This window comes from Rhizobium sp. NZLR11 (assembly GCF_019685115.1).
Classification (GTDB): domain Bacteria; phylum Pseudomonadota; class Alphaproteobacteria; order Rhizobiales; family Rhizobiaceae; genus Rhizobium.
This window is the reverse complement of the sequence record NZ_JABDWD010000015.1, coordinates 1-54,858: the sequence shown is the minus strand read 5'-3', so window position 1 is coordinate 54,858 and position 54,858 is coordinate 1. Positions and strand designations below refer to the sequence as shown.

60 protein-coding genes, 1 pseudogene and 1 riboswitch (1 of these 62 only partly in view) are annotated in these 54,858 nt (G+C 62.0%); of the genes and pseudogenes, 19 read left to right on the top strand and 42 right to left on the bottom strand.

The genetic code is table 11. From position 1 onward, the window contains the following. Window positions 1-1,367, bottom strand: partial view of a glycosyl hydrolase 2 galactose-binding domain-containing protein gene (locus tag HJB83_RS23555; protein ID WP_221132894.1) — the 5' portion only. 1,093 nt of this gene lie to the left of the window's left edge; 1,367 of the gene's 2,460 nt are visible here — the first part of the coding sequence; it begins with the start codon at window positions 1,365-1,367; the stop codon falls past the left edge of the window. 69 nt (window positions 1,368-1,436) lie between these two features. Here HJB83_RS23555 and HJB83_RS23550 point away from each other — a divergent pair, with 69 nt between their 5' ends. Then, window positions 1,437-1,589, top strand: a complete 153-nt coding sequence (locus tag HJB83_RS23550) for a hypothetical protein (protein ID WP_207580776.1) — start codon at window positions 1,437-1,439, stop codon at window positions 1,587-1,589. Between the two features lie 83 nt (window positions 1,590-1,672). Here the strand turns inward: HJB83_RS23550 and HJB83_RS23545 are convergent, their stop codons facing one another. The 4 genes from HJB83_RS23545 to HJB83_RS23530 form a co-directional block, all read right to left on the bottom strand. Continuing rightward, window positions 1,673-2,779, bottom strand: coding sequence for an ABC transporter ATP-binding protein (locus HJB83_RS23545; RefSeq protein ID WP_207580777.1), 1,107 nt, complete (start codon window positions 2,777-2,779; stop codon window positions 1,673-1,675). A 4-nt stretch (window positions 2,780-2,783) separates the two neighbouring features. Then, window positions 2,784-3,728, bottom strand: a complete 945-nt coding sequence (locus HJB83_RS23540; RefSeq protein WP_207580778.1) for a carbohydrate ABC transporter permease — start codon at window positions 3,726-3,728, stop codon at window positions 2,784-2,786. Then, a complete protein-coding gene (locus HJB83_RS23535; protein ID WP_007629571.1) occupies window positions 3,721-4,626 on the bottom strand; it encodes a carbohydrate ABC transporter permease in 906 nt (301 codons plus the stop codon). Before HJB83_RS23535 ends, HJB83_RS23540 begins: the two co-directional genes overlap by 8 nt. 177 nt (window positions 4,627-4,803) lie before the next feature. Further along, window positions 4,804-6,039 carry an ABC transporter substrate-binding protein gene (locus HJB83_RS23530; protein WP_207580779.1) on the bottom strand — a complete coding sequence of 412 codons (1,236 nt, stop codon included), beginning with the start codon at window positions 6,037-6,039 and terminating at the stop codon, window positions 4,804-4,806. On the opposite strand from HJB83_RS23530, the gene HJB83_RS23525 reads away from it, so the two are divergent. The 4 genes from HJB83_RS23525 to HJB83_RS23510 all read left to right on the top strand — a co-directional run bounded on the left by HJB83_RS23525 (window position 6,038) and on the right by HJB83_RS23510 (window position 9,459). Further along, a complete protein-coding gene (locus tag HJB83_RS23525) occupies window positions 6,038-6,310 on the top strand; it encodes a hypothetical protein (RefSeq protein ID WP_221150865.1) in 273 nt (90 codons plus the stop codon). The genes HJB83_RS23530 and HJB83_RS23525 overlap by 2 nt on opposite strands. Before the next feature lie 182 nt (window positions 6,311-6,492). Then, a complete protein-coding gene (locus HJB83_RS23520) occupies window positions 6,493-7,536 on the top strand; it encodes a LacI family transcriptional regulator (RefSeq protein WP_207580780.1) in 1,044 nt (347 codons plus the stop codon). 198 nt (window positions 7,537-7,734) lie between these two features. Beyond that, window positions 7,735-8,349: a C39 family peptidase gene (locus tag HJB83_RS23515; RefSeq protein WP_207580781.1), complete on the top strand. Its 615-nt coding sequence runs from the start codon at window positions 7,735-7,737 to the stop codon at window positions 8,347-8,349. Between the two features lie 33 nt (window positions 8,350-8,382). Continuing rightward, window positions 8,383-9,459, top strand: a complete 1,077-nt coding sequence (locus tag HJB83_RS23510) for a D-alanine--D-alanine ligase family protein (protein WP_221117163.1) — start codon at window positions 8,383-8,385, stop codon at window positions 9,457-9,459. A 36-nt stretch (window positions 9,460-9,495) separates the two neighbouring features. Here HJB83_RS23510 and HJB83_RS23505 read toward each other — a convergent pair whose 3' ends face one another. The 4 genes and pseudogenes from HJB83_RS23505 to gndA all read right to left on the bottom strand — a co-directional run bounded on the left by HJB83_RS23505 (window position 9,496) and on the right by gndA (window position 12,918). After that, window positions 9,496-10,113, bottom strand: a complete 618-nt coding sequence (locus HJB83_RS23505; RefSeq protein ID WP_207580783.1) for a class I SAM-dependent methyltransferase — start codon at window positions 10,111-10,113, stop codon at window positions 9,496-9,498. 96 nt (window positions 10,114-10,209) lie between these two features. Continuing rightward, window positions 10,210-10,700: pseudogene (locus HJB83_RS23500) on the bottom strand (GNAT family N-acetyltransferase). Window positions 10,701-10,752: 52 nt separating this feature from the next. Then, on the bottom strand, window positions 10,753-11,247 hold the full coding sequence (locus HJB83_RS23495) for a GNAT family N-acetyltransferase (RefSeq protein WP_207584323.1): 495 nt from the start codon (window positions 11,245-11,247) through the stop codon (window positions 10,753-10,755). 219 nt (window positions 11,248-11,466) lie between these two features. Then, window positions 11,467-12,918, bottom strand: coding sequence for an NADP-dependent phosphogluconate dehydrogenase (gene gndA, locus HJB83_RS23490; RefSeq protein ID WP_207580785.1), 1,452 nt, complete (start codon window positions 12,916-12,918; stop codon window positions 11,467-11,469). 205 nt (window positions 12,919-13,123) lie between these two features. Between gndA and HJB83_RS23485 the strand changes: the two genes are divergently transcribed. The 3 genes from HJB83_RS23485 (at window position 13,124) to HJB83_RS23475 (ending at window position 14,744) form a co-directional block, all read left to right on the top strand. Then, on the top strand, window positions 13,124-13,915 hold the full coding sequence (locus tag HJB83_RS23485) for a helix-turn-helix domain-containing protein (protein ID WP_207580786.1): 792 nt from the start codon (window positions 13,124-13,126) through the stop codon (window positions 13,913-13,915). 70 nt (window positions 13,916-13,985) lie between these two features. Continuing rightward, window positions 13,986-14,384, top strand: coding sequence for an SRPBCC family protein (locus HJB83_RS23480; protein WP_164012302.1), 399 nt, complete (start codon window positions 13,986-13,988; stop codon window positions 14,382-14,384). Further along, the gene (locus HJB83_RS23475) at window positions 14,385-14,744 is read left to right on the top strand and encodes a VOC family protein (protein WP_207580787.1); all 360 of its coding nucleotides are present in this window, start codon (window positions 14,385-14,387) and stop codon (window positions 14,742-14,744) included. 141 nt (window positions 14,745-14,885) lie between these two features. Here HJB83_RS23475 and HJB83_RS23470 read toward each other — a convergent pair whose 3' ends face one another. The 7 genes from HJB83_RS23470 to HJB83_RS23440 form a co-directional block, all read right to left on the bottom strand. Further along, complete coding sequence (locus HJB83_RS23470) at window positions 14,886-15,608, bottom strand: PAS domain-containing protein (protein ID WP_207584324.1); 723 nt, start codon at window positions 15,606-15,608, stop codon at window positions 14,886-14,888. A gap of 308 nt (window positions 15,609-15,916) precedes the next feature. Beyond that, window positions 15,917-16,852, bottom strand: coding sequence for a lipid A biosynthesis lauroyl acyltransferase (locus HJB83_RS23465; protein WP_221117165.1), 936 nt, complete (start codon window positions 16,850-16,852; stop codon window positions 15,917-15,919). Between the two features lie 7 nt (window positions 16,853-16,859). Continuing rightward, window positions 16,860-17,888 (bottom strand): zinc-binding dehydrogenase, encoded by a 1,029-nt coding sequence (locus HJB83_RS23460; protein ID WP_207580789.1) that lies wholly within the window; start codon window positions 17,886-17,888, stop codon window positions 16,860-16,862. Window positions 17,889-17,945: 57 nt separating this feature from the next. Further along, window positions 17,946-19,232 carry a beta-ketoacyl-ACP synthase gene (locus HJB83_RS23455; protein WP_207580790.1) on the bottom strand — a complete coding sequence of 429 codons (1,287 nt, stop codon included), beginning with the start codon at window positions 19,230-19,232 and terminating at the stop codon, window positions 17,946-17,948. A gap of 12 nt (window positions 19,233-19,244) precedes the next feature. Further along, window positions 19,245-20,450, bottom strand: a complete 1,206-nt coding sequence (locus tag HJB83_RS23450; protein ID WP_221117166.1) for a beta-ketoacyl-ACP synthase — start codon at window positions 20,448-20,450, stop codon at window positions 19,245-19,247. After that, window positions 20,447-20,929, bottom strand: coding sequence for a 3-hydroxyacyl-ACP dehydratase FabZ family protein (locus tag HJB83_RS23445; protein WP_049731880.1), 483 nt, complete (start codon window positions 20,927-20,929; stop codon window positions 20,447-20,449). The genes HJB83_RS23450 and HJB83_RS23445 overlap by 4 nt, the downstream gene beginning before the upstream one ends. Before the next feature lie 117 nt (window positions 20,930-21,046). Beyond that, window positions 21,047-21,325, bottom strand: coding sequence for an acyl carrier protein (locus HJB83_RS23440; RefSeq protein WP_003540486.1), 279 nt, complete (start codon window positions 21,323-21,325; stop codon window positions 21,047-21,049). Window positions 21,326-21,741: 416 nt separating this feature from the next. Between HJB83_RS23440 and HJB83_RS23435 the strand changes: the two genes are divergently transcribed. After that, window positions 21,742-22,464: a Crp/Fnr family transcriptional regulator gene (locus HJB83_RS23435; RefSeq protein ID WP_207580792.1), complete on the top strand. Its 723-nt coding sequence runs from the start codon at window positions 21,742-21,744 to the stop codon at window positions 22,462-22,464. Here HJB83_RS23435 and HJB83_RS23430 read toward each other — a convergent pair. The 8 genes from HJB83_RS23430 to HJB83_RS23395 all read right to left on the bottom strand — a co-directional run bounded on the left by HJB83_RS23430 (window position 22,454) and on the right by HJB83_RS23395 (window position 29,219). After that, window positions 22,454-22,882 carry a L,D-transpeptidase gene (locus tag HJB83_RS23430; RefSeq protein ID WP_207580793.1) on the bottom strand — a complete coding sequence of 143 codons (429 nt, stop codon included), beginning with the start codon at window positions 22,880-22,882 and terminating at the stop codon, window positions 22,454-22,456. The genes HJB83_RS23435 and HJB83_RS23430 overlap by 11 nt on opposite strands. Before the next feature lie 148 nt (window positions 22,883-23,030). Beyond that, window positions 23,031-23,231 carry a hypothetical protein gene (locus HJB83_RS23425; protein ID WP_207580794.1) on the bottom strand — a complete coding sequence of 67 codons (201 nt, stop codon included), beginning with the start codon at window positions 23,229-23,231 and terminating at the stop codon, window positions 23,031-23,033. 94 nt (window positions 23,232-23,325) lie between these two features. Beyond that, window positions 23,326-24,306: an adenosylcobinamide-phosphate synthase CbiB gene (gene cbiB / locus HJB83_RS23420; RefSeq protein WP_207580795.1), complete on the bottom strand. Its 981-nt coding sequence runs from the start codon at window positions 24,304-24,306 to the stop codon at window positions 23,326-23,328. After that, the gene (locus HJB83_RS23415) at window positions 24,303-25,406 is read right to left on the bottom strand and encodes a threonine-phosphate decarboxylase (protein WP_221132893.1); all 1,104 of its coding nucleotides are present in this window, start codon (window positions 25,404-25,406) and stop codon (window positions 24,303-24,305) included. The genes cbiB and HJB83_RS23415 overlap by 4 nt, the downstream gene beginning before the upstream one ends. After that, window positions 25,403-26,710: a cobyrinate a,c-diamide synthase gene (locus tag HJB83_RS23410; RefSeq protein WP_207580797.1), complete on the bottom strand. Its 1,308-nt coding sequence runs from the start codon at window positions 26,708-26,710 to the stop codon at window positions 25,403-25,405. The genes HJB83_RS23415 and HJB83_RS23410 overlap by 4 nt, the downstream gene beginning before the upstream one ends. Then, complete coding sequence (gene cobA / locus HJB83_RS23405) at window positions 26,707-27,546, bottom strand: uroporphyrinogen-III C-methyltransferase (protein ID WP_207580798.1); 840 nt, start codon at window positions 27,544-27,546, stop codon at window positions 26,707-26,709. The genes HJB83_RS23410 and cobA overlap by 4 nt, the downstream gene beginning before the upstream one ends. Before the next feature lie 233 nt (window positions 27,547-27,779). Continuing rightward, window positions 27,780-28,730, bottom strand: a complete 951-nt coding sequence (locus tag HJB83_RS23400; protein WP_221132892.1) for a nucleoside hydrolase — start codon at window positions 28,728-28,730, stop codon at window positions 27,780-27,782. 69 nt (window positions 28,731-28,799) lie between these two features. Then, a complete protein-coding gene (locus HJB83_RS23395; RefSeq protein WP_207580800.1) occupies window positions 28,800-29,219 on the bottom strand; it encodes a cobalamin biosynthesis protein in 420 nt (139 codons plus the stop codon). 98 nt (window positions 29,220-29,317) lie between these two features. Here HJB83_RS23395 and HJB83_RS23390 point away from each other — a divergent pair, with 98 nt between their 5' ends. From HJB83_RS23390 to HJB83_RS23380, 3 genes are all read left to right on the top strand, one after another. After that, window positions 29,318-30,103, top strand: coding sequence for a TSUP family transporter (locus HJB83_RS23390; protein ID WP_207580801.1), 786 nt, complete (start codon window positions 29,318-29,320; stop codon window positions 30,101-30,103). Between the two features lie 109 nt (window positions 30,104-30,212). Continuing rightward, entirely contained in the window at window positions 30,213-30,578 is a 366-nt protein-coding gene (locus tag HJB83_RS23385; RefSeq protein ID WP_207580802.1) for a nuclear transport factor 2 family protein, read from the top strand. Then, complete coding sequence (locus HJB83_RS23380) at window positions 30,578-31,372, top strand: helix-turn-helix domain-containing protein (protein WP_207580803.1); 795 nt, start codon at window positions 30,578-30,580, stop codon at window positions 31,370-31,372. The genes HJB83_RS23385 and HJB83_RS23380 overlap by 1 nt, the downstream gene beginning before the upstream one ends. 3 nt (window positions 31,373-31,375) lie before the next feature. Here the strand turns inward: HJB83_RS23380 and cobO are convergent, their stop codons facing one another. The 4 genes from cobO to cobU are packed head-to-tail and all read right to left on the bottom strand — an operon-like array spanning window position 31,376 to window position 37,606. Then, the gene (gene cobO / locus HJB83_RS23375; protein ID WP_207580804.1) at window positions 31,376-32,026 is read right to left on the bottom strand and encodes a cob(I)yrinic acid a,c-diamide adenosyltransferase; all 651 of its coding nucleotides are present in this window, start codon (window positions 32,024-32,026) and stop codon (window positions 31,376-31,378) included. Window positions 32,027-32,030: 4 nt separating this feature from the next. Further along, a complete protein-coding gene (cobN, locus tag HJB83_RS23370) occupies window positions 32,031-36,023 on the bottom strand; it encodes a cobaltochelatase subunit CobN (protein WP_221141538.1) in 3,993 nt (1,330 codons plus the stop codon). Window positions 36,024-36,027: 4 nt separating this feature from the next. After that, window positions 36,028-37,077, bottom strand: coding sequence for a cobalamin biosynthesis protein CobW (cobW, locus tag HJB83_RS23365; RefSeq protein WP_221117622.1), 1,050 nt, complete (start codon window positions 37,075-37,077; stop codon window positions 36,028-36,030). A 4-nt stretch (window positions 37,078-37,081) separates the two neighbouring features. Continuing rightward, on the bottom strand, window positions 37,082-37,606 hold the full coding sequence (gene cobU, locus HJB83_RS23360) for a bifunctional adenosylcobinamide kinase/adenosylcobinamide-phosphate guanylyltransferase (RefSeq protein ID WP_207580807.1): 525 nt from the start codon (window positions 37,604-37,606) through the stop codon (window positions 37,082-37,084). Between the two features lie 131 nt (window positions 37,607-37,737). After that, a riboswitch (cobalamin riboswitch) is annotated at window positions 37,738-38,134 on the bottom strand. A 253-nt stretch (window positions 38,135-38,387) separates the two neighbouring features. Between cobU and HJB83_RS23355 the strand changes: the two genes are divergently transcribed. Further along, window positions 38,388-40,178, top strand: a complete 1,791-nt coding sequence (locus HJB83_RS23355; RefSeq protein ID WP_221159665.1) for a chloride channel protein — start codon at window positions 38,388-38,390, stop codon at window positions 40,176-40,178. Between the two features lie 26 nt (window positions 40,179-40,204). On the opposite strand, the gene HJB83_RS23350 is transcribed toward HJB83_RS23355, so the two are convergent. From HJB83_RS23350 to HJB83_RS23335, 4 genes are all read right to left on the bottom strand, one after another. After that, complete coding sequence (locus HJB83_RS23350; RefSeq protein ID WP_405049184.1) at window positions 40,205-41,377, bottom strand: adenylate/guanylate cyclase domain-containing protein; 1,173 nt, start codon at window positions 41,375-41,377, stop codon at window positions 40,205-40,207. A gap of 224 nt (window positions 41,378-41,601) precedes the next feature. Next, complete coding sequence (locus HJB83_RS23345; protein WP_259671205.1) at window positions 41,602-41,982, bottom strand: DUF1127 domain-containing protein; 381 nt, start codon at window positions 41,980-41,982, stop codon at window positions 41,602-41,604. Window positions 41,983-41,994: 12 nt separating this feature from the next. Beyond that, window positions 41,995-42,270, bottom strand: a complete 276-nt coding sequence (locus HJB83_RS23340) for a DUF4242 domain-containing protein (protein WP_207580809.1) — start codon at window positions 42,268-42,270, stop codon at window positions 41,995-41,997. A 42-nt stretch (window positions 42,271-42,312) separates the two neighbouring features. Continuing rightward, the gene (locus tag HJB83_RS23335) at window positions 42,313-42,801 is read right to left on the bottom strand and encodes a hypothetical protein (protein ID WP_221133260.1); all 489 of its coding nucleotides are present in this window, start codon (window positions 42,799-42,801) and stop codon (window positions 42,313-42,315) included. Between the two features lie 187 nt (window positions 42,802-42,988). Here HJB83_RS23335 and HJB83_RS23330 point away from each other — a divergent pair, with 187 nt between their 5' ends. Further along, complete coding sequence (locus HJB83_RS23330; RefSeq protein ID WP_207580810.1) at window positions 42,989-44,122, top strand: helix-turn-helix transcriptional regulator; 1,134 nt, start codon at window positions 42,989-42,991, stop codon at window positions 44,120-44,122. A 121-nt stretch (window positions 44,123-44,243) separates the two neighbouring features. Here HJB83_RS23330 and HJB83_RS23325 read toward each other — a convergent pair whose 3' ends face one another. Continuing rightward, window positions 44,244-45,014 carry an SDR family oxidoreductase gene (locus HJB83_RS23325; protein WP_207580811.1) on the bottom strand — a complete coding sequence of 257 codons (771 nt, stop codon included), beginning with the start codon at window positions 45,012-45,014 and terminating at the stop codon, window positions 44,244-44,246. Window positions 45,015-45,103: 89 nt separating this feature from the next. Continuing rightward, on the bottom strand, window positions 45,104-46,555 hold the full coding sequence (locus HJB83_RS23320) for a cobyric acid synthase (RefSeq protein WP_221133259.1): 1,452 nt from the start codon (window positions 46,553-46,555) through the stop codon (window positions 45,104-45,106). Between the two features lie 716 nt (window positions 46,556-47,271). On the opposite strand from HJB83_RS23320, the gene HJB83_RS23315 reads away from it, so the two are divergent. Both HJB83_RS23315 and HJB83_RS23310 read left to right on the top strand, forming a co-directional pair. Beyond that, window positions 47,272-48,273, top strand: coding sequence for a glycine betaine ABC transporter substrate-binding protein (locus tag HJB83_RS23315; protein ID WP_221117618.1), 1,002 nt, complete (start codon window positions 47,272-47,274; stop codon window positions 48,271-48,273). 20 nt (window positions 48,274-48,293) lie between these two features. Beyond that, window positions 48,294-48,656, top strand: a complete 363-nt coding sequence (locus tag HJB83_RS23310; RefSeq protein ID WP_207580814.1) for a hypothetical protein — start codon at window positions 48,294-48,296, stop codon at window positions 48,654-48,656. A gap of 72 nt (window positions 48,657-48,728) precedes the next feature. Here HJB83_RS23310 and HJB83_RS23305 read toward each other — a convergent pair whose 3' ends face one another. Together HJB83_RS23305 and HJB83_RS23300 are read right to left on the bottom strand one after the other, a co-directional pair. Next, complete coding sequence (locus HJB83_RS23305; RefSeq protein ID WP_003540537.1) at window positions 48,729-48,884, bottom strand: hypothetical protein; 156 nt, start codon at window positions 48,882-48,884, stop codon at window positions 48,729-48,731. A 99-nt stretch (window positions 48,885-48,983) separates the two neighbouring features. Next, window positions 48,984-49,925: a LysR family transcriptional regulator gene (locus HJB83_RS23300; protein WP_207580815.1), complete on the bottom strand. Its 942-nt coding sequence runs from the start codon at window positions 49,923-49,925 to the stop codon at window positions 48,984-48,986. A 75-nt stretch (window positions 49,926-50,000) separates the two neighbouring features. Between HJB83_RS23300 and HJB83_RS23295 the strand changes: the two genes are divergently transcribed. Continuing rightward, entirely contained in the window at window positions 50,001-50,282 is a 282-nt protein-coding gene (locus HJB83_RS23295; RefSeq protein ID WP_207584405.1) for a hypothetical protein, read from the top strand. Between the two features lie 55 nt (window positions 50,283-50,337). On the opposite strand, the gene HJB83_RS23290 is transcribed toward HJB83_RS23295, so the two are convergent. Beyond that, the gene (locus HJB83_RS23290) at window positions 50,338-50,946 is read right to left on the bottom strand and encodes a LysE/ArgO family amino acid transporter (protein WP_207580816.1); all 609 of its coding nucleotides are present in this window, start codon (window positions 50,944-50,946) and stop codon (window positions 50,338-50,340) included. A gap of 100 nt (window positions 50,947-51,046) precedes the next feature. Here HJB83_RS23290 and HJB83_RS23285 point away from each other — a divergent pair, with 100 nt between their 5' ends. After that, the gene (locus HJB83_RS23285) at window positions 51,047-51,940 is read left to right on the top strand and encodes a LysR family transcriptional regulator ArgP (protein WP_221133258.1); all 894 of its coding nucleotides are present in this window, start codon (window positions 51,047-51,049) and stop codon (window positions 51,938-51,940) included. Between the two features lie 40 nt (window positions 51,941-51,980). Here the strand turns inward: HJB83_RS23285 and HJB83_RS23280 are convergent, their stop codons facing one another. Continuing rightward, a complete protein-coding gene (locus HJB83_RS23280) occupies window positions 51,981-52,340 on the bottom strand; it encodes a hypothetical protein (protein ID WP_207584327.1) in 360 nt (119 codons plus the stop codon). A 122-nt stretch (window positions 52,341-52,462) separates the two neighbouring features. Further along, window positions 52,463-52,945: a transcription elongation factor GreA gene (gene greA / locus HJB83_RS23275; RefSeq protein ID WP_207580818.1), complete on the bottom strand. Its 483-nt coding sequence runs from the start codon at window positions 52,943-52,945 to the stop codon at window positions 52,463-52,465. Between the two features lie 221 nt (window positions 52,946-53,166). Here greA and HJB83_RS23270 point away from each other — a divergent pair, with 221 nt between their 5' ends. Next, window positions 53,167-53,880: an MgtC/SapB family protein gene (locus tag HJB83_RS23270; protein ID WP_207580819.1), complete on the top strand. Its 714-nt coding sequence runs from the start codon at window positions 53,167-53,169 to the stop codon at window positions 53,878-53,880. 30 nt (window positions 53,881-53,910) lie between these two features. On the opposite strand, the gene HJB83_RS23265 is transcribed toward HJB83_RS23270, so the two are convergent. From HJB83_RS23265 to HJB83_RS23255, 3 genes are read right to left on the bottom strand one after another with little or no spacing between them, the layout of a single operon-like run. Further along, entirely contained in the window at window positions 53,911-54,096 is a 186-nt protein-coding gene (locus HJB83_RS23265; RefSeq protein WP_207580820.1) for a DUF3008 family protein, read from the bottom strand. Between the two features lie 40 nt (window positions 54,097-54,136). Next, a complete protein-coding gene (locus HJB83_RS23260) occupies window positions 54,137-54,346 on the bottom strand; it encodes a DUF2945 domain-containing protein (protein WP_207580821.1) in 210 nt (69 codons plus the stop codon). A 53-nt stretch (window positions 54,347-54,399) separates the two neighbouring features. Continuing rightward, window positions 54,400-54,633, bottom strand: coding sequence for a DUF2171 domain-containing protein (locus tag HJB83_RS23255; protein ID WP_221133257.1), 234 nt, complete (start codon window positions 54,631-54,633; stop codon window positions 54,400-54,402). Window positions 54,634-54,858 lie beyond the last annotated feature (225 nt).

The window sequence follows — 54,858 nt, the reverse complement described above, 5'->3', positions numbered from 1 at the left end:
TTCACCGCCTGCTCGATCGTGCGGTTGAGCCGGTCGTAGGAGACGAGATAGCGGTCGCGGTCCTTGCGGGACTCTTCGAACCAGGTGAGTGCCCCGACCAGCTCGTTGTCGCCGCACCAAAGCACGATCGAAGGATGCGAGGAGAGCCGCCGCACCTGGTAACCGACCTCGATCGTCACATTGTCGAGGAAGTCTTCGGTCGAAGGGTAAAGGTTGCAGGCGAACATGAAGTCCTGCCAGACCATCAGGCCCAGCCGGTCGCAGAGATCGTAGAAATGATCCTGCTCGTAGAAGCCACCACCCCAGACGCGGATCATGTTCATGTTGGCGGCCTTGGCCGATTGCAGCAGGTCCTCGGTCTTTCCAGGCGAAGAGAGCGAAAACAGCGCGTCTGCCGGAATCCAGTTGGCGCCGCGGCAGAAGATTTCGCGGCCGTTGACCTTGAAGGCGAAGCGGCTGCCTGATGCATCCGGCGTGGTGATCAGCTCGATGGTGCGAAGACCGATCTGCTTCGTCACCTCATCGGTCGGCAATTCGACGGACAGCCTGTAGAGCGCCTGGTCGCCGCTGCCCGATGGCCACCATAGGCGCGGATTGTCGATATGAAAGAGATGGTTGACATGGGTCTCGCCATGGACCCCGACATCGAGCCGCACCCGCTCGCCGTCGAGATCGAAATAGACCTGGGCAACGCTTGGCCCCTTGGAAAACAGCGTCGCCGTCACCGTCAAATCGACTGAACCATCGAAATTATGGGTTTGGCGGGTGACCACATGCTCGATGCGCGCGGTCTCGAGTTTTTTCAGCGCGATCATGCCGTAGAGGCCGAACGGCGCGATGGCGATATTCCAGTCCCAGCCGAAATGGCATTGCGGCTTGCGCAGCATATTGCCGTCTGGAATCGGTGAATTGCCGGTACTGTAGGGAATGTAGAAGGGCTGCTTCTTCTGCCGCTCGGCCCCGATGGCGATGTTGGAGGCAAAGACGATGCGGATCGAGTTGTCGCCTGATTTCAGCATGCTGGAGACATCGGGCCGGTAGCGGCGGAAGCTGTTGTCGGCTTCCAGCGCCAGAAAGCCATTGACGTAGACGCTGGCGACCGTGTCGAGATAATCGATATCGAGATACCAGTCGCCGTCGACCTCCGGAAGCGTGAAGCTGCGCACGACCGCCCATTCGCGCTCGGCAACCCACTGCACCTTTTCCTCGTTGCGGCCGAAATAGGGGTCGGGGATCAGGCTTGCGCGGTGGAGCGCTGTGTGCACGTCGCCCGGCAGCATGATTGCGGTGCGAATTTCGCCGTCGACGGAGGCGAGCTGCCACGAACCGGAAAGATCGATGTTGGAGGTGGTCGATTGTTGCGTCACGATATCGTTTCCGAATTACGTTTTTGAAATGGACCGCGCATGGTCGCCGTCCGGTAATTGTCGTTCGTCATGACCCTTCCATCCGCCCCGCGCTCCGTCATTCTCGGGCTTGACCCGAGCATCCACACGGCATCCATCGGCAGTTGCGGCATGGATCCTCGGGTCAAGCCCGAGAATGACGAAGAGCGGAGCAAGCATCTTGCCAAGCTTGCCCCCGCCTGAGGAAGGGTTGAGCATCGGTCGAATTCATACAAACAGCCTTGCAGCAAGCAGGCGACACCATCCGGCCCCGCCCGCAAAAATCTCTAAAGTCGCAACTCGTTCTCGGCATCGAAGACCGAGGCGACCGTCATGTCGAAGTTCAGTTTCACCTTGGCTCCGACGTTGAAGCGGCGCGCGCCGTTGACCCGTACCGACATCGTGTGACCGGCATGTTTCAGCCACAGAAGGTTGTCCGCGCCCATCGGCTCCTCGATATCGACAGTGGCGTCATGTTCTTCGCCGCCGGCATTCTCGTTGACCTTGATGTGCTCGGGGCGAACGCCGAGCACCACCTTGCGGCCGGGTTGCAGCGTCTCGCTGGCGTCGTAGGCAGCGAGCGAGAAAATGACGCCGTTGGCAGAAAAGGCAATGCCGTCGCCTGTGCTGACCAACTCGCCGTGCAGGAAGTTCATCGACGGCGAGCCGATGAAGCCGGCGACGAAGAGATTGCGTGGTTTGTTGTAGATCGTCGTCGGATCGTCGAGTTGCTGGATGATACCGCTCTTCATGATGGCGATACGGTCGGCGAGCGTCAGCGCCTCGATCTGGTCGTGCGTCACGTAGATCATCGTGTTCTTCAGCGACTGGTGCAGGCGCTTGATTTCGACGCGCAATTCCGAGCGCAGCTTGGCGTCGAGGTTGGACAGCGGCTCGTCGAACAGGAAGACGTCGACATCGCGAACCAGCGCCCGGCCGATCGCCACGCGCTGGCGCTGGCCGCCGGAAAGCTCGGCCGGCTTGCGCTTCAAGAGCGGCTGAATCTGCAGGATCTCGGAGGCACGCGCCACGCGCTTGTCGATCTCGGCCTGCGGCACCTTGGCGACGCGAAGGCCGAAGGAGAGGTTCTTTTCAACCGTCATCTGCGGATAAAGCGCATAGGACTGGAAGACCATGCCGATGCCGCGGTCCTTCGGCTCTTCCCAGGTGACGTTTTTGCCTTTGATGAAGATCTGCCCTTCCGAGGCGTCGAGCAGGCCGGCAATGCAGTTCAGCAAGGTCGACTTGCCGCAGCCGGACGAACCGAGCAGCACCAGGAATTCGCCGTCGTTGATGTCGAGGTTCAGGTCCTTGAGGACGCTGACCGAGCCGAAATTCAGCGACAGATCCCTGATGGAGACACTTGAGTTGGAGACACTTGAATTCATGTTCATGGGATCAACCCTTCACTGCGCCGGCGGCGATGCCACGGACGAAAAGCCGTCCCGACACGAAATAGACGATCAACGGCACGAGACCCGTCAGGATCGTCGCGGCCATGTTGACGTTGTATTCCTTCACGCCCTGGACGGAATTGACGATGTTGTTGAGCTGCACGGTCATCGGATAGGTATCCGGCCGGGTGAAGACCACACCGAACAGGAAGTCGTTCCAGATACCGGTCACCTGCAAGATCATAGCGACGACGAAGATCGGCAGCGACATCGGCACCATGATCTTCAGGAAGATCTGCCAGAAACCCGCGCCGTCGACGCGTGCCGCCTTGAACAGCTCTTCCGGCAAGGACACGAAATAATTGCGAAACAGCAGCGTCAGGATCGGCATGCCGAAGATCGAATGCACGATGACGAGGCCGCTCAGCGTGCCGTAAAGGCCGATTTCGCGAAGGATGATGACGATCGGATAGATCATCACCTGATAGGGAATGAACGCCCCGACGATGAGGATCGAGAAGAACAGCTCGGACCCCTTGAAGCGCCAGTTTGCCAATGCATAGCCGTTCACCGAGGCGATGGCGATCGAGATGATGACCGACGGCACCGTGATGCGCACCGAATTCCAGAACCCGCGCGACAGTCCATCGCAATTGAGCCCGGTGCAGGCCTCCGCCCAGGCCTTCACCCAAGGTTCGAAGGTGATCTCCATCGGCGGCGAGAAAATGTTGCCGAGGCGGATTTCCGGCATGCCCTTCAGCGAAGTCACGACCATCACGTAGAGCGGCAGCAGATAATAGAGTGCCGCAACAGTCAGCGTGCCGTAGAGCATGATGTTGCGCGACGACAGCGCCCGGCGCGGCTTAGCGCCGCTCGGACCTTCGCCGAGTCTCGGTGCAACGGCGTCGATGCCAGCGGCAACGGTATTGAGAGTTCCTGTATCAGCCACGCTTGCGCCCTCCTCCGAATTCCAAATAGGCCCACGGGACGATAATGATCGCGACCGTCACCAGCATCATCGTCGAGGCGGCGAAGCCCTGCCCCAGGTTCTGTGCCTGGAACATGTAGTCGTAGACATATTTCGCTGGCACTTCCGAGGAGATGCCGGGACCGCCAGATGTCTGGGCGACGACAAGATCGTAGACCTTGACGATACCGGAAGCGATGATGACGATCGTCGTGATGAAGACCGGCCGCATCATCGGAATGACGATGAAGAGATAGGTCTTCCACATCGGAATGCCGTCGACGCGCGCCGCTTTCCAGATGTCCTCGTCGATGCCGCGCAAGCCGGCAAGCATCAGGCACATGACCAGACCCGTTCCCTGCCATAGCGCCGCGATCAGGATGCCGTAGATGACAATTTCGGGCGTATAGAGCGGATTGAAGGTGAAGCTCGTCCAGCCGAGCGAACGCACAACCGACTGAATGCCGAAATCGGGATTCAGAATCCACTGCCAGACGAGGCCCGTCACGATGAAGGACAGCGCGAAGGGGTAGAGGAAGATGGTGCGGAACGTATTTTCGAAACGGATCTTCTGATCCATCAGCGCAGCAAGCAGGAAACCGATGACCAGGCTGAAGATCAGCGAAAGAACGCCGTAGAGAGCCAGATTCTCGATCGCCGTTACCCAGCGCGGTGCGGCCCAAAGCCGCTCATACTGATCAATGCCGACGAAGCTCAATCGCGGAAGGAGCTTCGAATTCGTGAAGGAATAAAAGACGGTCCAGAGCGTGCCGCCGACAAAAATCACCAGCGCTGTCAGGATCATCGGAATGGACGCAATCTTGGCATTCAGATTGCGCAGTAACTTGATTGGCCGGCCTGCTTGCGCTTGACCTGTCATGAACACTTCTCCTCAAATCGCAACTGCGACCGGTGACAGAACAAGCCTGGCCCGTCTGCCCATCCCTGCCCCCGGGATTTGCCGGGGATGCCGGAAAGACGCCGCCAGCCGAACATCAGTCCGGGGACACGATCCGGCTCTTGAGAAGCCGGATCGCAAAGGCGGCGAATCTAGCGATCAATCAGCCGAAGCGATGATCCCAGCAAAACGCTTCTGAGCGTCCTCAGGCGTCATCGACGGATTGGCGAAGAATTCGGAGAAGAGGTCTTCCTTCTGCTTCTGGCTGTCTGCCGAAAGCAACTGGTCGGTGCCCTCGATCACGTTGCCCTTGGCCAGGATTTCGAGACCCTTCTTCATGCAATCGTTGGCGGCGGCGAGATCGACGTCGCCGCGAACCGGCAGCGAACCCTTCTTCAGGTTGAAGGCAACCTGGGTCTTGGGATCGAGCAAGGTCTTGGCAAGCACGGCCTGCGCCTTGGACTTTTCGGCGTCCTTCAGCAGCGGGAAATAGAAGGCGTCGCCGCCGGTCGAGATGATCTCGTTGACGCCGAGGCCCGGCAGGCAGGTATAATCGGTACCGGCCTTCTGACCGGCGAGCGCGAATTCACCCTGCGCCCAGTCGCCCATGATCTGACCGCCGGCCTTGCCTGTGATGACGAGGTTGGTGGCCTGGTTCCAGTCCTGGACGTTGCTGCCTTTGGCCATGCGCCGCGCATCGTCGGCCGCCTTGAAGACCTTGGCGATTTCAGGACCGGCAGCAACTTTCGCATCCTTGTCCTTGAAGACCTTGTTGAAGGTATCCTTGCCGGCAACCGCAACCATCAGCACGTCGAACGCGCCTGTCGCCTGCCACGGCTGACCGCCGACGGCGAGCGGAATGATGCCGGCCTTTTCGAGAGCCGGAGCGGAAGCGACGAACTCGTCCCAGTTCTTCGGAACCTCGACGCCGGCCTTCTTGAAGGCGGCATTCGAAAGCCACAGCCACTGCCAGGAGTGGATGTTGACGGGCGCGCAATAGATCTTGCCGTCGATGGTGCAGGAATCGAGCAGGCTCGCCGGACGGATGATGTCCTTCCAGTGCTCTGCGGTCGCCACGTCGGTCAGGTCGCGCATCAGGCCGGCCTGGACGAGTTCCTCAGCCTGGCGGCCATGGTTGAACTGCGTGGCGCCCATCGGGTCGCCGCCGGTGATGCGGCTGATCATGATCGGACGGGCAGTGCCGCCGGAACCGGCGATTGCGCCGTCGACCCAGTGGTTGCCGGTGGCGTCGAATGCCTTAGCCAGCTCGGCGACGGCGGCCGATTCGCCACCTGATGTCCACCAATGCGTGACTTCGAGATCGGTGGCGTTGGCGGCTCCGAACGGAAGCGCGACCGAAGCGGCAAGCATTGCTGCCATAATACGGATTTTCATGAGTTTTCCTCCCTCACTGAAACGTTGCCGGAAAAACTTAGATCAATCGATTTCAGCACGCAACCGTCCGCCTGCAAATTTTTCCACGACAGGCGGAATTGCTACTTGTGCCTGTTTCTGGTCGGACGGTCATTCGCTTAAAGCCGGCATCTTGTCATGCGCTCTCGGAATCGAGCAGTCAGATTATCACAATGAAAACACAGAGAAAATTTTGCCAATCGGTTTTTCTTTCGCCTTATTCCTTTCGCAAGCGCAAAAAAACAAAGCTTGAGCGACGGATTCAACCTATGCGTACAATGCTGCAAAGCACACAAGAAAAAGCCCTCGACATTTCTACTGTATCGTTACAGATTGCATTCCTTAGGGAGGCGCGATTTTGGCAGGCGGCGGGCTTACGGCGCTTGAAAAAGCCTCTATAAGCGACACCAATTCGCGCGAGGCAGGCCTACAGGGATGGAAAACAAGGGAAATTTCGGGCAAGCGGTATCGACGCCGACGGCGCGCGAGCGCCCGACGTTGAAGACGATCGCCTTCATGACCGGTCTCGGCGTGACGACGGTATCGCGCGCCCTGAAGGATGCGCCTGACATCGGAGCGGAGACCAAGGAGCGGGTGCGCATGGTCGCCCGCCAACTCGGCTACCAGCCGAACAGGGCCGGTGTGCGCCTGCGCACTGGCAAGACCAACGTCATCGCCCTCGTCCTCAGCATTGATGAAGAGATCATGGGCTTTTCGAGCCAGATGGTCTTCGGCATTTCCGAGGTCCTGTCCGGCACACCCTATCATATCGTTGTCACGCCGCATTCCCACAGCAAGGATCCGATGCTGCCGGTGCGCTACATCCTCGATACCGGTTCGGCCGACGGCGTCATCATCTCGCGCATCGAGCCGGACGATCCGCGCGTGCGTCTGCTGACCGAGCGCGGCATGCCCTTCGCCACGCATGGGCGCACCGATGCGGGTCTCACCCACCCCTTCCACGATTTCAACAACGAAGCCTTCGCCCACCAGGCGGTGGAACGGCTCGTCAAGCGCGGCCGACGCCGCATCGCCCTGTTGCAGCCGCCAAGCAAGCTCACCTATTACGCCCACATCCGCATCGGCTTCCAGACCGGCCTGCACGATTACGGCGCCGAGGAAGTGCCGCTGCGTATCAACAGCGATGCGCCGCTTGCCGATATCCGCGACGTCGTCGAAGTGATGATGCGCTCGGAAAACGCCCCTGACGGCATCGTCTGTTCGGCCGGCAGCGCGGCGATTGCCGTCAATGCCGGCATCGAGGCTGCCGGCAAGGCGCTCGGCCGCGATCTCGACATGGTGTCGAAGCAATCGGTGCCGATCCTGAACTGGATCCGCCCCGAGATCATCACTGTACAGGAAGACGTGCGCCAGGCTGGCCGCGAAATGGCCAAAGCCGTCATCGCCCGCATCGACGGCGTCGAACCGGAACTGCTGCAGAGCATCAGCCAGCCGATCTGGCCGGAAAGCGGGAAATAGCACGGATTGAGAAGCGCGACCCGTCGGACTTCCCGGCTGACGCCGGAAAACTCATCTTCGGCGGTCCAAATCGGTTCCAGCCGCGCAATGATCTCAGCTCTCCCACGGACTTCACCGCGCTGATCGCAAGCGCGGCATCGCCTCGAAAAAAGCCAAGATTGCCCGCCATCTCACCAGCGTGTCAGGGAGATCGACAGAATGCAGCCGAGCGGCGTGCCCTATTTCAGCCAATGGGAAACACCTGGCATGACGCTGCCGGTGCTTGCTGAGGGATCGCAGGCCCTGTTGCGTGATCCGCTCTGGCGCCGTTCGGGCGCCGGCACGATCGAGGAATATGCGCGCTGGGCGGTCAATGTCTGCGGCATGGCCTGCCTGAAGATGATGCTTGCCGCCCGCGGCGAGATCCATCCGACCCTCGAGCTTGCCCGCGCCTGCACGGCCTATGGCGGTTATGTCGTCAACGAGATCGATGCCTCGATCAAGGGGCTGATCTACGCACCCTTCGTCCGCTTCGCCGCTGACCGATTCGCGCTGAGTGCGGAGACGATGACAGGCGTCGAGACACCGGCCATTCCGGAGCTTCTATCGAAACGGCGCTTCTTCATCGCCTCGGTGCATTCGGGCATCCGCTGGCCGGAGCGTCAGCCACCATCGAAGGGCGGCCATCTGGTGCTAGTGACGTCAGCAAGCGACGAGACGATCCGCTTCCACAACCCGTCCGGCCATGACGAGGCGAGCCAGGCCGATGTGACGCTGCCGCTCGCCCTCTTCGACTGCTTCTTCGCCAATCGCGGCATATCTGTCGACGCCTGACCTTTTCAACACCAGATCGCTTCGGAGGCTTGCATGACCCCTTCCCCAAACAGGCTGCGCATCGCCGTGCTCTTCGGCGGCCGCTCGGCCGAGCATGAGGTTTCCATCCTTTCGGCAACCAACGTCATGGGCGCGCTCAAGCCCGAAAAATATGACGCCATCCCCGTTTTCATCACCCGGGAGGGACAATGGCTGATGAGCAATTTCGAGGGCGGCATACTAGCGACACCGTCATCAGGCGTCGAAATCTGCCTCGTTCCGGGCGGAAAGGGCCGGATGCTGGCAATCCCGGCCCATGGGGCGCCGCATGAATTGCCGGGGATCGACATCCTGTTTCCCGTGCTGCACGGCCTGCATGGCGAAGACGGATCGGTGCAGGGTCTGGCGGAGGTGGCGCGCGTTCCACTCGCCGGCTGCGGCATCCTCGGCTCGGCCGCAGCGCTAGACAAGGACATCGCCAAGCGTCTGCTGAAGGCGGCGGGTCTGCCGGTGGCGCGCGCGGTGGCGATCCGGGAGGACGCGGCTCCATCGCTTGCCGCGCTCGAAGGCGAATTGGGCCTGCCGCTGTTCATCAAGCCGGCGCGGCAGGGATCGTCGGTCGGCGTCGCCAAGGTTCATGCCAGCCAAGAATTCGCGGGCGCTCTTGCCGAGGCCTTCCGCCACGATCGGATACTGCTCGCCGAGGAGTTCGTTGCCGGCCGCGAGATCGAATTCAGCGTGCTGGAGGATGCGGCAGGCGAACTCTTCGTCTCCCGGCCGGGCGAGATCGTGCCGGCCGAAAGCCACGGCTTCTACAGCTACGAAGCCAAATATATCGACGAGAAGGGCGCGGCGCTGAAAGTCCCGGCCGAACTGCCTGAGGATGTCGAGGCTGCCATGCGCGACATGGCCGCAAGGGCCTTCCGGGCGGTCGGCTGCGACGGCATGGCCCGCGTCGACTTTTTCCTGACGGACGACATGCAGTTCCTCGTCAATGAGATCAACACCATCCCCGGCTTTACCAATATCAGCATGTATTCCAAGGCGATGGCGGCAAGCGGCGTCGGCTACGCCGAGATCATCGAGAGGCTCATCGATCACGGCCTGGCGCGCGCCGGTCGGGCTGCCTGACACAGCGCCGGACGCCAGCTATAGGCCAGTCAGAGCTCAGCGCCTGCGAAAGACGCACCACTGGAACGACTGCCAGCGGCCGCCGGGTGTCGTGTGCTCCTCGCGCCAGTCGCGCTGAGGCGCGAAGGCAGACGAGAATTCACCCGCAAGCGCGGCCGCGTCGTAACGTTGGACCGGCAAACCACTGCACCGTTCCGGCCCGTCCGGTGCGAAGGTGGCGATGATCACGGCGCTGCCCGACGCCGTGCCGATTTCGAGCGCGTGGCGATAAGCCAGCCGCTGCTCGGGCTCGGTGAGGAAGTGAAAGACGGCGCGGTCGTGCCACACGTCGTACTGGCGCTCCGGTCTCCATGCGGTGACATCATCAATCACCCAGGCGACGCGGGCGGTCTCGTCCCCCAGCCGTGCCTTGGCGAGGTCGAGCGCCGGCGCGGCGATATCGAGAACGGTGAGATCGGACCATCCGCGCTCGACAAGCCGGTCGACAAGGCTCGATGCACCGCCGCCCACATCGATCAGCGAGGCCGAAACCGGCAACCGCAACTCGTCAAGCGCCCGCAAGGAAGGCTCGGGCGTCGGCTGATACCAGCTGACGCTGTCGGCAGCTTTGGTGCGGTAGACCTCGTCCCAGTGCTCCCGCTTCGTCTCCGTCATCAGGCATCCCCATTGTCTTGCGGCACCGCTTGCTAACCGATCAACATGTAAGAACGGAGACGTCTGCCGCCAAGCGCCGTTCCTATGACCATTTTCTCAGGACGCGAGATGACGATAAACGAGGTCCGCGGGATCAGTCCGGGGTGCAGTCAGATCGAGACGCCCGCCCAGCCGCTCCGTAACGGCAATCGAAGCGGCATTGCCGGGAGCGATATAGCTGACGAGCGACGGCAGACCCAGGCTTGCAAAGGCCCAGTCCCGTAACGCCAGGGCCGCTTCGGTCGCATAGCCTCTGCCCTCATAGCCCTCATAGACGAACCATCCCAGTTCCCTTTCCGGAAAGAGCGGCCCATGATTGATCCGACCTGCCCGACGCATTCGCCGGGCTCGGCAACGTCGATCATCAGCGCCCCGTGCCCGAAAAGCTGCCAGAGCGCCACGTCGTGACAGAACATTCCCCAGGCCGCGCGCAGATCAAACGGCCCGCCCATTCCAACCGATCGCGGCGAGGCCATCAGCCGCGCATAGGCGGCGAAATCGTCCCTGTCGGGCATGCGGAGCCTAAGACGCTCGGTCTGGATGATCATCACGCCCGTTTAGACATGTTGTCGCCGTCTGCTGGAAGTTGGAGCGGAGCCGCTAGCCTTCAAACGCCGCAGAAAATTGAAGCGTCCCGCACGGCGCCGGCCCGCGAAGGACAATCCACTGCACCAGCCGCCTATCGACATCGAGATAGCGTAGTTGCCCGTCGCTGCTGAATCCGGCGCGGCTATAGATGTCGGGATTGCCGATCAGCGCGCACCCGCTGGCGGCCATCTCCTCCAGCAATTCCAGTCCTCTGGCGATCAGCGCCTTGCCGATGCCCTGCCGCTGTCTCTCCGGCTTGACCGATATCGGGCCCAGTCCGAACCATCCCGCATGCCCACCGTCGATTGTCACCGGCGAAAACGCGACATGCCCCAGAATCTCGCCTTCTTCTTCAGCAACCAGCGATATCGTCAGATCGCCTGCCGCGCGAAGCCTCCGAACAATCTCCGCCTCCGTGCCGTCGCTGTAAGGCGTCGACTTAAAGGCAATCGATGTCAGATCGTGGATCGCACCGATATCCGCCAGCGTTTCATATCGGATAAGCATCTCGGTCAATTCCTCATCCTGATCGCTCGCAGATTCTATGCAAGGAAAGTCGAAGGCCAGCAAGCCGGGTTCGTCCAGCGGCAGTTGCGCCAAGACCTGCCCTTCCGGGTTCAGCACCGCCGTCGGCCTCTTTCGGACGGCTCGCCGCCGGAGCGGCTCAAACCACGAAAAAGCCCGGCGCGACGGCCGGGCTCTTCGTTGATGTCGTCTCAGCAAACCTTAGAAAGTCGAGGCACCGCTGCCCCAGGGGCCGTGGTGGAAATCCTTGCCATCCAGGCGGTCGAAGCCGTGGGCGCCGAAGAAATCGCGCTGGGCCTGGATGAGGTTGGCGGTTCCCCTGCCCTGGCGATAGGCGTCGAAATAGGTGAGTGCCGAGGACAGCGCCGGCACCGGCAGGCCTGCCGAAATGGCAGCTGTGACGACACGGCGCAGCGCCGGGATCGATTCCTTGACCATGTCGGAGAAGGCCGGCGTGACGATCAGGTTTGCTGCGTCGGGCGCCTTGGTGAAGGCCGAGGTGATCTCATCGAGGAACTGCGAGCGGATGATGCAGCCGGCGCGCCAGATCCTGGCAATCGTCGGCATCGGCAGCGACCAGTTGAACTCGCGCGACGCTTCCGCCATTACCGCGAAGCCCTGCGCATAGGCGCCGATCTTGGCGGCAAACAGCGCCAGCTCCAGATCCTTGTTGAGCTCGGGGCCGTAAGCGATCGGGAAGGATACCGCCTGCTTGCCGAAGATCTTTTCGGCGGCTTCGCGCTGCGACTTCATCGAGGAGAGGCTGCGGGCAGCGACTGCGGCTTCGATCGCCGTCGCCGGAATGCCCATGTTCTGCGCCTCGATCGCCGACCACTTGCCGGTGCCCTTCTGACCAGCCTTGTCGAGGATCATGTCGACCATCGGCCCGCCGGAAACCGGATCGGTGGCGGCAAGCACCTTCTCGGAAATCTCGATCAGGTAGGAGTTCAGGCGGCCCTTGTTCCACTCGCCGAAGATGCCGGAGATGTCGGAGGCAGTCTTGCCGAGGCCGTCGCGCAGGATGCCGTAGATTTCGGCGATCATCTGCATATCGGCGTATTCGATACCGTTATGGATGGTCTTGACGAAATGGCCGGCGCCGTCATTGCCGAGCCAGGCGACACAGGGCTCGTCATTGTAGCGGGCGGCGATCGAGGTCAGCACCTTCTCGACGCGCGTCCAGGATTCCTCCGTGCCGCCGACCATGATCGACGGGCCGTGGCGCGCACCTTCCTCGCCGCCGGAAACACCCATGCCGATGAAGGTCAGATCGGTATTCTTCAAGCGGTCGAAGCGGGCGACGGTGTCGCGGAAATTGGCGTTGCCGGCATCGATCATGATGTCGCCCTTGGACAGATGCGGGCGCAGCAACTCCATCTGTTGGTCAACGGGATCGCCCGCCTTGATCATGATGATGATCGGGCGCGGCGGCCGGATCGCATCGACGAACTCTTCGATGGTCTTGCACGGAATGATCTGTTTTTTCAGATCGCCGGCGCTTTCGTAGAATTCGTCGGTTTTCTCAGGCGTACGGTTGAAGACCGCAATTTTATTGCCTTTCTCGGCGATGTTGAGCGCCAGGTTGGAGCCCATGACCGCAAGACCGATCAGTCCAATTTCTGCCTTTTCCACGACAAACCTCCGATGTGTCATTTGGACCGGTGTTGTGGCACTGTCTCGGTCAAACGGCAAGTCTCGCAAGGGTCTAATCGGTTCGCAAAAGCCAATGAAATGAAGCTTGCAATATCCCGGCTTGTCCGACAACCGCTTGCGCCGGCTCATCGGCAACCAAGTTTTCTCGCGCCCTGCCCTTGATGCCCTATCTGATGGTATCATCCACATTTCGGGAGATATCGCGTTGGTCTCGGAAAAACGAAAAGATACGGCTCTGCTCGCGGCCCGCGCCGGCCGCTACCGCGAATGTGCGCCACCGCCGCCGCTGCGGCGCCATTTCAGCCGGCTCTGGTCGCATGCGTTCCATGACGGACCACCGGCAATGGTGGCGATCGTGCCGGACGGTTATTGCGATCTCCTTTGGATCGATGGCCGGCTGGTTGTCGCCGGTCCCGACAGGACAGCGGCCTTTCCCGTCCTCCGGCCTGGCGCGACGGTCATCGGCGCACGTTTTGCGCCGGGCGCCGCGGCACCGTGGTTGAAGACGCCGCTTTCGGCGCTTGTCGGCTGCTCGGTGCCTCTTGCTGACATCGGCCGGAAGGACGCGGCCGAATTCGAGGCGCGGCTTGGCGAATGTCGCGATCCTTCGGTCGCCATGGCGCTGTTTGGCCGCTTGCTGGAAGAGGCCATCCGCGATGAGGACGAACCTGCCCGGGATGCCGCCATTATCTTCACCGCCGCCGACAGCGGTCGCCCGGCATCCGGTCTGTTTGGCCGGCTTGGCATGAGCGAAAGGCAGTTACGCCGCCGCTGCCACCATCATTTCGGCTATGGCGCGAAGACGCTGGAACGGATCCGCCGATTCCAGCGTTTCCTCGACTTCTGCCGCAGCTCGGACACGATGCCGCTTGCCAGCCTCGCACTCGAAGCGGGCTTTGCCGATCAGGCCCACATGACGCGCGAGGTCGGCGAGTTCTCTAGCCTGACACCCGCCGTCGTTCTCGGCCAGCTCAGCATCTCGAAAAGGCCAAGCTGACCGTTTTGTTCAAGACGCCGCGGATCGGCCTGTTATTACAGCCAGACCAAATGCCAAGGACCTGCAAGCCATGTCGACGATGCCTGCGAAAATCATCCACCAATCGATCGAGCGCGACTGGCGCGACGTCTATGATTTCGCCGGCAAGCCGGAGAACATGCCGCTCTGGGCCTCCGGACTTGCGAGCGGCCTCGTGCCAAACGGCGCCGACTGGATTGCCCATGGCGCGCTGGGCACCGTCAAGGTGAGCTTCGTGCCCACCAATGAATTCGGCGTGATCGACCACACGGTGACGATCGAATCTGGCCTCAGGGTCTATAATGCGCTGCGCATCGTGCCGAACGGCGATGGCTGCGAGGTCATGTTTACGCTGTTGCGCCTGCCCGGCATGACCGATGCGCAGTTTTCAGCCGATGCCGCCCATGTCGAGAAGGATCTCGCCATGCTTAAAGCCCTGATGGAGAGATAGATGGCCGAGAAGTCAGAAAACCACGATCGCCGCATCGATTATGTCGAATTCAACGTCGCCGACATCGCCGCCGCCAAAGCCTTCTACGGCTCGGCCTTCGGCTGGCGTTTCACCGACTACGGCCCGAACTACTGCGAATTCGACGATGGCCGGCTGAAAGGCGGCTTCACCGATTACGGACCCGTGCGGCCGGGCGGCCCGCTTGTTGTCGTCTATGCCAGGGATCTCGAAGACGTGCTGACGTCGGTCGAGAGGGCTGGCGGCACGATCGTCCGGCCGATCACCGATTTTCCCGGCGGCCGCCGCTTCCACTTCCTCGACCGCGACGGGTATGAACTCGCCGTCTGGGCGACTGCCTGAAGGCGGCTGGCTGGTCGTGGGCAGCCAGTTGATCAGCTATAGAGCATGATGCCGAAAAGTGTGCGCGGTTTTCTTATGACATCATGCTCCAACTCTCTAATTTAGAACAGGATTCAGATTTCAGGCCGACCCGGCCTAAAATCATTCTGTTCCAATTGGTCGCTGCCGATCGATATCCTCCATGACGAGCAGCGCGCCGATCACCGTACCACCCGCATCGCGCAACGGCGACATGCGACAGCGCACCTGCCCCGATCCGGCACCGCCGCCCGGGCACTCATAGGCATAGTCGACCTGCTCACCGGCAAAGCAGGCGTCGAGCTTGTATTTGGCGCACGCGGCAAACAGCTCCTCTCCGATGAATTCGGAAAGGTGCCGTCCGATGAGTTCCATCGGCTTCTTGTCGAGATCGGCGCAGTTGGCTGGATTGGAATAGAGGTAGCGGTAATCCCGTGTCAGCACCGCGACGCGGTCCGGCAGGGTTTCGAGGATCGCAGCATTGAGAAACTGACCGTTGTCGGTATCCGGCACATAGGCTGCCGGCGGCTCGATACGCACGTCCTGCGGCGAAGGCACGCGCCAGTCTGGGCCATGTGTGCCGAAATAGCGGTCGAGCAGATAGGAAAGCACCGTCGTGTGCTCGGTGACGCTGGCGCTGTCGTCGGCGTCCTGGCTAATCAAGTGGCTCACAAACTGCAGTTGCATGTAGACTTCGAGCAGATTGACCGCCCGATGGGCGAGGATGGCCTCGACCAGCGGTTCGACATGCCGGTCGAGCGCCGTGACGCGCTGATCGTCGCCCACCCGTATGGCATCCTCGATCTGCGTGCAACGCAAGGAAAAAGCTCGAAAAAGCTCCAGCAAAACGCCTCCCATCCCACTGTCCCAAGAGACGAGTCCGAAACCTCACGGCGCATCATCTCCACTGCATAATTCTATCCTTAAATCGGAATCGATTTAAAAATAAAGTATACAGCAATTCAAAGTACTACAGCGTCCTTTGCGCGTCCAAAAGTCGCGCGGCGCTGTAGAATGCGCCCTACGGTAAATATTATTCGCGTCTTGGTGGTGACGGGTAACATGAAGTGCCCTCAGTTTCAATCCGAGAGCACCTGCCGCTTTTCACCGCTCATAAATGAGGGTGGACGTTTCTGCAGCATGATGCCGAAAGTCTAGGAGCTGAGCGTCTGCTTGATCTGCCAGCGGTCGTGATACCAAAGCCACTGCTCCGGGTATTCCCGCACCCAGCTTTCCACCTTGTCGTTGAGCAACTGGGCGGCCGCCGGCAGGTCGAGAGTGCCTCTGGCGTCGCGCGGCATGTCCAGCCGCGGCTCGATTTCCAGCCGATAGCGATTACCGGGCAGACGGATGCAACGCGCCGGATAGACCTCGCAGTCGAACTGGCGCACCAGCTTCGGCAGCAGCGGATTGGTCTTGACCTCGCGCCCGAAGAAGATCCCCTTCAGCCCCTTGCGGAATTTCTGATCGACTAGCACGCCCACGCCTTGGCCTGCTTCCAGCTGACGGGCGAGCGCGAAGGAGGAGCCGGCATGCGAGGGCACCAGCTTGCCCATGCGCGCGCTCCTGAAATCGAAGACCTTCTTGGCGATATAGGGATTGTTCGGCGGCCGGAAGAGCACGGTCACATGAAGTCCGAAGGCGGCCCCCGCCACCGGCAGCAGCTCAAAATTGGCGGTATGGCCGGTAAAGACGATGAAGGGGCGCGGATTGTCGCGCAGATCGAGGAAGATCGGGATGCCCGACACCTCCACTCTGCCCGGCTCCGGTTTTTCGGGGTCATAGTCGAACAGCTGGTCGAGAAAGACGTATTCGGCCGCAAGCCGGCCCATATTGCCCCAGCTTGCCAGCGCGATCTCTTCGATCTCGGCCTCGCTCTTCTCAGGAAAGGCGTTGCGCAGATTGGTCAGCATCAGTCTGTGGCGGCTGGTCAGCCGGCCGAGGCGGCGCATCGTCCTGTCGGCGAAGCGGATCGCGCCATCGGCCGGAAACAGCTTCAGGAAATTCAGGAAGCCGAACATCACCTGCGCCACCAGCCACTGCTGGAAGTGCCTGAGCGCCAGGACGATCCGGGTGATGAACAGCTTCACTTGGGGCTCAATCCATCTTCAGGATGATCTTGCCGAAGATCTGGCGCGATTCCATCCGCTCGAGCGCCCGGTCGATATCGCTGAAGCTGACCTCGGTGTCGATGACGGGATGCACGAGCCCGCGGCCCATCTTCTGCATCGCATTCGCCATGTTCTCCATGCGGCAGCCGAACGAGCCGAAGAGCTTCAATTGCTGCTGGAACAGCATCATCAGGTTCATCTCTGTGGAAACACCCGAGGTCGAGCCGCAAGTGACGAGGCGCCCACCGCGCTTCATGCAGAGCATCGAGCCTGCCCAGGTGTCCTTGCCGACATGTTCGAAGACGACGTCGACGCCCTTCTTCTTGGTGAGCTTGCGCACCACGCCTTCGAAACGGTCGGTGCGATAGTTGATGACGTGATCGGCGCCGAGCGCCCTGGCCTTTTCGATCTTGTCGTCCGAACCGACCGTGGTGATGACGGTGCAGCCGATCTTCTTGGCAAGCTGGATCGCCGCCGTGCCGATGCCGGAGCCGCCGGCATGGACGAGAATGGTTTCGCCGGGTTCGAGCTTGGCATTGTCGAACAGCATGTGCTCGACCGTCCCGAAGGTGACGGGAGCAAGCGCTGCACCGATCGCATCGACGCCGGGAGGAGCCGGCACCAACAGGCGCGCGGGAAGGTTGACCTTCTCCTGCGCAAAGCCGTCGAGATGGAAGCCGTGCACGCCGGAGACATGTTCGCAGAGATTGTCGCGGCCTTCGCGGCATGGGCTGCAGAGGCCGCAGGTGCGCGCGCCGTAGATCGAGACGAGCTGGCCGGGCAGCACGTTGGCGACACCCGGGCCGATCGATTCCACGACACCGGAAGCCTCCGCACCGATGACCAGCGGCATCTTGCGCTTGGCGAAGGCCATGCCGCGCCAGCCCCAGAGATCGATATGGTTGAGTGCCACCGCCTTGACGCGCAGCGTCACCTCCCCGGCTGCAGGCGCGTCCGGTTCCGGCAGGTCGGTGATCTCAAGCTTGCGGTCATCGATCAGTTGCAAAGCGCGCATGGCAAAATCCCTCGCCTAGACGGCGTCATCTCGTCTCAAAAATGTGTCGGGAACCGCTTAAGCCGGTTCGAGCGCCATGACAAGGCTGGCATTCTGCCCGCCGAAGCCGAAGGAGTTAGAAAGCACGGCTGAAACCTGTGCTTGCCGCTTCTTGTTCGGCACGACATCGAGAACGATCGACGGATCGGGATTGGTATAGTTGATCGTCGGCGGCAACGTGCCGGTCAGCATCGTCTGCAGCGAGAACACCGCCTCGACAGCACCCGCCGCCGTCAGCGTATGACCGATCATCGACTTGTTCGACGAAACCGGGATGCCGACGATCCGTTCGCCGAAGACGGCCGACATCGCCCCATATTCCATCTTGTCATTCTCGGGCGTCGAAGTGCCATGGGCATTGATATAGCCGATGCCGCTCTCGTCGATGCCGGCATCGGCAAGCGCCGCGCGGATCGTCGCGATTGCCGGGCCGCCATCCGGCGACGACCGGGTGCGGTGAAAGCTGTCGGCCTTGTCGCCGGCGCCCTTCATGATGCCGAGCACCTTGGCGCCACGGGCGACCGCCGCTTCCAGCGATTCCAGCACCAGCGTCGCTGCACCTTCGGCGATGACGAAACCGTCGCGATCCTTGCTGAACGGCTTGGAGGCCTTGGTCGGCGGGTCGTTCTGGGTCGAAAGAGCCGACAGTAGCGAGAAGCGGATCAGCGCTTCGGCGCTCAGCGATCCGTCGGTTGCAACCGTCAGCGCTCGGGTCGTCCGGCCCTGGCGGATTGCCTCGATGCCGAGTTGGATCGCCGTGACGCCGGAGGCGCAGGCGGTCGACAGCGTGACGGGAAGACCGCGCGTGCCGAACCGGTCGGCAAGGCGCTCGGAAATCGCGCCGAACAGGGCTGCCTCATGGAAGGCCGGGTCCGGGCGCTGACGCAGCGCCGTCAGGAAACGCTCATAGGCATCACCGGGATGCTCGGAGGCCGGCGAACGGTCGGCAAGCTCGAAACGCGCGCTCCATTCCGGTTCGATCGGCGGGGCGGCAAGGAACAGCGGGCCGTTGAAATCGCCGGAAAGGCCGGCATTGGCCAGCGCCTCGATCGTCGTTTCGCGGGCGAAAGCGTAAGAGCGCTCGACGGCATTTGGTACCGGGATGCCGATAAAATCGACGGTGCCGGCGATCCGCGTCGACAATCCCTCGGTCGGAAAACGGTTGATCTCGTGAATGCCCGACGTGCCTGACGAAAGCGCTGCCCAGTTGTCGCTGAGGCCCTGACCGAGCGAGGTGATGATACCCATGCCGGTCACGGCCACGATCGGACGGCCAAGGTGATCCTTGTAAGCGGAAGCTGTCATATCTTTCACTCCTCACGCATTTGCGGAAAGAACGGCGACGCCCTCGCCGCGCTGGTGCCCGACCGCGGTCACGACGGCGGCGGTGGCGCCTGCCCGCATCGGCGCCTCATGGGCGGCGTCAAAGGGCGGAACCTTGGCCTTGCCGTCGACGGCAAGCGCCGCAAGCGCCAGACCCAGCGTGAACTGCGTCTCGATCGTATGGCCGGTGACGCCACTAAAGCCGCGGATCGCAACGTCGGGCAATTGATGTTCGAGCACCGCCCGCTCGCGGGCGGCAAGATCGTGCATGCCGGTCGAGCCGGAAAAGATCGCCGTGCTTTCGGTCGCAAGCCCCGTGGCCGGTGCCAGGAGCCGCTCCAGCCGGGCTTCGAGATTGCCGGCATTGCGGTTGCCGCGGTCGCCCTCGACCGCGTCGATCACGGCATAGATATGCGCGCCGCGAGCTTCCGCATGCTGGCGCGATTCGAGCACCAGGAAGGCGCCTGCCGAGCCGGTGATCATGCCGCCGCCGTCGCTGGGTCTGCGCGACCAGAGCGGCACCCAGTCGCCGCGCGCATGGGCGCCGATCGCTTCGGTGAGCAGGATCATGTCCGGCCGCTCCGCCGCGAAGGCGCCGCCGACCAACGCATGCGAGGATTCGCCTGATTTGATGCGATAGAAGGCAGTCTCGACGGCTGAGATTCCGGCCGCTTCCTCGCCCATGAAGGTGCGCGACGAGCCTGTGACCTTGTGCACAATCGAGATGTTGCCGGCGAGCAGGTTGGAAAGCTGGGCGAGGAACAGCGTCGGCCTCAACTCCGTCGTCAGCTTCTCGTTCAGCAGCAATTCGCGGTCGTTGCGCTTCAGGGCCTCGTCGACGATCAGTGTATCGACATTGATATCGCGCTCGCCGCCGCCGGCCGCCACGATCATATCCATCGCGCCGCAGGCCTCGAGATCGTCCTTGAAACCGGCATCGTCTAGTGCCAAGCCCGCGGCGAAGACACCGATGCGCTGCCAGTTTTCCATCTGGCGCTGATCGCCGCGCTTAGCGATCTGCTGCGACCAGTCGATCTCGGGCAGCGGATGCACCGGATAGGGCTTGAACTTCTCGGTCTCGACGATCGTCTTGGGCGCGCTTGCCGCCGAAAGCAGCGAGATATGCGCATCCTTGCCGACGCCCTGACAGGTGACGATGCCTATACCAGAGATGACGACGTCGTTTGCAGCCTTGCTCATCCAATCACTCCCTGCGCCGCGATCGCTTCGAGAAGCCCAATCTCGCCGGCACGTTTCTTCACGATATCGCCGAGCGGCACCTCGGAAAACGGCATGGTGCGAAGCTTCAGCTGCGCATCGCAGACCTTCTTGCCGGCGCTGGTGATTTTAGCCTTGGTAACGGCGAAACCCGAACCGTCGTGCTCGAGCACCGCCTCGATGTCGAGCACGGCTTCCGGTTCGACGAAAGTGCGCATCTTGGCCCCGTCGACCGTCATCAGGAAGGGCATGGCGGCGAAATTGGTCACGGCAAGCACCAGCATGCCGGAGGCCTGCGCCATGGTTTCGATCAGGAGCACGCCAGGAACCAGCGGCATACCAGGAAAGTGGCCCTCAAAGACGGGGCTCTTGGCCGGCACGACGGATCGCGCCTTCAGCGTGCCCTTCTTCAGGTCCACCGCTTCGACGCGGTCAATCATCTGGAAATATTCCAGCAGCATTCGGATCCTCCGGCCCGACAGGCCAGATCCGCCCGCCGGTGACGCCTACTTAGGAACGAAACCGCCCGGCCGCCATATTCAAGGCGGCAGGGCGGTCAAAAAAGATTGATATGTCGCTCAGGCCTTGGCGGCTTTGAGCTCGTCGATCTTGGCGCAGAGGTTCTTCAGCACGAAATATTCTTCGGTGGAAACCTTGCCCTCATTGACTTCCTGCGTCCACTTTTCGAGCGGGATCTTGATGCCGAATTCCTTGTCGATCGCAAAGACGATGTCGAGGAAATCGAGGCTGTCGATACCGAGGTCGTCGATCGTATGGCTCTCCGGCGTGATCGTCGCACGATCGATCTCGCTGGTTTCTGCAATAATGTCGGCAACTTTATCGAATGTAGCGGTCACGCGCTGTACCTCATGAAATGACGATTTAAACCCCTCATAGGCAAATCCATTTCAAAAGCCAATGCTTTCATCCGGGCGTGGCGGCAATTTGCCCGCTGGGTGTTGCCTAAACAGCAATGGAAGCGGCCTTTGCCGTCACCCGAGGCGGGAGGCGATGCCGCTGCAGAAAACCCCGTCGGCTCGAGCAGAGTAAAGAAGCCGTCCGAATCAGGCCTGCGGACCGGCGCGCCTCGGCGCGGGTACTTCCAACGAGAGCCAGGCTACCGAAACTTTGATCTGGATCAAATCGCGATCCCGGCGAAATCGATAATCATCAAGTCGCGCTGGAAGAAATTGGGATAGCCGAACCAGTAATCGCGGCGTAATCGTCTCGGTTATACCGCGCGGGCAAACGCGGATTTCGAAGGGATCAGGAGATGGACGTCGCACGCAGTGAGATTCCCGAGGCCGGCACGCCCGTCGCTTGCCGCTCCTGCCAGGCGCGGCACGGCGTCGTCTGCGGCGCCCTGTCCAGCCGCCAGCTCCGGGACCTCGGCCGCCACTCGCTGCGCCGCAAGGTCGATGCCGGCACAGAGATCATCGCTCAAGGGTCGGAAAGCTCGTTCTACTCGAACATCATGCGCGGAGTGGTAAAGCTCTGCAAGGTGATGCCGGACGGACGCCGGCAAATCGTTGGCCTGCAATTCGCCTCCGATTTCGTCGGCAGACCCTTCGTGCGTGAAAGCACGCTGTCGGCCGAGGCCGCGACCGACACGGAGATCTGTGTCTTCCCCCGTAACCTGCTCGACCGTATGATATCGGAGGCGCCGGAGCTGCAGCGCAGCCTGCACGATCAGGCGCTGAAAGAGCTGGATGTCGCGCGCGAATGGATGCTGACGCTCGGCCGGCGCACCGCCGAGGAAAAGGTCGCAAGCCTGCTTCACCTCATCGCCACGCACGTCGAACCGCAAACGGCGACGAGCACCGCCTTCGACCTGCCGCTATCACGCGCCGAGATCGCCGATTTCCTCGGATTGACGATCGAGACCGTCAGCCGCCAGATGACTAGGCTGCGCAAGAGCGGCGTCATCCATATCGAGAACTTCCGACATATCGTCGTCCCCGATATGGATGAGCTGGAAAAGAAAATCAGCGGGTAATCACCACGCGGGTATTGGCAAGGCCGGCTTGGCGCGCCAGCGAGAAGAACTCGGCCGCATTGTCGGGATGCAGGCGGACGCAGCCATGCGAGGCCGGTCGGCCCAGGCGTTTCAGGTCGAAGGTGGCATGAACGGCGTAACCGCCGTTGAAGAACACCGCGTAGGGCATCGGTGCATTGTCGTATTTCCGGGAACGGTGATCGCGCGACAGCCACTTGGCGCTCCACGAACCGGTCGGCGTGACATAGCCGTTGCGCGCGGTCGAAACCTTCCAACGATACTTGACGAAGCCGTTCTCGGTGACGGTCATCGTCTGCTTGCCAATGCTGACATTGGCGACCAGCGTTGCTGCCTGAGCGGCAATGGGAGAAAATTGCAGCAATAAACTTGCGGCGGCGGCCGCCAAAATCGTCTTCATGATAACCCCTCTTCGAACCCGCGCAGTTTAATTGCGCCCACGCGAAAGAGAGACTACGGCAATACTTATTATATAGCTTTAACCCGAATGGTAATCACAATTTTAACATGTTTAAGCCGGAAACGCCGCCGCAGGACAGCGGCCCGCTTCACTGGAGCTTGCGTGGAACCGAGGGCGGGTTCAGCCGCTGGTAGGCCTTGTTCATCTTCTCGCGGATAGAGGCCATGGTGCCGAGGTTATGACCGCAAGCGGCACAGGTGATGATATCCGTCTCCCGGATCTCCGGACGCTCGAACTTCATCTTGGTGCTCTTGCACTTCGGGCACGGTAATTCAACCTGAACTGTCATTGCTCTGCTTCCGGTCTGATGGAGGTATGAGGCGTTTCGCATAAACGTTTGAGCCGGAGCTGTCCACCGCGGTGTGTCCGCGGTGCGTAGCACCCTACAGAAAACACAGAAACAACCCGAATGTCAGACCGGCGAGCACCATGCAGCTGGCATAAAACACCGATACGCCGTCTTCGACGTCGCCGGCGGTAGCTATGTCCCGGCCAGCGTTGTTGATCATCGGCTCCGTCACGATGACACCGCCGTAGATGCGCGGGCCGGCGAGCTGGACGTTGAGAGCGCCGGCCATTGCCGCCTCCGGCCGGCCGGAATTCGGCGAACGGTGCAGGCCGCCGTCGCGCATCGCCACGCGAACCGCCTGGCGGCAGGCGCTGGTACCGCGCCGGACCCAGGCGCCGGCGGCGATCAGCAGGATGGAGAAACGCGCGGCCGGCCAGTTGGCGATATCGTCGAGCCGGGCCGATGCCCAGCCGAAATCGATATATTTTTCCGACTTGTGGCCAATCATCGAATCCGCCGTGTTCAGCATTTTGTAGGCGAGCAAGCCCGGCAGGCCGAAGACGGCATACCAGAGCGCCGGCGCGACGACGCCGTCGGAAAAGTTTTCGGCCAGGCTTTCGATCGCCGCGCGGCACACCGCCGGCTCGTCCAGCGTTTCAGGATCGCGCCCGACGATCTGAGAAACGGCGGCCTGTCCACCGGCAAGCCCCACGTCGCGCAGGGCGACGGCGACCGCCGCGACGTGATCGGCAAGGCTCTTTTGCGCCAGGAAGATCGCCACCAATCCGGTCTCGAGCAGGATGCCGGCGAGACCGAACAGCGCGAAGAACCGGTTGAACACGAAGCCCGCGGCCACCGCCAGCAGCAGCAGGGCCAGGATGGCGGCGACGCCGTTCATTCGGCGTCGGGAGCCGGTGAGACTTGCGGAGTTGAGTTGCCGGTCGGCATAGGAAATCGCCGCGCCGAAGATGACGACGGGGTGCGGTACCCGCGACCACAGCCATTGCGGATCGCCGGCGATCCGGTCGAGCAGCAGCGCCAGAAGCAGCACGAGAAGGTTTTCGTCGATCGTCATCGCTCAAATCTCTGAAGGGCTTCGCAAAGTCGTCGGTCCGCCGCCGGATCCGGCGTCAACCCGAAACGCAGCTGATCCGGCGCATAGTCGAACTTGCGGACGAGAATATGATGGCGGCAGAGATGGGTGTAAATGTCGCTCGCCCTGCCGTCGGCGACAAGAGTGAACAGCGCCGTTCCTCCCGATATCCGCAATCCGGCCGCAGTCAGCACCGCATGCAGGCCGGCGCAGCGTTCATCGATGCGGGCGCGGATTGCAGACACGTCCGAACGCAACAGCGAACCTGCAATCGAAAGAGCCGGGCCCGAGACTGCCCAAGGGCCGAGCCAGTTCTCGAAACGCTCGAGAATATCTTGGCGCGCAATCGCAAAACCGAGCCGGAGACCGGCAAGCCCGAAGAACTTACCGAAGGAGCGGAAGATGATCAGGTTGGAAAGTGATTGCGCTTGGGCTGCTAGGCTCAGCGCCGGATCGGTATCACCGAAGGCCTCATCGACGACGAGAAGCCCGTCTGCCGCCTTCATCCTGTCGTGCAGGGCAATCAGCGTTTCGGCCGGCCAGACCCTGCCGTCCGGATTGTTCGGATTGACGACGACGGCCAGCCGATGCTCGGCCCCGATCGCCGCGACATCGCGGACCGCATCGACGGCACAACCGGCCGAAGCAAAGGCGCGCACATATTCGCCATAGGTCGGCGACACCACTGCGACTTTGTCGTCCGTCACGGCGACTTTGTCGTCCGTCACGGCGACTTTGTCGTCCGTCACTGCGACTTTGTCGTCCGTCACGGCAACTCTGTCTGTCAAAGAGACTTGCCTGTCCTGCCGGAGCAGGCGCGGCAGAAGCTGGATCACCGATTGCGTTCCGGGCACCGGCAGCGGCAGGATCGCCCCGCTGCCGTAATGCTCGCACGCGGCATGCCTTGCCTCATCGGCGAGATGGCCGTCCGGCAGGCGGTGCCATGCCCTTGCCGGAACGTCAGGCAGGGCGACGGGGCACGGATTGATGCCTGTGGAAAGGTCGAGCCAGTCTTCCGGCCTGCCGCCGAAGGCGGCGGCAGCAGCGGTGATGCCGCCGCCGTGGGCGATGGGCGCGCTCATGCGGCAGCTCTCGCAAGATCGATCAGGTGCATATAGGACCCCGCCACCTGGCCGCGCCGCAACCCGACAGCACCGAGATCGGTTCCGAGCGCATCTTGCGCTGCAAACAGCCGCTTCCCCTCGCCCTCGGACACAACAGTGGAATAGTGGAATTCATGCGCGGTCATCGTCCGCGCGAAGAAGGCGCCGTCGAGCGGTGTCACACGGCGGTAGCCGAGATGGCGTCGGCGTTCGGCATAGCTGGTGACGACGGGCAGCAGGCCGAGCATTTCGTGGCGCTTTCCGCCCGCATCGATCAACCCATCGCCGAGCACCATGTAGCCGCCGCACTCCCCGTAAATCCTGATGCCGCGTGCCGCCGCGTCGAGCATGCCGGCGCGAAAATTCTGCGCCGCCGAAAGCCGCCCGGCATGCAGCTCGGGATAGCCGCCGGGCAGATAGATCGCATCGGCGTCACCGGTCGGCGCCTCGTCGGCGAGCGGCGAGAAGAACGAAATATCAGCCCCGCGGCGACGCCAGCCGAGCAGCATATGCTCGTAGGAAAAGGCAAAGGCGACATCGCGCGCCACGGCGATGCGGGCGCCGATCGGCATCAGCCGGTCGATATTGGCGGCAGACGGCCGGTTGAGCCCCTGCCTTGCAATGCGCAGCAGGAATTCGAAATTGCATTCCTCGGAAACGGCATCCGCCGAATGGTCGATGAAATTATCGAGCGTGGTGTGTTCACTGGCCTGGACGAGACCGAGATGGCGCTCCGGCAAGGCGAGCGCCTTGTCGCTGCCGATTACGGCGATAACAGGCATGCGGATCGCTTCGAGCGCCTGGCGCAGCATCGCCTCGTGCCGGTCGCTGCCAACCTTGTTAAGGATGACGCCGGCGACGCGGACATCGGCGCGGAAGCCGGCAAAGCCTGATACCAGCGGCGCCACTGACTGCGACATGCGCGAGGCATCGACGACCAGCACCACGGACAGGCCGAGCTGAGCGGCAAGATCGGCCGCAGTTCCCCTTCCGTCGGCCGCTCCGTCGAAAAGTCCCATCATCGCCTCGATGACGAGGATGCGGTCGCCGGAACGGTGAAGGGCTGAATTGGCCGAGATCAGCTCCGGGCGCATCGCCCAGGGATCGAAATTCAGGCAGGGCGTGCCACTTGCGGCCGCATGAAAGGCGGGATCGATGTAATCGGGACCGGCCTTGCCGGGCGCGACCGCGATGCCGCGCCGGCGCAACGCCCTGAGCAATCCGAGCGTCACCGTCGTCTTGCCGGCGCCGGAGGACGGCGCTGCGATCAGGAGGCCGCTCATGTCAGCACCTTGCCGGACCGGCGGAACGGATCGGGTTGCAGCCGCCGTCCGGCGAGCGCGCCGAGCCAATCGAGCGAGGCTCTGAGCCGCACCACCTCGCCGACGACGACCACCGCTGGCGGTTCGAGCCCGGCGGTGGCGATGGCCGCGGGCGCCTCGGCTAGCGTCGTTTCCAGCACCTGCTGCCGGCCAGTGGCAGCGTTGCAGACGAAGGCGACAGGTTCGGTAGGCTCCCGGCCGGCGGCGATCAACCGGGTGCTGATCTCGGCGATGTGTTTCATCGCCATATACATGACGATCACGGGAGAGCCCCGGCCGATCGCCTCCCAGTTGATCCTGTCGGGCACGATGCCGGAGGAATCATGGCCGGTGAGGAAGGTCACGGCGTGGTTGATGTCGCGATGCGTCACCGGGATGCCGGCATAGGCAAGCCCGCCGATGCCGGCGGTGATGCCGGGCACGATGCGGAAGGGGATATTGTGCTCGACCAGCGTCAGCGCCTCTTCGCCGCCGCGGCCGAAGACGAAGGGATCGCCGCCTTTCAACCGCAGCACCCGCTTGCCGGCGCGTGCCAGTTCCACCAGCCGCAGCGAGATGTCACGTTGTTTGGCCGAAGGCTTGCCGCCGCGTTTTCCGGCATATTCCACCACCGCTTCCGGCCGCGCCAACGCCAGGCATTCCTCGTTGACCAGCGCGTCGTGCACGATGACGTCGGCCTCGGAAAGCCCTCTTGCGGCGAGCAGCGTCAAAAGCCCGGGATCGCCGGGACCGGCACCGACCAGCCAGACGGTGCCCGGCTCCAGCGCCGGAAGATGGGAGAATGCGGCATCGATCATCTTGCTGATCTAGAGCATGATGCCGAAAAGTGTAAGCGGTTTTCGGACGACATTATGCGCACCTGTTTGTTTTAGATCCGCCGGGCGCCCTGTCTCACCGGAAGTTGCCGAGATGACCATGACTCACTTTGCTAGGAAGCGGAATCAAACTCTCGGAAAACCCGAATAACAATATGAATATATTATCATATAGTCGCGACGACCGGCCGCGAAGCGGCCAGTCTTCCAATCGGTCAGGCCCTGAGCAGCGTGTCGCGGATGAGATCGATAACCTTTTTCGATTCGATGCCGGTGCAGACGATCTGTCTCGGCAGGCCATCCCAGTCACCCGGCGGAAAACGGCGACCGTCCGGCTTTACGATGGTCTGGCCGTCGGCGATGCCGCCACAGACGACACGCACCGCACCCGATATCGACGAGAACAGTTCGGGCGCCACGACATAGACTGAGGCGCAGCTATCATGCACCATCATGCCGTCCTCAACCGCATGCTTGTAAAAATCGATGTAGGACTGCGAGAGTTCATTGAGCTGTTTGACCGCCTTGTCGCCCTTGGCCGCCATCTCGCCAAGATAGCTGCGGCTCATCGTGGTGACCGCGGTGACGTCGAGGCCGATGACGGTCACCTTCCAGGGCGCGGTCATGACGATATCCGCAGCTTCGGGATCACCATGGATGTTGGCCTCGGCGACCGGCGAGACATTGCCCGGCACATAGAAATTGCCGCCCATGATGACGACGTCCTTGACCAGCGTTGCGATCTCGGGGGCTTCCTTCAGCGCCAGCGCCAGATTGGTCATCCGCCCGACAGCGACGAGGCGCACTTCGCCCGGATGGGCGCGCACGGTATCGATGATGAAGCGATGCGCCGGGCGCGGATCGAGCGGCAGGTCGATCGTCTCCGGCACGTCGATATCGCCGAGGCCATTGTCGCCATGCACCATGGCCGGCCAGGGCCGCTCGGCGCGCAAGGGGTCGATGGTGACGCTGGCGCCCTTGGCAACGGGTGCCGGAATATTCCAATCGCGCTTGAGGAAGAGCGCATTGCGTGTCGTCGTCTCGACCGAGGCGTTGCCGAAAACGGTGGTGATGCCGATCAGATCGATTTCGGGGTGGCGGTGCAGGAAAAGAAGCGCCATGGCGTCATCGACGCCCGGATCCGTGTCATAAATGACCTTGTGCATTGATATCCTCTAAATGTAGATCGCGAAGCTGCCGGACGGCGTCGCAACGTGTGGCCACCATAACGCTCGTCAGGCTTTCCGCAACCCGATGCCGGCAATCGCCGCTGTCGCATGCGCGGATTTGATCTTGCCGAGCAGCAGCTCCGCATCCGCTCCAATGGCCGCAAGTGCCGCGGATTCCGCCACGCCATGGCAGCCGACACGGGCAAAGACGATGGCAGAGGGATTTTTAAGCCGCGGCGTTTCCTCTTCCAGCCGCGGCGCATCGAAGAAGACGGCGGGCACGGCAAAATGCCTGGCAACGGCAAGGATCGCCGCTTCTTCGGAACGGCTGTCGATCGAGGCAATGGCAGCAAGCTCCGCCCCGATGATACCGGCCGCTTCAACCGCTTCGATGGCCAGCGCCAGCACTTCGGCGGGCGGCGTTTTGCGCTCGCAGCCGAGCCCGAGCACGTGATGTCTGCTCCTGTCGAAGGTAATGTCGCTCATGTTGCTGCCGAATGCGCCTCGCCATGTCCTTTGCAGCCATTGCAGCCCGAGGCGGGAAATGCAAGAAGGCGGCCTGAAAGCCCCTCCGGAACTCCGTCTTGCCCGATATCACCTTCCATCTGCTTCTACTGCTCTGCGCGGCGGCCTTTTTTGCTGGTTTCGTCGATTCGATTGCCGGTGGCGGCGGCCTCATCACCGTTCCCGCCATGCTGATTGCCGGCATTCCGCCGCTGCAGACGCTCGGCACCAATAAGGTGCAGTCGATCTTTGGTGCCGCCTCGGCAACGCTCGCTTATGCCCGCAAGGGCCACGTGCAGCTTCGCGAACAATTGCCGATGGCGCTGATGGCGGTCATGGGCGGGGCGCTCGGCGCTGCCCTTGCCACGATCGTACCCGGACAGGTGCTGCAGGCGATCATGCCGGTGTTGCTGCTGTCGATCGCGATCTTCTTTGCCGTCAAGCCGAACCTCAACGACGTCGATACCCATCGCCGCATCACGCCCTTCGCCTTCGGCCTGACGCTGGTCCCGGCCATCGGCGTTTATGACGGGGTCTTCGGCCCGGGCACCGGCTCCTTCTTCATGCTCGCCTTCGTCACACTCGCCGGCTTCGGCGTGCTGAAGGCAACCGCCCACACCAAGCTTCTCAATCTCGGCTCGAATTTCGGCGCGCTGATTGTCTTCGCAAGCTTTGGCGCGATACTCTGGAAGATCGGCCTGTTGATGGGCATCTGCCAGTTCCTCGGCGCGCAGCTCGGTTCGCGCCTTGCCATGCGCATCGGTTCGAAGCTGATCAAGCCGCTGCTGGTGATCGTGTGCGTCGCCCTGGCGGTCAAGCTCCTCGCCGACCCGGCAAATCCGCTGCGCTTGTGGCTCGGCATCTGACGGAGACGCTTGGCCGTCTTCCATTACCTCTGGCGTAATTGATAGGGTGCACCACCTTCCCGCATGATCGCCCTGCCTGAATGACGGGCGATCAAAAGGAGATGACCCGATGAACGATGCAAACAGCAATGCCGAGCGCTACCTCGCCATCTGGAACGAGACGGATGCGGCTCGCCGCCGCGCTCTCATCGCCGAGAGCTGGGCGGAAGCCGCAACCTACATCGATCCGCTGATGCGCGGCGAAGGCCACGAGCAGATCAATTCGCTGGTGGAGGCCGTGCAGAACCGTTTCCCCGGTTTCCGTTTCGAACTGATCGGCACGGCTGACGGCTATGGCGACAATCTGCGTTTCTCCTGGGGCCTCGGACCTGCCAATGGCGAAGCACTGATCAAGGGCACGGATTTTGCCGAACTCGAAGACGGCAAACTGAAATCCGTCCGCGGCTTCATCGACCAATTGCCGGAAGCTGCCTGATGAAGCCGACCGCCCGCCCTCTTGGAGATCATCTGCGCGGATGGCGCCAGCGCCGCCGGATGAGCCAGCTCGACCTGGCGCTGGAGGCAGATATCTCGCAGCGGCATCTGAGCTTCATCGAGAGCGGGCGCTCGACGCCGAGCCGCGACATGCTGCTGCATCTTGCCGAACGCCTCGGCGTGCCGCTCCGCGACCGGAACCCGCTGCTGCTGGCGGCGGGTTTCGCTCCCGTCTTTACCGAGCGTGCACTCGACGATCCCGCCTTGGAACCGGCGCGCCGCGCCATCGACATGGTGTTGAAAACTCATCAGCCTTTCCCGGCGCTCGCGATCGACCGCCACTGGACGCTCATTGCCTCCAACGCGGCGCTGGCGCCGCTCATCTCAGGCATTGCCGATCCCTCCCTGCTGGAACCGCCAGTCAATGTGCTGCGCCTCAGCCTGCACCCGCAAGGACTGGCGCCCCGCATTGCAAACCTCCCGGAATGGCGCGCCCACCTTATCGACCGGCTGCGTCAGCAAATATCGGCTTCGGGCGATCCGGTATTGGAGAGGCTGCTGAACGAACTGCTGTCCTATCCGGCGCCCGAAGCGGCGAACGATGCGCATACCGACCACGCCGGCATCGCCATTCCGCTGAAGCTTTCGACCAAGGCCGGTCTGCTATCCCTGATCTCGACGACCACGGTCTTCGGCACGCCCGTCGACATCACTCTGTCGGAACTGGCCGTGGAATCCTTCTTCCCGGCGGATGAGGAAACGGCCGCGATCCTGCGCGGCCTCTCTCTCAACTGATGCCTAGAATTCCACGCCCGGCTGGCCCTTGATGCCGGAGCGGAACGGATGCTTGATCAGTTCCATCTCGGTCACCAGGTCGGCGATCTCGATCAGTTCCTCCCTAGCGTTGCGCCCCGTCAGCACGACATGCGTCATGGGCGGCTTCTCGTTCTTCAGGAATTCCACGACCTCGTTGATATCGAGATAGTCGTAGCGTAGCGCGATGTTGATCTCGTCGAGCAGCACCATGGAATAGCGATCGTCGCGGATCAGCTCCTTGGCCTTTTCCCAGGCAGCCGAGGCGGCGGCAACGTCGCGGGCGCGGTCCTGCGTTTCCCAGGTGAACCCCTCGCCCATGGTGTGGAACTGGCAGAGATCGGAGAAATGCTTCTCGATCAGATCGCGCTCGCCGGTCCACATCGCACCCTTGATGAACTGCACGACGGCAGAGGGCTTGCCATGGGCGATGTGGCGGAAGATCATGCCGAAGGCGGCCGATGACTTGCCCTTGCCCTTGCCGGTGTGGACGATGATCAGCCCCTTGCCATCGGTCTTGGTCGCCATGATCTTGTCGCGGGCGGCCTTCTTCTTCGCCATCTTCTCGGCATGGCGCGCATCGTCCTTTCCAGCTTCGCCTTCTGGGATCGCGCTCTCCGGTGTCTCGTCGCTCATCGGTTCACCTTGTTCTATTGTTGGCGGCCAGGTCGAACCGGGCCGAATTGCTGCGCGGCGTCCAGAGGCTGCGGTCGATCGCCTCGCACAGCCGCTCCTTCATCTCGTCGAATGCTGCCGGGTTCTTCTCCATCATGAAGGTACTCACAATGGGATCGGCGACGAAGGCCTGGTATACCGCCTCGAAATGATGGGCGCCGACTGCACCCGTCGTCGCCGAAAAGGCGAAGAGATAGTCGACGGTGGCGGCAATCTCGGCCGCACCCTTGTAACCGTGGCGCATGACGCCCGATATCCATTTCGGATTGACGACGCGCCCGCGCACGACGCGGCCGATCTCCTCTTCCAGCGAACGGATCACCGGCCGTTCCGGCCGGGAATGATCGTTGTGATAGATCGAGGGGCGGGCGCCGGCGAGCTGTTCCGCCGCCGCCGCCATGCCGCCTTCGAACTGGTAATAATCGTCGCTGTCGAGCAGATCGTGTTCGCGATTATCCTGATTCTGAACGACGGCCTGCACCGAGCGCAGCCGCTCCTCGAACAGGCCGCGTTCGGCCTTGCCCTCCTCGCCGGCGCCATAGGCATAGCTGCCCCAGACGAGATAGGCCTCGGCGAGATCGGCGCGCCGCTCCCAGCCTTTTTCGTCAATCAGCGCCTGCAGCCCCGCGCCATAAGCGCCGGGCTTCGAGCCGAACACCCGGTAGCCCGCTCGCCTTCTGGCCGAGACCTCGTCGAGGCCGGCTGCGGCAAGCCTTGCCGCCTCGCCGCGCATGCGCGCTGCGATCGGATTGTCGGCCTCGTCCTCTTCAAGCGCGCCGACGGCGCGGACCGCCTTGTCGAACAGGGCGATCTGCTCGGGAAAAGCGTCGCGGAAGAAGCCGGATATCCTGAGCGTCACGTCGACGCGCGGCCGCCCGAGCATTGCCGGCGGTATGATCTCGTAGCCGGTGACGCGGCGCGAGCTCATGTCCCAGAGCGGCTTGACGCCAATCAGCGCCAGCGCCTGGGCGATGTCATCGCCGCCGGTGCGCATGTTCGACGTGCCCCAGGCCGTCAGCCCTAGGGAAGCCGGCCATTCGCCGTGATCCTGCGCATAGCGGCGAACCAGCAGTTCCGCGGATTTCTTGCCGAGTTCGTAGGCGGCCGGCGTCGGCACGGCGCGGCTATCGACCGAATAGAAATTGCGGCCCGTCGGCAGCACATCGGGCCGCCCGCGCGTCGGCGCCCCGGAGGGGCCGGGCGCAACGAAGCGGCCGTCGAGGCCGTTAAGCAGGCCTGCGATTTCGGCTGGCCCGCAGGCCAGGATCGAAGGCTTGAGGCGGGTCTCGATCTCGGAAAGCACCGCCCGCGTCGCCGGCCAGTTCTCAGGGCAGACGATCTGGCCGGAAACGAACTTCGCCGCCAGGAGCTCGATGCGCTCGACGGTGTCGCCGTTGGTGCGCCAGGGGGCGTCGAGGAGATCTGCTAGGATGGCATGACGTGGGGCTGTCCAGGGGGCGGCCATGTCGCAGTCGAGAGGATCGAACGTGGAGTTACCCCCCTCTGTCCTGCCGGACATCTCCCCCACAAGGGGGGAGATCGGGGATGAGAGGTCCCGCTCCAACTGCTCGGCCGAAGGTGCGGCAACTTCAAACGTTTCTTTTGTGGGAAGCCCAAGCCTCTTGCCGATCTCCCCCCTTGTGGGGGAGATGTCCGGCAGGACAGAGGGGGGTGCCACAGGCACACCGCCCACCCCCACATCACCCGCAATCGCCCGCTGCAAACTCGCATCCCCGCCCTCACCCAGCCCCCGCGGCACCCGCGCCAGCGCCACCGTCAGGTCGGTCAGCAGCCGCCCTTCGGGCGAAACGCCGAAGATATGCAGCCCGTCGCGGATCTGCATTTCCTTGAGGTCGCAGAGATAGGCGTCGAGCTTCTTCAGCGCCTCGCCCTCGCTTTCGCCGCTGATTATGCCGGCATCCCGGTCGAGGCCGATATCGGTGACCAGATCGAGGATCTGCCGGCTGAGCAAGCGGATGCGGCGGGGATCGCCGCCGGAGGCCTCGTAATATTCGTCGACCAGCGCTTCCAGATCCTTGAGTGGTCCATAACTCTCAGCCCGCGTCAAAGGCGGCGTCAGGTGATCGATGATGACAGCGGCAGTCCGGCGCTTGGCCTGCGTGCCCTCGCCCGGATCGTTGACGATGAAGGGATAAAGATGCGGCAGCGGCCCGAGGATCACCTCGGGATAACAGCCTTCCGACAGCGCCAGCGCCTTGCCCGGCAGCCATTCGAGATTGCCGTGTTTGCCCATGTGGATGACCGCATGTGCACCGAATTCCTGGCACAGGAAGACATAGAAGGCAAAATAACCGTGCGGCGGCACGAGATCCGGCGAATGATAGCTTTCCTTCGGATCGATATTATAGCCGCGCGGCGGCTGGATGCCGACGAGCACGCCGCCGAAGCGCGCGAAAGGCAGGGCGAAGCCGCCCTCGCGAAAATACGCATCATCCTTAGGATTGCCCCAGCGAGCCCTCACCTCATCTTGAATCTTATTGGGAAGAGATTGAAAGAAGCTGTTGTAGCGAGCGAGGGAAAGCGTTTCGCGAATGACCCTGCCGTCGTGGCCGGAATTGGTCGGCCCTTCCATCAGATGCCGGATCAGCGCGTCCCCATCTGCCGGAATGTCGGCGACCGGGTAACCCGCGGCTCCCATGGCGCGAAGCACCGCGATGGTGCCGGCCGGCGTATCGAGGCCGACGCCGTTGCCGAGCCGGCCGTCGCGGTTCGGATAATTCGCCATGACAAGCGCGATGCGGCGATCACCGGCCGATCTCTTCCGCAGGCGCGCCCAGTTGGCGGCAAGTTCAGCCGTATAACTCACCCGGCCGGTATCGGGTTCGCTGCAGACGATGTTGGTCTCGACAGCCGCGTCATAACGCGCTGCCGTCTTGAAAGAGATCGCCCGCGCCAGCACCCGGCCGTCGACTTCAGGAAGCGCCACGTTCATGCCGAGATCTCGTGCCGACAAGCCTTGCGCGGAAGCGGCCCAAGCCTCCCGCGACGAGGCCGACAGGATCGCCTGCAGCACCACCGCCCCATTCGCCTCCAGCACCGTCGGCTGCCGGTCAGCACCTGGTGCCGAGACGGCAAAGCCGGTCGTGTTGATGACGACATCGGGTTTCAGTGCCGCAAACACGCTTTCGAGAATACCTGTCGAGACGGGGTCCTTGAGGCTATAGGCAAAAACCGGCAGTGGCCGCAGGCCGAGCGCCGCCAGCGCTTCGACCAGTGCCTCGATCGGGGCGGTCTCGCCGCTCTGGACGAGGGCGCGGTAGAAGCTGATGGCGACGATTGGCCCAAACGCCACCTCCTCCGTCGAATGTGGGATACCCCCCTGCTCGACGGACGAAGGCGGCGCGACATGCGAACCGGCAACCTGCCGCCACTCCTGCACCCCGATCAGCCCCCGCCCCGGCCACCAGATGCCCGCCTTCATCAAAGGCACTGCCGGCGCCGGCTTCTCGGCACCTGACAACATCGCCGAGGCATAATCGAGAAAGCCGCGCGCATTGGCGTCGCCGCCTTCGATCAGATAGGCCCAGAGCGCATTCATATCGTCGAGATCAACGTTGGAAAAAGGAACGAGCCCCGCATCCGGCCGGGCATCGCCCGGCAAGACCGCAATCAGCGCACCGGCGCGGGACGCTGCCGCGTGCAGCGCCTCCAGCGTATAGTGGAAATAGCTGGCACCGCCGAGCGCACGCACGATGATGAGCCTGGCATGCCGCGCCGTGCGTTCGACATAGGTATCGACCGACATCGGATGCTTGAGGCTCATCAGGCTGGCAAGTCTCAGCGAAGGCGCCGCCCCATGCTCGCGATGGGCGGCTGCGATGGCGGCAAGCTCGCTGTCGGCGGCCGACAGGAACACGATATCGCCCGGCGTCTGCCCGAGGTCGATCGCCTCCTCGCAGTCGCTGATCGTTCCCTGTTGGGCCAGAAGCAGATGCATGGGATTACGCCAGCGCCTCGATCGCCGCCCTAACAGCGTCCTGGTCCATCTCGTGCAGACCGATGACCACGAGGCGCGTGGCGCGCGTTTCGCTCGGGGCCCAGGCACGGTCGAAATAATGGTCGATGCGGCTGCCGACGGCCTGGATCTGCAGGCGCATCGGCTTGCCGGCGACATCGACGAAACCCTTGAGACGCAGTACGTCATGGTCGGCGATAATCGTCTTCAGGCCAGCAATGAAGCCGGCGGGATCGGCGACCGGGCCGAGTTCGACGACGAAGCTGTCGAATTCGTCATGGTCGTGCGGCGCGCCGTCCTCATGCTCCAGCTCGTGATGCGATTTGCGGTTGGCGACATCGTCCTCCGTGCCGATGCCGAGGCCGAGCAGAATTCCGGCCGACACCTCGCCATTTTTCGCCTCGATCATCACCGGCTTGCGCACCGTGCGGGAGGCGACCTCGTCGCGAACCCTGATAAGGCCGGCAGCGTCGATCAGGTCGGTCTTGTTGAGTACGATCAGATCGGCGCAAGTCAGCTGATCCTCGAACAACTCCTCGATCGGGCTTTCGTGATCGAGCGATTCATCTGCGCCGCGCGCCGCCTCGACGGCATCGTGGTCGTCGGCGAAACGGCCGGCGGCGACAGCCGCGCTGTCGACCACGGTAATGACGCCATCGACCGTCACCTGGGTGCGAATGTCAGGCCAATTGAAGGCCGCGACCAGCGGCTGCGGCAGGGCAAGGCCCGAGGTTTCGATGACGATATGGTCGGGCCGCTGTTCACGCTCGAGCAACTTCGTCATCGTCGGGATGAAATCGTCGGCGACGGTGCAGCAGATGCAGCCATTGGTCAGCTCGATGATATCGTCCTCGGTGCAATTGTCAGCGCCGCAGCCCTTCAGCACCTCGCCATCGACGCCGAGATCGCCGAACTCGTTGATGATGAGCGCGATCTTTTTGCCGCCGGCATTGGTGAGCAGGTTGCGGATCATCGTCGTCTTGCCGGCGCCGAGAAAGCCGGTAATGACGGTTGCGGGAATTTTCTGCTGGTTCATGAACTTAACCCTTCATTTTCAACGGCAGGCCTGCCGCGATGAAATAGACTTCGGCGGCCTTGGCCGCAATTGATTGGTGCAGCCGGCCGGCATGATCGCGGAATTCCCGCGCCATGCGATTATCCGGCACGATGCCGAGGCCGACCTCATTGGAAACGAAAACGAGCTGCGCCTTCGCCTGCGGCAGAAAATCGGTGAGCGCGGCAAATTCCGCCGCCATATCGCGCTCATCCATCATCAGATTGGTGACCCAGAGTGTCAGGCAATCGATGAGCACGACGCCGCCCTCGCGGTCGATAGCGTCAAGCTTGCCGACGAGATCGAGCGGCTCTTCATGCGTCGTCCAGGACGGGCCGCGATCGGCTCTATGTTGGGCAATGCGCGCCTGCATTTCCTCATCCCAGGCGCGGCCGGTCGCGAGATAATGGCGGTCGAGGCCGATCGAAATGACAAGGGACTCGGCGAAGCGGGATTTCCCCGAACGGGCGCCGCCGAGGATGAAGACGGTGTTGGAGGGAGCGGTCGTCATGCGCAGACGCCCCTTTGGTGGGATGCCGCACCCCACCCACTCGATCGCGCCGCACAAGGCCGCGCCGAATTCAATCGTTCAGCCAAGACAACCTCCGTGCTGGCAGCGGGCCTCTTGCCCAGGGTTGGGCTTCTCGCCCGGCACGGGATGGCAGGTCTCCTGGCTCGCGGTTATCGGCCGCGATCGGGGCAGACCGGAAACCGGTCGCCCTGATCGTGCCAGCGGATCTGCCTCGCCTTCCCGGCTGCATCGATGAAAAGGTGGACGATTCGTAGACTTAAGAGGCGTCCGACCCCGGTTGATCATCATGCATGTCCAGTGGCTTTTCCGGCATGTCGCCCGTCCCGCCCGCTTGCATTATTGCAAGCCGCCGGCCGGAAGGGCTCGATGCCGGATGGAAGACCCTGACCGCTCTACAGTCGCGGGGTCGGCTGTGATGAAGGCGCCCGGCTTGGGTCCGCCCCGTCACATTCCCTTTTCATCCGGAAGGCGTAACACCGATCCGGAACCATCCGTTATATCCGAGGATGGTCAGGTGACCATCCGTTGAGGGATGGTTAGGCAAGCTCAGGGGTGAAGTCAACCGCCCTCGACGGCCGGCAGTGGCTAGACAGGCGAGGCAACGCCAGCAACACGACTTACCCTACCTAAAACATCGTCATTTATCAGATACTTACGTCACAAATATTTATCCAGGGCGCCGGCTTTTCGCCACAATTGCACTGCAAGCGGACTGCGCCATCGCCCTTGACCGGGCCTCTTCCTGCCTAGTTGTCTTGCCATGCTTATGAAATTGGATCGGCGCCGGTTCCGAGCGCTGCGTGTTTTCTTCGACCCGGGGCGGCTGCGGGCGCTGACCCGCCGCAGTGAGGTCGGCCTGTCGCTGGCGGGTGCCGTCGTCGGCATCACCTCGGGTCTCGCCGTCACCGGCATGAGCTACGTCTCCAATCAACTGCATCAGATGGTCTTCGGCATCGACGACAGCGAGCGGCTGAGCTCGTCGGTGATCGACGACAAGCTGCTGCTTCTCACTGCCCCCGTCATCGGTGGCGTCCTGCTCGGCCTGTTGCTGTTCGTACTGGCGAAACGGCGCAAGAAACCGATGGTTGACCCGATCGAGGCCAATGCGCTGCATGGCGGCCGCCTGTCCTTGACCGACAGCATCATCGTTGCCGTGCAGAACCTGATTTCCAACGGGTTCGGCGCCTCCGTCGGCCTCGAGGCCGGCTATACCCAGCTTGCCGCCGGCCTCGCCTCGAAATTCGGCCTGAAGCTGCAGCTTCGCCGCTCCGATCTGCGCACCCTCGTCGGCTGCGGCGCGGCGGGCGCTATCGCCGCTGCCTTCAACGCGCCGCTGACCGGCGCCTTCTACGCCTTCGAGCTGATCATCGGCACCTATACGATCGTCTCGCTGACCCCTGTGGTCGTCTCGGCCCTGGTTTCCACCCTCATCGCAAGGCTGCTCACCCACGGCGATTTCACCATCGACATCGGCAGCTTCGGCGCAGTCGTGCCGGCCGATTATATCCCGGCTATGCTGCTCGGTGGCTTCTGCGCTGGCGTCGGCATCCTGATCATGCAGGGCGTCTCCTTCGTCGAGGAGCTGGCGCGCAAGAGCTCGATCGCCCCGCCCTTCCGCCCGGCGCTCGGCGGCATCGTCGTCGGACTTCTGGCGATGATTTCGCCACAGGTGCTCTCGGCCGGCCACGGCGCGCTGCATCTCAATCTCTCCCGCGAGGTGGCGATCCCGGCGCTGCTCGGCCTCTTCCTGTTGAAATCCCTGGCCTCGGCGATCTCGATCGGCTCCGGCTTCAGGGGCGGCCTGTTCTTCGCCTCACTGTTCATGGGCGCCCTGCTCGGCAAGCTCTTTGCCTATTGCGGCCCCTATTTCGCCGATGCGACGCTGACGCCCGTAATCTATGCCGTCGTCGGCATGAGCTCGCTCGCCGTCGCCGTCATCGGCGGGCCGCTGACGATGACGTTCCTGGCGCTCGAAATCACCGGCGATTTTCCGATCACCGCTCTAGTGCTCGCCGCCGTCATCACCTCCTCACTCGTCGTCCGCTCAACCTTCGGCTATTCCTTCGCCACCTGGCGCTTCCACCTGCGCGGCGAAAGCATCCGCAGCGCCCACGACGTCGGCTGGATCCGTAACCTGACAGTGGACAAGCTGATGCGCGCCGACGTCAAGACGGCAAGGGCGGGTATTTCGCTGGAGGAATTCAAGCAGGCCTTCCCGATCGGCTCGACCCAGCGCGTCATCCTCGTCGAGGAGAGCGACAAATATGCAGGCCTCGTGCTGGTGCCGGAGATCTACGCCAACCCGACCGACGTGCAGGACGAGGGCAAGACGCTTGCCGATTTCATCCACTACCGCAACGATTTCCTACAGCCACAGATGAATGCCAGGCAGGCGGCGGCGATCTTCGACAAGAGCGAAAGCGAAGCACTCGCCGTCGTCAACAACCTGATCGAACGCAAGGTGATCGGCCAGCTCAGCGAAAGCTATACGCTGCGCCGCTACAGTGAAGAACTTGACCGTCGCCGTCGTGAGGTCTCAGGCGAGATCTGAACGTGGTCGCGCCTTTGATCGGCGCTTCATGACACAGAGTTGGCGAGCTTGAAGACGTCGGCCCGCTTTGAAACTCCACGCAATTCGAACGACCCGAGATACTCGCAAGCCACCGTACAGTTGGCCGCGAAACTCTCCGACAGCAGAAGGTGCTGCTCAAGCGTACCGCAGAGTTTCTCCAGCCGCGAAGCCTCGTTGACCGCCCTGCCGATCACCGTGAAGTCGAGCCTGCCGTGAGCGCCGACATTTCCGTAGAAAAGCTCGCCGAGATGCAGCACGACATCGATGCCGATATCGGGGCCTCCATTGCGCGTCCGCTCGCGATTGAGCTCTTCGTTTGCCTTCAGCAGATTCTGTGCCGAAGCCAACGCAGCCTTACACGCCCTTTGCGGATCCTCGGCGTCCGTCGGAAAGATCCCCAGCACGCTGTCGCCCATGAACTTGAGGATCTCGCCGGAATTTTCCTCGACATGCCGGTCGATCAGCTCGAAATGCTCGTTGAGAAACCCGACGATCTCGCCTGGCTGGTAGGCCTCGGTCAGCGCCGTGAAATTGCGGAGGTCGGCAAGCAGGATGGCGGCATCGATGGAGCCACCCATTCCCCTGCGGGTTTCGCCCGCAAGGATGCGCGCACTGGTCCTGGCGCCGGTATAGACGGCGAGGATATCGGTCGCGGTCTTCGAAACCGCCACGCGGTAAGCCGCCAGCCCCAGCGCCGGGAACAGCTCTTCTATGATCGCCAGCTGTTGATCGGAAAATCCGCCCGGCGCGTCGCTCGTCAGCGAGAAACCGAGCCCGCGCAGCGCGACTTCCTTCGGGAATTCGAACAGGCTGATCACGTGATCCGTGCCACCGGCGAGCGCGAATTCGTTGAGTTCGCTGTAATCGAGCCCCTCGCCGCTCGCCAGGTTCCATCGCCCCTTTGTTTCGCCGCGGCTCAAAAGGTGAAAGATCGGCGTCTTCTCGAAGTCACGTTCCGTCTCACTGCCGTGCTCCGCATTTTCAAGGACAGTCGCACCGCCCCGCATGAAATTAGCCGAAACGCCGCGATACATGGGATGGAGGGACGGCATTCTGATACTCGCCCGCCAGATCGGAAATCCGTCCGCGATCAGCCGGTCGCACAGACCGGCGACGAGGTCGCCAATATGCTCGCTGGTGATCCCCTGCTCTATAAGCCATTGAATATGATTTTTAATTTTTCAATCTCCGCATGAGGACCGAGAACCGGCAATGGCCATTTCGCCCTCGAGCCCGATGAGCAGAACGGCAGAACGGGCGCTCAACGAGCGGTCTTACACCTGCCGTTCATTAACCTGCTTCGCGTCGTTATACTACACCCGGGCGAATGGGAGTGATGCGGAATTCTGGCCTTTTCTCGTCGAGCGTTTTGCCTCGCTTCGATGTGCAAAGGGCTGCTCGGTCAGCGGAATCTGTTCCAGTCTCCATCCCGCGAGGCGACGAACGGGATCTCGCTTCTCGACGCCGCAATGTCCTTCAGCATGTGGTCCGACAGCGCGCCAAGCCGATTTTCCACCGACTGCCGTCGTTGCCACAGGATGAAGTTACGAGCCGGAGAAAACAGCAGCAATACCGCTTTGGACAGTCGCAGTTCGAACCCGTCTGCAAGAGCTTCTCGCTCATGATTGTCCCCGGAGACGCGTGCGCCGATTACAACATCGCTGCGCCTGCGAGGCGGCCGGCGCCTCGTCCGCCGGCCAGCTCCCGCGCCCCGGCGCATCACCTCGAAATCGGTTTGCGGAAGGGCTGTGCGCGGATGGAAAGTGGGGTTGCCGCGCCCCATCGAACGCGGCGTTTAACGCGCGGCCGAATGAGGGCCGATGAGGCTCGTGATCTCCGTCACGCGGTCCGCAGGAAAGCCACCCTTTTCCGCGTGCCGATAGACCGCTTCCGCACTCTCGGCCTCATGAACGCAGTACATCTTGTCGCCAGTCACATAGCTGGTGATCCAGCTATAGGGTTCGCCGAGGGAGGCCACGACGGCGTTGGATTTCGCCGAGATCTCGCGCAGGGTTTCCTTGCTCATATCTCCGAGACCTGGAATATTTCGTTCGACAACGAATTGCGGCATTGTTTTATCCTTTCATGATGCCTTGAGTGACGCAGCGCTTCATCAACCGTGCGCATGCCGGCAGCTGACGTCGGGGTTCATGTCGGCGAACGATCCCTTCGGATTGTCCTTCCATGCCCAGACATGCAACTCGTAGAAAGCCGGAAGGCCGTAGCGGTTCGGTGCATTCGTGAAACTGAACAGCTGACCGCCGAGATTGGCGGGACCTTTCGTCGTGATGTATTCGACGGCGACCAGTTTCATCTTGCCGTGTTCGTCAGGCTCGTACATCACGGCTTCCGGCTTGGAGAGATCAACGGCCTCATCCTTGATGAGGTCGGCATTGACATAGTGGATGCCCATAGCACCCCCATCGATGCCGCTGGTGCACGGGATCGGCGAATAGCCTTCCCTGACGGCCTGGTTGACGTCCTGGAAGCGCGAATTGGCCTCCCGGACCTGGTTCGGCAGGCCGGCGCCGCCGCCGAGCGCTGCAGCCGGTAAAACTGCGATAAAGAGAAGCGCCGCGATCGGCGCTTTGGTCGCTTTCATGAAGATTGCCCTCCAATTTCTGGTTGTCCAAGCCGAGTGGAATCCGGCCGGCAGTGGCGTTGTAAGAAATCCACGCGATGAAACATCTCCCGCGTGGGGGATGAAATCTTCCGCAAATCCCGGAAATGAAGGCGTCCTGGCCGGCGGCAATTGACCGCGCAGGCCGGGCTGATGCAGGATTGCGATCATGGAACAACAGCTGTCGGAAATCATTGGCGCTATTTATGATTGTGTGGCCCGGGAGGATGCCTGGCCAAACGCTCTTCGTCTGATCAATGGCCAGGTGAATGGGTTTTTGACCACGCTTGCCGTCTTCGACACCACCACCCGTTCCGCACGGCTGGCTCAGATCGCCTGCGACGACGGAGAAGCCATCAGCACCCTCGTCGCGCATGCGAAGGACGTCCCGTTCTTCCACCTTCTCCACCGAATGGAGATCGATCAGCCGGATACGCTGGAGCGAATGTTCTCCCTCTATGGACCCGATGGCGAAGCCGTCTGGAAGAGCGGTGCGCTCTACCAGAACTTTCATGCCAAGTATGGGGTATTGAACTCGATTGACATGGCGGTGCTGAAGCGCCCGACCCGGGTCGGGACAATCAACATTTCGGTGCAATACGAACCGAGCGAGCGACGCGTCTTCGACATTGTCGGGCTACTCGGCCCGCATATCCGCCGTGCCGTGACGATCCACGACATGTTCGAGATGGAGCGCGCCGAAGCAGCCGTCCTCAGGGAGGTCATCGACGCTCTCGACCATGCGGTCTTCATCGTTGCTGAAGACATGACAATCCTTTTCGCCAACCATGCCGCAGAAGCACGATTGCGCGAGCAGCACGTCGTTCACTCGCTTTCAGGCCGGCTGGCCGCGCGCTACGCTTATGCAGGCGCTGCCCTTTCCAACGCCGTGGCGCTTGGCGCGCGGGACGAAATCAGTCTCGCAGCGGCTGGGATCGATGTCCCGCTTGCCTCGGCCGAGCGCCCCGCCGTCGCGCACGTTCTGCCGCTGCAGCGGCGCACCGAAAGGGGACGTTTCGAAAGCCGCGCGGCTGCGGCGATCTTCCTCGCCGCCGCGGGAACGGTGACACAGTCGGCCGTCGAAGCCGTTGCCGCCCTTTTTGCTCTCACTCCAGCCGAACGGCGCGTGGTCGGCTACGTCTCCGAAGGCATGACGCGATCCGAGATCGCCAACGCACAAGGCGTTGCCGACGGCACCGTGAAATCGCAACTGGCCGCCATCTACGACAAAACGGGAGCGGAGGACCAGCGCAGCCTGCAGCAGCTCGTCCGCGAACTCAGTCCGCCTGTCAGGCGCGCGTGACGTCTCGACCTTGAACTTCGGAGCGATTGGCGGAAGACGTGAAAACGGGGCCGGTGTCCCTCGGTACCGAACCGAGCGCCATCACATCCATAGAGAACCGCCAGACCGATATTTCCAACGCTCACATCCTGACCGTCATGCCGCCATCGACCGTCAGGACGTGGCCATTGACGAAGGAGGCGGCGGCGCTTGCAAGAAACAGCGCCGCGCCGGCGATCTCGTCGGGCCGCCCCCAGCGCTGGACCGGAATGCGCTGGCGCACGAAGGGCATCAATTCCTCGTTCGCGGCCATCGCCGCATTGGTTTCGGTGGCAAACCAGCCCGGCGCAATCGCGTTGCTGGTGATGCCGTGCGGACCGAATTCGACCGCCATACCGCGCATCAGGCCGGTCAGGCCCTGCTTGGCTGCCGGATAGACGCAGTCACCGGGCATGACGACATGGCCGCTGATGGAGGTCACCGAGATCAGGCGGCCGTGATTGCGCCGCTTCATCAGCACGGCGGCGTCCCGCGAAAGCGTCATCGCGGCGGCCAGATCGGTGCGCAGCAGTTCGATGATGGCATCATCATCGAATTCGGCCAGCGGTCGCCTGTCACGGGCGCCGACATTATTGATCAGGATGTCGAGGCGACCGTGAGCCCTTTCGATATCGGCCATCAACGCACGCTGGGCCTCGCGATCGGTGATATCGAAGGCGGCGGCCTCCGCTGTGCCACTCGCCGCACGGATGATCCTTACGGCGTCTTCCAGCGTCGCCGCCGTGCGTCCGGTAACGATGACATGGGCGCCGGCCTCTGCAAGGGCACGTGCCATCTCGAAGCCCAGGCCACGGCCGCCGCCGGTCACCAGCGCCACCTGACCCGTCAGTGAAAATCTATCCATCACGCTCATGGTCTTACCGCTCTCGATCAGCTCCGCCGGGGCAATTAATGGACTCAGTCAACTAATTTGGCAAGAGCAGAACGAAGGATGCATCCGGCCTAACCGAGCAGTCCGGCCAGCCAGCGCGGATCGAGGTGACGTTCCAATTCCCCGGCGATCTCGTCGAGCGCCTGCTCGACGCTCTCGCGGTAATTCCTTCGCCCGCCTGATAACCCGAAGCTCTGCAGCAGCCGGGCGCGGTAGGGGTCGCTGCCGAAGAGCCCGTGCAGGTAGGTGCCCATGATTCGGCCGTCGGCCGAAAGCGCGCCATCGGGTGCCCCGTCGATGATCGCCGAAGGCCGGGTGCCATCCGGGCCGCGGGTGATGCCGAGATGGATCTGGTAGCCGGCAAGCGGCACGTCGTATTCGGTCGAGCGGGCATGACTGTTGCGCACGGTTTTTTCAGGCGCCATCTCGGTCTCGACGTCGAGAAGCGCAAGCCCCGGCGCCTCGAGCATTCCGCCCTCGATGCCGAGTGGATCGTGCACCGTCCGACCAAGCATCTGGTAGCCGCCGCAAATGCCGATCACCCGGCCGCCGCGCCTGACATGCGCCTGGAGGTCGCGGTCCCAGCCCTCAGCCCTCAAGTCGGCGAGATCAGATATCGTCGATTTTGAGCCGGGAAGGACGATGAGGCTTGCAACAGGCAGCCGCTCGCCTGGTCGCACGAAGACCAGCTCGACATCCGGCTCGCTCCTCAGCGGATCGAGATCGTCGAAATTGGCGATACGGGGCAGCACCGGCACGGCGATCTTCAGCCGGCCCGCCCCGCCCTTCGCCAGCCGTTCGAGCACGACCGAATCTTCGGCCGGCAGGCGTGCCGCACCCGGCAGCCACGGCACGACGCCGAAACACGGCCAGCCGGTAAAGCCTTCGATGGCGCGGATGCCATCGTCAAACAGCGAAACGTCGCCGCGAAACTTGTTGATGATATAACCCGCAACCATCGCTCGGTCGCCCTCATCAAGGATCGCCTGCGTGCCGACCAGCGAGGCGATGACGCCACCGCGATCGATATCGCCGACGAGCACGACAGGCACGCCGGCACGCGTCGCAAAGCCCATATTGGCGATATCGGCGACCCTGAGATTGATCTCGGCCGGCGATCCGGCACCCTCGACGATAACGAGGTCGGCATCTGCTGCCACTTTTTCGAAACTCTCGAGCACCGCGCCGAGCAGTTGCGGCTTCAGCCGCTGATAGTCGCGCGCCTTCGCCTGGCCGAACACCCTGCCCTGCACGATAATCTGGCTGCCGTTTTCCGATTGCGGCTTGAGCAGCACCGGGTTCATGTGCACCGAAGACGGCGTGCGTGCGGCCAGTGCCTGCAGCCACTGCGCTCGGCCGATCTCGCCGCCGTCATCGGCAACCGCTGCATTGTTCGACATGTTCTGCGGCTTGAACGGCCGGACGGCCAGCCCGCGATTGGCCGCCAGACGGCAAAGGCCAGCGACCAGCACCGTCTTTCCGACATCCGAGCCGGTTCCCTGCAGCATGATCGCTCTTGCCATGGTGGCCGCCTTTCGCTGAGGCGAGGCCTACAATGGCCGGCGACACCGGGTCAAGACTTGGCACAGGGTAAGACTTGGCCCGGGTCAAGCTTCCCGCAGAAACGCGAAAACCGCGCATGGCCTTGGCTCTGCGCGGTTTGCCGAAAACTCAGGCGTCTTCACCCCTACACGGCGAAGCTCGCTTTCTCCGGTACGCACTACCTGAACCGGAGAAGCGGCGGTCATTCCCGCCACGACCCAACTGATAACGGCACATTCTTACCGGAGAGTTATTGAAGCCTTACGCAAATGTTAATTTTGATCTTTTTTGACATTCTGGTCGAAATTTCTGCAGAAGACCCGACGGTGATCGCCAAGAGCGTGCACTGCGCTCAAAGGCGCCATTTTCCGGATATTGAGATAAATTCTTCGAATTCAATAATTTAGTCCGGCGACCGTCAGCAGAAGATGGTTGATTTCTGCGACCGAACGCGTAGGCTTCCCAAAAACCGCCATTTTCGAGCATGACCTGCAATGAGCTGCCGGAGCCGCAAGGACGGAAGGCACCCATGAACCGGAAATGTATGTCGCGGCATCGCCCGTCAGTCATTTCCTTTTGGGCGCCAGAAGGATTTGTCGCTGATTTCCGACCCTGGCTGCGCGTCCGTAGATTCAAGGTATCACAGCGTCATTAGCGCGTCTGAAAAGGCCGGCGCTGTAAAGAAGAATTCGGGGAAATGACGATGAAGACGTTTCTGATTCCCGCCGTCTTTGCCGCGGCTCTTTCTATCGTCGCGCCGGCCGAAGCCGCCGAATGCGGCAATGTTTCGATCGCTGAGATGAAATGGGCCTCGGCCGGTATTGCGGCGAGCTTCGACAAGATCATCCTGGAAAAGGGCTACGGTTGCGCCGTCACCATCGTCGACGGCGACACCCTGCCGACCTTCGCCTCGATGAATGAGAAAGGCACTCCCGACATCGCCTCGGAGTACTGGATCAATTCCGTCAGGGCCTTGCTCGATCAGGCCGTCAACTCCGGCCGGCTGGTGCAGGGAGCCGAGATCCTGGCCGACGGAGCCGTCGAGGGCTGGTGGATCCCGAAATTCATCGCCGACGCCAATCCCGACATCCGTTCGGTCGAAGATGCGCTGAGACATCCCGAGCTCTTCCCCGCCGAGGACGATGCCTCGAAGGGCGCTATTTACAATTGCCCAGCCGACTGGAGTTGTCAGATATCAACCACCAACCTGTTCAAGGCGCTTGCCGCGGACAAAAAGGGCTTCGAACTCGTCGAAACCGGCAGCGCCGAACGGCTCGACGCCTCGATCGCCCGCGCCTTCGACAATAAGATCGGCTGGCTCGGTTATTATTGGGCGCCGACCGCAATCCTCGGCAAATACGAGATGACGCGCCTGAGCTTCGGCGTCGGTCATAACAAGACCGAGTGGGACCGCTGTACGGCGGTTTCCGGCTGCCTCAGGCCCCAGCTTAATTCCTATCCGGTCTCGCGCGCCTTCACATTGATGACCAGGTCTTTCGCCAGTCGCGCGGGACCTGTCACCACCTATCTCAAAACCCGCAAATGGGACAATCAGACGATCAACCAGGTGCTTGCCTGGCAAGACGAAAACCACGAAAGCAACGAGGATGCCGCGATCCATTTCCTTCGCAATTACGAGGGCCTCTGGATGAAATGGGTGCCCGCCGATGTAGCCGAGAAGGTCAAGGCGAGTTTATAACGCCAAAAATACGATCAAGCATGGACGATTCGATGACAGGCAACGTTCCCTTTCCCGACCGCGATACCGTTGCGGAAAAGCTTGCCGCGCTGTCGGAGACGGACAAATCATATCTGACGCTGCTCATGGAAAATGTCGCTCAGGACGACAACCTGCTCGACGGCCTGCGCCGCCATCTCGACATCGCAGCAGGGTCGCGGTTCCTGAACTCGCTAAAACTCGAAAATCTCGGAATATGGCTCGGAGCACATGCGCCGGATCGGCTTCAGATCCGGGTGATGGAAACCGCCCGCTCCAGCCAGCATCCTGCCTACCAGGCCTTCCGGACCGGTCTTGACCGATCCGGCGGGCTGGAAAAGGCTTATCCCCCGGTCAATACTTGATCCGGCCCAGTCGATAATTGATTCTGTCCAGGAAAGCTTTATCCGGCATCCCCGGAGGAATGTGAACGGTCTTTACTTCTTTGCAGCACGGTCAACCGAGCGGCCCGCATCCTGCGTTGCATTTACGGTGTTGGCCGTATCTTTTCCTATGCCGCGGATCGTGTTGCCGCAGGAGGAAAGCGCAAGAAGTACCATCAAGGCTGCGGCGATTTTGGCCGTTGTCGTCATTTCGAATATCCTTGTTTGAAATCAACCCCGAACGGGACTTATGCCGTTCGCGCCGATAACGCACAAGGGGACAAAAGGTTCAACGCCTGAAAGAGATCATCAGGCGGCGACCGCCTTCGCTCTCTCGGCAAAGGCGCCGCGAATGCTGTCGGCCACTGTCTCGATCGGCCCGGACACCTGCGAGGCGGTCAGCAGGCGGATATCGAAGGCGCCGAGTTCCGGCAGGCCTTCCTGCGGGCCGAGGATCGCCATGTCCTCATTGACATAGGACAGCGGCAGCGGCGCAATGGCGAGATCGGAGAGCACGGCGGCGCGCTGCGCCATGGTGTGGCCGCTGAGATAGGCGACGCGATAGTGCCGCTTGTTGCGTTCGAGCTGGGAGAGAGCCTCCTGGCGCCAGATGCAGCCATCCTCCCAGATCGAGATCGGCAGGGGATCGCGCCGATGCGCCGAACCGCACTTGGCGCCGGCCCAGACCAGCCGCTCGCGAAACACCACCTCGCCGCCTGTCGGGAACGGCCGCGTCGCACAGTTGATCAAGGCCAGGTCGAGCCGCTGTTCCTCCATGCGCTTCTTCAACCCCATGCTCATGTCGATCGTTACGTCGACCATGATGCCGGGATAGCTCTCCGCGAAACTCTTCAGGATGCTCGGCAGCAGCCGCTCGCCGATATCCTCCGGTGCGCCGAGCCTGACGACGCCGCTGAGCTCCGGCATGATGAAGCGCGACACTGCCTCGTTCGACAGCGCCAGGATGTTGCGGGCGTAGGACAACAGCATCTCGCCGTGGCGCGTCAGCGACACCGAGCGGGCATCGCGCAAAAACAGCGTCGCGCCCAGTTGTTCCTCGAGCTTCTTGATCTGCATCGACACCGCTGACGGCGTGCGAAAGACCGCCTCCGCGGCGGTCGAAAAATTGCCAGTCTCGGCAATGGCAACGAAGGTACGCAACACGTCGTTGTCAAGCAGCGGAATGGGACGGCGAAAGGGAAGACTCATCGTCGCATCTTTCAATTTTTCTGATTTATAACCGCATATCATTTTGTTTGATTGAATGTCAATCGCTCGCCATATTTCGAGGGGTCAGCAGCCGATGCAGCAAAAGGAGGCCCCGACATGTCGAACATGAGCATCTGGAATATCGTACAGGCCCTTTCCGCGTTCAAGTCGCAGAGGCGCAGGGATGTGAACCATGAGCATGCACTCCGGCAGCTAAGGCGTTTTCCGTCGCATCTGCTGGCCGATTGTCAGCCCAAGATAGAGTTGACGGTCGCCGCCTCTGCTAGCCGAACCGCTGCTGAAGATTGTAAGCTCGGCGTGCCTCACCATGTGCGCCCATCAGGAAACATCCGTCCATCAAAAAGCTTGCGCGCCGTTGTGATCGTCCGCGCCCCCTGACCGACCCGTTTACCGCCGGATCCAGCACATTTCCATCTCGCCGGTCGAACGGCCATCACATCCCGCCCAACAGCTTGAACGCGATGATCCACATGGTGAATGCGACGAGCGTTTCCAGCATGCGCCAGGATGAGGGCTTCGAGAAGATCGGTCGCAGCCACGTGGCGCCGTATCCGAGCGAAAAGAAAAACAGAAAGGAACCCGTCACCGCCCCCGCAGCAAACGAAGCCTGCTGTCCCGGGTAGCGTGTCGATATCGTGCCGAGCAGCACGACCGTATCGAGATAGACATGCGGGTTGAGCCAGGTCAGTGCAAGGCAGGTCATGAGCGTCTGGCGAAAGCTCGATGGTCTCGCTTCTGCTTCCGCGAGGCTGGCGGACGAGCGAAAGGCGGAATAGAGGCTCTTCGCTCCATACCAGGCCAGAAACGCGGCTCCTCCATAGCGCATGACCGGATCGAGCCAGGGCATAAACCTGGCGATTTGCTGCAGGCTGGTCACGCCAAGCACGATCAACGCTGCATCCGAAAACGCGCATGCGAAACAGACGGAAAAGACATGTTCGTTGCGCAGGCCTTGGCGCAGAATAAAAGCGTTCTGCGCGCCGATTGCGACAATGAGGCTGAGGCCCATCATCAGGCCGGTGACATAGATCGAAAAATTCATCGCTTCGGCGAACGCCCCTGCTTCGGTAAGGGTTGCCGTATCGCCGTGAAGAGAATTAGGCTAATTAATCTGGCTTATCTCAATTAAGCGAAGCTTAATCATGCTCGATTACTCCGCCCTGCGCGCCGTCGCAACTGTTGTCCAGACAGGCAGCTTCGATAGGGCTGCGACCGTGCTGAACGTCACTCCCTCGGCCGTTTCGCAGCGCGTAAAGCAGATCGAGGAGCGTCTCGGTACCGTCCTCATCGTCAGAGGCACGCCGTGCACGGCAACCGAAAAGGGAGAATGGCTCTGCCGCCATATGGAGAATGTCGGCATGCTCGAAGCCGAACTCTTCGGGCAACTGCCGGCTCTCGTCGATCCCGACGAACCACGCCAAAGGGTGACGCTCCAGATCGCGACCAATGCCGACAGCCTTGGGACATGGTTCGTGGAGGCCATGTCGAACTTCGCCAAGAGTTCTTCCTACCTCTTGAATATCGCCGTCGACGACCAGGACCACACCGCCGAATGGTTGCAGCGCGGACGGGTGATCGCAGCCGTCACCAGCCTTGAGAAGCCGGTCCGCGGATGCCGGCGATTTGCACTCGGCATTCTGCGCTACCACGCTACGGCAACCCCCGACTTCGTGGCACGCCACTTTCCGGGCGGCGTAACCGCCGAGGCAATCCGCAATGCCCCGGCGCTCACCTTCAATCAGAAGGACAGGTTGCAGAGCAGCTGGGTAAGCAGCAAGTTCGGACGCGATCTCGATTATCCCACCCATTGGCTGCCGTCGACGCAGAGTTTCGTCGAGGCGAGCCTTTCGGGCATGGGATGGGGAATGAACCCGACCCAGCTCACCCGCGAACATCTCGCATCGGGACGGCTGGTCGAATTGGTTCCCGACACCCCACTCGATGTCCCACTATACTGGCAGATAAACCGCCTCGCCGCCGATCGCCTGGCGAAGCTGACGCGCGAGGTCATCACGGTGGCCAAGCGCAATCTCTGAACGCGTTGCTCAGAACAGCAGCGGCTCAAAACAGGCGCTGTCACACGTACGCCGTGCGGCTGCCGAATTCGCTGGTGTCGTCAAAATTCTTCGTGCCGATACGCTCGCTCTCGCCGGAGAGATCCTGCGGAGCCTCGGTAGCGGGCTTCGATGCGGCGGACGCCTCGGTCTTGCTGCTCTCGGACGCTTCGAGCTTGGCAATCTTTGCTTCCAGCGTCTCGATGGATTTTTCGATTGTGGCCTTCTCTTTCTCGTCCTGCGTTTGCGACAGGGCTGCCTGCTTTTCGGCAAGCTGCGCCTCGAGAGAGGCAAGCTGGTCCGACGAACTGGACGACGAGGTTGAAGCGGTTGAACTCAAAAGGGTGGATGCGGAACTGGAAATTGCGCTGACCATGCGGATGACCTTCGATATTCGATGTCATCTTTCTAGGCCGCGAATGATAAATAAAGTACTATGAAGTACCATTTTTCATAACAATTATTGCGCATCGTCAAACTCGGCGCCGCTTTGAGTATCCCGCCCTACGCGATAGCGATGATCTGCAGCTCATGGCTACCTGTCTCCACCACATCGCCGACAGCCTTGCCCATCAGCAACCGCGCCACCGGCGACACATAAGAAATCGATCCGGCCTTGGGATCGGCTTCGTCCTCGCCGACGATCCGATAGGTCTGCACGCGCCCGTCGTCGCGGCTGAAAGTCACCGTGCTGCCGAAGGCGACAGTGTCGGTTGACGCAGGGTCAGGCATGAGCTGGGCGTTGCGGAGCCTCGCCGCGAGATAGCGCAGGTCGCGCAACGGTCCCGCCGCCTGCCGCCGTCGTTCGTTCACGTCTTCGATGACACTCGCGGCATCATAGGCCAGGCGAGCCTGCTGGAACAGTAGTTCCAGAGCCTTCAACCCTGCCTCCGTCACCAGGTTCAGATGCGGCGAAACCGGACGATCGGGCAGCAGGGTTTCCGAAGCGGTTTCGAAACTCTCTTCCTTGGTGAATGCGACGGCCAATTCTATACTCCGTTTTGGGCGCGGTGCGCTTATAGCTGACGGGGAGGTTCTCCCCATCCAAAACATACATACACCCGCCGCAGACGAACCGCCAATCTTGGCTCATCGGCAACGCGGAACGTCCCGCGCCGCATGGCGTTTAGACCCGTGACGCATCATGGCCGAGGAGGATCAATGCCCGGCGAACAGCGGAAAGCCCGCGATATAACCCGGAGCGAAACATGCCTTCGTTCCTGACCGACGCCATGCCGCTGACACCGAGCTGGTGGGACATCGCCGCGCGCATCGCGCTGACGGTGATCGCCGGCGGCCTCATCGGCCTCGACCGCGAGCGCGGCGGCCATGCCGCGGGCTTCCGGACGACGATCCTGGTGGCGCTTGCCGCCTGCGTTGCGATGGTCCAGGCGAACCTGCTTCTATCGACCTACGGGAAAACACTGAGTTTTTTCACCCAGATGGACGTGCTGCGCTTTCCCCTCGGCGTCCTGACCGGCGTCGGCTTCATCGGCGGCGGAGCGATCCTCAGGCGCGGCGACATGATGACTGGCGTCACCACGGCGGCGACCCTGTGGTTCATGACCGTGGTCGGCCTCTGCTTCGGCGGCGGCCAGATCGTCACCGGGACCGTCGCAACCGTCATCGCCGTCATCGTGCTGTCGCCGCTGAAACGCCTGGACACCTGGCTGCGCTGCGAACGCAAGGCGACGCTCGTCGTCTATGGCTCGAGTTCTGATATTCCCGACCTTTCGGATGTGCTGGGACCTCTTGAATGCAGCGCATCGTTTGTCTCGTTGGGACAGGCCGAAGATGGCCGCACCGGGGTGACGTTCGAATTGCGCTGGCTGGCGAAAGATCCGGACGCATCCGCACGCGCAATCCTCTTCGCCGTCTCCGAGGCGCACGAGGTCGCGAATTTCTCGATGCCCACGACATAAGCCGGACGCCCCGCCATCGCGGCGCCCTGCCTATTTGGGGGCGTGCTCCGGTTTGCCCTTTCTTTTGGTGGATGCAAATTCCTCGAGCTGTTTTTCGCTCATGGACTCGACCATCTGCTTGGAGGCGCCCTTGAGCTCTTTCTTGGGCGTCTCGCCACGTTTGGCCGACAGTGCGGCGCCCGCCGCCTTCTGCTGGGCCTTGGACTTGGCTGGCATATCGATCTCCTTATGCTTGTGATGAGGCGCCGAGTTGGCCTCAAAGCTTCCTGAGTTCATCGGGCTTGTGTGCGGCCCGCTTTCCCGATTTGTCGCTTTCCACGATATACTGGGGTTCCGCCGCCGACGCCTTCACCTTGTGGCCCTTGATCTTCGTCTGGCTGATCTGTTTTTTGACCACCCTGCCCTCGGTCTTTCCCTGGCTGGTGTCCCAGCTCACGTCGTCGCCCTTCCTCAATTGCTTGGACATGCGAGGCTCCTTACGGCGAGGAGGCTGCGGCAAAAGCCGCAGCCGACCGCTCGTCAGTTAATAGTGGCCCACTGGGTGCGAACATCCCTGGCGTTCTTTGACAGATGAACATGCGCATCGACGTGATCGACCCAGTCGATCGGGATCAGGTGGTGCTTGCCGTCCTCCGAGTCGGTCTTCGCCAGCTTGATGCGCGTGGGTCCGTCGAGATGATCGACTGTCCCCATATGGGTGCCATCGGCAGCCCGCACTTCCATATGTTCACGGATCTGATCTGCGGAAATCATGGTTTCCTCCTTTGCATCATTGTCAGGTACGAAGCGGCAACGACGTGGAGCGGACTTGGTTCCGAGTCATCTCGCCGTGCCCCGATTTGGCATTTTGCTGACCTGCCACTGCGAATTTCTTCCAGAATTGATTAGAGTCCGGCCTTACGAAGGACGGACGAATGAAGAAGCAGAGATTTACAGAAGAGCAGATCATCGGTGTGCTGCGTGAGCAGGAGGCTGGCG

Coding starts and splice junctions, on each gene's coding strand:
- gndA (WP_207580785.1), bottom strand. CDS start 12,918: ATGACACATCGGAGGTTTGTCGTGGAAAAGGCAGAAATTGGACTGATC.
- cobN (WP_221141538.1), bottom strand. CDS start 36,023: ATGCATCTGCTTCTGGCCCAACAGGGAACGATCAGCGACTGCGAGGAG.
- HJB83_RS23430 (WP_207580793.1), bottom strand. CDS start 22,882: ATGAAGACGATTTTGGCGGCCGCCGCCGCAAGTTTATTGCTGCAATTT.
- HJB83_RS23495 (WP_207584323.1), bottom strand. CDS start 11,247: ATGCTTATCCGATATGAAACGCTGGCGGATATCGGTGCGATCCACGAT.
- HJB83_RS23480 (WP_164012302.1), top strand. CDS start 13,986: ATGTCGACGATGCCTGCGAAAATCATCCACCAATCGATCGAGCGCGAC.
- HJB83_RS23425 (WP_207580794.1), bottom strand. CDS start 23,231: ATGACAGTTCAGGTTGAATTACCGTGCCCGAAGTGCAAGAGCACCAAG.
- HJB83_RS23345 (WP_259671205.1), bottom strand. CDS start 41,982: ATGGGGCGCGGCAACCCCACTTTCCATCCGCGCACAGCCCTTCCGCAA.
- HJB83_RS23355 (WP_221159665.1), top strand. CDS start 38,388: ATGCTTATGAAATTGGATCGGCGCCGGTTCCGAGCGCTGCGTGTTTTC.
- cobU (WP_207580807.1), bottom strand. CDS start 37,606: ATGACGACCGCTCCCTCCAACACCGTCTTCATCCTCGGCGGCGCCCGT.
- HJB83_RS23475 (WP_207580787.1), top strand. CDS start 14,385: ATGGCCGAGAAGTCAGAAAACCACGATCGCCGCATCGATTATGTCGAA.
- HJB83_RS23330 (WP_207580810.1), top strand. CDS start 42,989: ATGGAACAACAGCTGTCGGAAATCATTGGCGCTATTTATGATTGTGTG.
- HJB83_RS23455 (WP_207580790.1), bottom strand. CDS start 19,232: ATGACAGCTTCCGCTTACAAGGATCACCTTGGCCGTCCGATCGTGGCC.
- HJB83_RS23450 (WP_221117166.1), bottom strand. CDS start 20,450: ATGAGCAAGGCTGCAAACGACGTCGTCATCTCTGGTATAGGCATCGTC.
- HJB83_RS23260 (WP_207580821.1), bottom strand. CDS start 54,346: ATGTCCAAGCAATTGAGGAAGGGCGACGACGTGAGCTGGGACACCAGC.
- HJB83_RS23515 (WP_207580781.1), top strand. CDS start 7,735: ATGCAGCCGAGCGGCGTGCCCTATTTCAGCCAATGGGAAACACCTGGC.
- cobA (WP_207580798.1), bottom strand. CDS start 27,546: ATGATCGATGCCGCATTCTCCCATCTTCCGGCGCTGGAGCCGGGCACC.
- HJB83_RS23530 (WP_207580779.1), bottom strand. CDS start 6,039: ATGAAAATCCGTATTATGGCAGCAATGCTTGCCGCTTCGGTCGCGCTT.
- HJB83_RS23380 (WP_207580803.1), top strand. CDS start 30,578: ATGAAGCCGACCGCCCGCCCTCTTGGAGATCATCTGCGCGGATGGCGC.
- HJB83_RS23310 (WP_207580814.1), top strand. CDS start 48,294: ATGGACGATTCGATGACAGGCAACGTTCCCTTTCCCGACCGCGATACC.
- HJB83_RS23400 (WP_221132892.1), bottom strand. CDS start 28,730: ATGCACAAGGTCATTTATGACACGGATCCGGGCGTCGATGACGCCATG.
- HJB83_RS23410 (WP_207580797.1), bottom strand. CDS start 26,710: ATGAGCGGCCTCCTGATCGCAGCGCCGTCCTCCGGCGCCGGCAAGACG.
- HJB83_RS23340 (WP_207580809.1), bottom strand. CDS start 42,270: ATGCCGCAATTCGTTGTCGAACGAAATATTCCAGGTCTCGGAGATATG.
- HJB83_RS23295 (WP_207584405.1), top strand. CDS start 50,001: ATGTCGAACATGAGCATCTGGAATATCGTACAGGCCCTTTCCGCGTTC.
- HJB83_RS23520 (WP_207580780.1), top strand. CDS start 6,493: ATGGAAAACAAGGGAAATTTCGGGCAAGCGGTATCGACGCCGACGGCG.
- HJB83_RS23535 (WP_007629571.1), bottom strand. CDS start 4,626: ATGACAGGTCAAGCGCAAGCAGGCCGGCCAATCAAGTTACTGCGCAAT.
- cobW (WP_221117622.1), bottom strand. CDS start 37,077: ATGAACCAGCAGAAAATTCCCGCAACCGTCATTACCGGCTTTCTCGGC.
- HJB83_RS23395 (WP_207580800.1), bottom strand. CDS start 29,219: ATGAGCGACATTACCTTCGACAGGAGCAGACATCACGTGCTCGGGCTC.
- HJB83_RS23435 (WP_207580792.1), top strand. CDS start 21,742: ATGGACGTCGCACGCAGTGAGATTCCCGAGGCCGGCACGCCCGTCGCT.
- cobO (WP_207580804.1), bottom strand. CDS start 32,026: ATGAGCGACGAGACACCGGAGAGCGCGATCCCAGAAGGCGAAGCTGGA.
- HJB83_RS23550 (WP_207580776.1), top strand. CDS start 1,437: ATGACCCTTCCATCCGCCCCGCGCTCCGTCATTCTCGGGCTTGACCCG.
- cbiB (WP_207580795.1), bottom strand. CDS start 24,306: ATGACGATCGACGAAAACCTTCTCGTGCTGCTTCTGGCGCTGCTGCTC.
- HJB83_RS23315 (WP_221117618.1), top strand. CDS start 47,272: ATGACGATGAAGACGTTTCTGATTCCCGCCGTCTTTGCCGCGGCTCTT.
- HJB83_RS23445 (WP_049731880.1), bottom strand. CDS start 20,929: ATGCTGCTGGAATATTTCCAGATGATTGACCGCGTCGAAGCGGTGGAC.
- HJB83_RS23460 (WP_207580789.1), bottom strand. CDS start 17,888: ATGCGCGCTTTGCAACTGATCGATGACCGCAAGCTTGAGATCACCGAC.
- HJB83_RS23290 (WP_207580816.1), bottom strand. CDS start 50,946: ATGAATTTTTCGATCTATGTCACCGGCCTGATGATGGGCCTCAGCCTC.
- HJB83_RS23300 (WP_207580815.1), bottom strand. CDS start 49,925: ATGATATGCGGTTATAAATCAGAAAAATTGAAAGATGCGACGATGAGT.
- HJB83_RS23285 (WP_221133258.1), top strand. CDS start 51,047: ATGCTCGATTACTCCGCCCTGCGCGCCGTCGCAACTGTTGTCCAGACA.
- HJB83_RS23525 (WP_221150865.1), top strand. CDS start 6,038: ATGAGTTTTCCTCCCTCACTGAAACGTTGCCGGAAAAACTTAGATCAA.
- HJB83_RS23385 (WP_207580802.1), top strand. CDS start 30,213: ATGAACGATGCAAACAGCAATGCCGAGCGCTACCTCGCCATCTGGAAC.
- HJB83_RS23265 (WP_207580820.1), bottom strand. CDS start 54,096: ATGCCAGCCAAGTCCAAGGCCCAGCAGAAGGCGGCGGGCGCCGCACTG.
- HJB83_RS23325 (WP_207580811.1), bottom strand. CDS start 45,014: ATGAGCGTGATGGATAGATTTTCACTGACGGGTCAGGTGGCGCTGGTG.
- HJB83_RS23335 (WP_221133260.1), bottom strand. CDS start 42,801: ATGAAAGCGACCAAAGCGCCGATCGCGGCGCTTCTCTTTATCGCAGTT.
- HJB83_RS23505 (WP_207580783.1), bottom strand. CDS start 10,113: ATGACGGAGACGAAGCGGGAGCACTGGGACGAGGTCTACCGCACCAAA.
- HJB83_RS23255 (WP_221133257.1), bottom strand. CDS start 54,633: ATGATTTCCGCAGATCAGATCCGTGAACATATGGAAGTGCGGGCTGCC.
- HJB83_RS23305 (WP_003540537.1), bottom strand. CDS start 48,884: ATGACGACAACGGCCAAAATCGCCGCAGCCTTGATGGTACTTCTTGCG.
- HJB83_RS23320 (WP_221133259.1), bottom strand. CDS start 46,555: ATGGCAAGAGCGATCATGCTGCAGGGAACCGGCTCGGATGTCGGAAAG.
- HJB83_RS23415 (WP_221132893.1), bottom strand. CDS start 25,406: ATGAGCGCGCCCATCGCCCACGGCGGCGGCATCACCGCTGCTGCCGCC.
- HJB83_RS23510 (WP_221117163.1), top strand. CDS start 8,383: ATGACCCCTTCCCCAAACAGGCTGCGCATCGCCGTGCTCTTCGGCGGC.
- HJB83_RS23545 (WP_207580777.1), bottom strand. CDS start 2,779: ATGAACATGAATTCAAGTGTCTCCAACTCAAGTGTCTCCATCAGGGAT.
- HJB83_RS23270 (WP_207580819.1), top strand. CDS start 53,167: ATGCCTTCGTTCCTGACCGACGCCATGCCGCTGACACCGAGCTGGTGG.